50 protein-coding genes (1 of these 50 running past the window's edge) are annotated in these 57,671 nt (G+C 47.8%); 31 read left to right on the forward strand and 19 right to left on the reverse strand.

The annotated features are described in order from the left end of the window. From dnaA to DYH27_RS08145, 9 genes are all read left to right on the forward strand, one after another. Positions 1-1,407 (forward strand): chromosomal replication initiator protein DnaA, encoded by a 1,407-nt coding sequence (gene dnaA, locus DYH27_RS08105; protein WP_025067291.1) that lies wholly within the window; start codon positions 1-3, stop codon positions 1,405-1,407. Between the two features lie 591 nt (positions 1,408-1,998). Next, complete coding sequence (locus DYH27_RS08110) at positions 1,999-3,219, forward strand: HD domain-containing protein (RefSeq protein WP_025067292.1); 1,221 nt, start codon at positions 1,999-2,001, stop codon at positions 3,217-3,219. 50 nt (positions 3,220-3,269) lie between these two features. Continuing rightward, a complete protein-coding gene (lpxD, locus tag DYH27_RS08115; protein WP_029216377.1) occupies positions 3,270-4,310 on the forward strand; it encodes a UDP-3-O-(3-hydroxymyristoyl)glucosamine N-acyltransferase in 1,041 nt (346 codons plus the stop codon). 174 nt (positions 4,311-4,484) lie between these two features. After that, positions 4,485-5,873, forward strand: a complete 1,389-nt coding sequence (locus DYH27_RS08120) for a bifunctional UDP-3-O-[3-hydroxymyristoyl] N-acetylglucosamine deacetylase/3-hydroxyacyl-ACP dehydratase (protein WP_013670309.1) — start codon at positions 4,485-4,487, stop codon at positions 5,871-5,873. 16 nt (positions 5,874-5,889) lie between these two features. Next, entirely contained in the window at positions 5,890-6,660 is a 771-nt protein-coding gene (gene lpxA, locus DYH27_RS08125) for an acyl-ACP--UDP-N-acetylglucosamine O-acyltransferase (protein WP_004354356.1), read from the forward strand. A gap of 139 nt (positions 6,661-6,799) precedes the next feature. Continuing rightward, a complete protein-coding gene (gene miaA, locus DYH27_RS08130; RefSeq protein ID WP_025067293.1) occupies positions 6,800-7,711 on the forward strand; it encodes a tRNA (adenosine(37)-N6)-dimethylallyltransferase MiaA in 912 nt (303 codons plus the stop codon). A gap of 90 nt (positions 7,712-7,801) precedes the next feature. Then, positions 7,802-10,330 (forward strand): transglycosylase domain-containing protein, encoded by a 2,529-nt coding sequence (locus tag DYH27_RS08135; protein ID WP_025067294.1) that lies wholly within the window; start codon positions 7,802-7,804, stop codon positions 10,328-10,330. Positions 10,331-10,344: 14 nt separating this feature from the next. Then, the gene (locus tag DYH27_RS08140; RefSeq protein ID WP_025067295.1) at positions 10,345-12,117 is read left to right on the forward strand and encodes an ATP-dependent DNA helicase; all 1,773 of its coding nucleotides are present in this window, start codon (positions 10,345-10,347) and stop codon (positions 12,115-12,117) included. An 8-nt stretch (positions 12,118-12,125) separates the two neighbouring features. Then, positions 12,126-12,677 carry a hypothetical protein gene (locus DYH27_RS08145; RefSeq protein WP_025067296.1) on the forward strand — a complete coding sequence of 184 codons (552 nt, stop codon included), beginning with the start codon at positions 12,126-12,128 and terminating at the stop codon, positions 12,675-12,677. Between the two features lie 207 nt (positions 12,678-12,884). On the opposite strand, the gene DYH27_RS08150 is transcribed toward DYH27_RS08145, so the two are convergent. From DYH27_RS08150 to dinB, 7 genes are all read right to left on the reverse strand, one after another. Continuing rightward, positions 12,885-15,737, reverse strand: coding sequence for a M16 family metallopeptidase (locus DYH27_RS08150; RefSeq protein ID WP_036860263.1), 2,853 nt, complete (start codon positions 15,735-15,737; stop codon positions 12,885-12,887). Positions 15,738-15,743: 6 nt separating this feature from the next. Further along, positions 15,744-17,078, reverse strand: a complete 1,335-nt coding sequence (locus DYH27_RS08155) for a thioredoxin family protein (protein ID WP_013670316.1) — start codon at positions 17,076-17,078, stop codon at positions 15,744-15,746. A gap of 300 nt (positions 17,079-17,378) precedes the next feature. After that, the gene (locus DYH27_RS08160) at positions 17,379-17,852 is read right to left on the reverse strand and encodes a hypothetical protein (RefSeq protein WP_025067297.1); all 474 of its coding nucleotides are present in this window, start codon (positions 17,850-17,852) and stop codon (positions 17,379-17,381) included. A 3-nt stretch (positions 17,853-17,855) separates the two neighbouring features. Further along, complete coding sequence (locus DYH27_RS08165) at positions 17,856-18,488, reverse strand: hypothetical protein (protein ID WP_013670318.1); 633 nt, start codon at positions 18,486-18,488, stop codon at positions 17,856-17,858. Between the two features lie 40 nt (positions 18,489-18,528). Then, a complete protein-coding gene (locus DYH27_RS08170) occupies positions 18,529-20,076 on the reverse strand; it encodes a RagB/SusD family nutrient uptake outer membrane protein (RefSeq protein WP_013670319.1) in 1,548 nt (515 codons plus the stop codon). 6 nt (positions 20,077-20,082) lie between these two features. Continuing rightward, entirely contained in the window at positions 20,083-23,568 is a 3,486-nt protein-coding gene (locus tag DYH27_RS08175) for a SusC/RagA family TonB-linked outer membrane protein (RefSeq protein WP_029216375.1), read from the reverse strand. Positions 23,569-24,069: 501 nt separating this feature from the next. Continuing rightward, positions 24,070-25,149, reverse strand: a complete 1,080-nt coding sequence (gene dinB / locus DYH27_RS08185; RefSeq protein WP_004354324.1) for a DNA polymerase IV — start codon at positions 25,147-25,149, stop codon at positions 24,070-24,072. 149 nt (positions 25,150-25,298) lie between these two features. Here dinB and DYH27_RS08190 point away from each other — a divergent pair, with 149 nt between their 5' ends. The 14 genes from DYH27_RS08190 (at position 25,299) to DYH27_RS08255 (ending at position 40,443) form a co-directional block, all read left to right on the forward strand. Beyond that, positions 25,299-25,919: a sugar transferase gene (locus DYH27_RS08190; protein ID WP_025067299.1), complete on the forward strand. Its 621-nt coding sequence runs from the start codon at positions 25,299-25,301 to the stop codon at positions 25,917-25,919. A gap of 5 nt (positions 25,920-25,924) precedes the next feature. Next, a complete protein-coding gene (locus DYH27_RS08195) occupies positions 25,925-28,546 on the forward strand; it encodes an SLBB domain-containing protein (protein WP_029216373.1) in 2,622 nt (873 codons plus the stop codon). Positions 28,547-28,564: 18 nt separating this feature from the next. Then, positions 28,565-30,103 carry an ATP-binding protein gene (locus DYH27_RS08200; RefSeq protein WP_029216372.1) on the forward strand — a complete coding sequence of 513 codons (1,539 nt, stop codon included), beginning with the start codon at positions 28,565-28,567 and terminating at the stop codon, positions 30,101-30,103. A 98-nt stretch (positions 30,104-30,201) separates the two neighbouring features. Continuing rightward, on the forward strand, positions 30,202-30,414 hold the full coding sequence (locus DYH27_RS08205) for a DUF3791 domain-containing protein (protein ID WP_007366609.1): 213 nt from the start codon (positions 30,202-30,204) through the stop codon (positions 30,412-30,414). Continuing rightward, positions 30,411-30,884 carry a DUF3990 domain-containing protein gene (locus DYH27_RS08210; protein WP_025067300.1) on the forward strand — a complete coding sequence of 158 codons (474 nt, stop codon included), beginning with the start codon at positions 30,411-30,413 and terminating at the stop codon, positions 30,882-30,884. The genes DYH27_RS08205 and DYH27_RS08210 overlap by 4 nt, the downstream gene beginning before the upstream one ends. Continuing rightward, complete coding sequence (locus DYH27_RS08215; RefSeq protein ID WP_025067301.1) at positions 30,881-31,117, forward strand: hypothetical protein; 237 nt, start codon at positions 30,881-30,883, stop codon at positions 31,115-31,117. The genes DYH27_RS08210 and DYH27_RS08215 overlap by 4 nt, the downstream gene beginning before the upstream one ends. A gap of 95 nt (positions 31,118-31,212) precedes the next feature. Next, positions 31,213-32,280 (forward strand): Wzz/FepE/Etk N-terminal domain-containing protein, encoded by a 1,068-nt coding sequence (locus DYH27_RS08220; RefSeq protein WP_025067302.1) that lies wholly within the window; start codon positions 31,213-31,215, stop codon positions 32,278-32,280. Positions 32,281-32,294: 14 nt separating this feature from the next. Further along, a complete protein-coding gene (locus tag DYH27_RS08225) occupies positions 32,295-33,848 on the forward strand; it encodes an MATE family efflux transporter (RefSeq protein WP_029216371.1) in 1,554 nt (517 codons plus the stop codon). A 70-nt stretch (positions 33,849-33,918) separates the two neighbouring features. After that, positions 33,919-35,136 (forward strand): O-antigen polymerase, encoded by a 1,218-nt coding sequence (locus DYH27_RS08230; RefSeq protein WP_244595166.1) that lies wholly within the window; start codon positions 33,919-33,921, stop codon positions 35,134-35,136. 2 nt (positions 35,137-35,138) lie between these two features. Continuing rightward, entirely contained in the window at positions 35,139-35,756 is a 618-nt protein-coding gene (locus tag DYH27_RS08235; protein ID WP_004351815.1) for an acyltransferase, read from the forward strand. A gap of 46 nt (positions 35,757-35,802) precedes the next feature. Then, a complete protein-coding gene (locus DYH27_RS08240) occupies positions 35,803-36,948 on the forward strand; it encodes a glycosyltransferase WbsX family protein (RefSeq protein WP_025067303.1) in 1,146 nt (381 codons plus the stop codon). A gap of 19 nt (positions 36,949-36,967) precedes the next feature. Beyond that, positions 36,968-37,894: a hypothetical protein gene (locus DYH27_RS08245; RefSeq protein WP_025067304.1), complete on the forward strand. Its 927-nt coding sequence runs from the start codon at positions 36,968-36,970 to the stop codon at positions 37,892-37,894. Positions 37,895-37,917: 23 nt separating this feature from the next. Beyond that, positions 37,918-38,619: a LicD family protein gene (locus DYH27_RS08250; protein ID WP_025067305.1), complete on the forward strand. Its 702-nt coding sequence runs from the start codon at positions 37,918-37,920 to the stop codon at positions 38,617-38,619. Between the two features lie 12 nt (positions 38,620-38,631). Then, positions 38,632-40,443, forward strand: coding sequence for an aminotransferase class I/II-fold pyridoxal phosphate-dependent enzyme (locus DYH27_RS08255; protein WP_025067306.1), 1,812 nt, complete (start codon positions 38,632-38,634; stop codon positions 40,441-40,443). Positions 40,444-40,729: 286 nt separating this feature from the next. Here the strand turns inward: DYH27_RS08255 and DYH27_RS08260 are convergent, their stop codons facing one another. Both DYH27_RS08260 and DYH27_RS08265 read right to left on the reverse strand, forming a co-directional pair. Beyond that, entirely contained in the window at positions 40,730-41,488 is a 759-nt protein-coding gene (locus DYH27_RS08260) for a glycosyltransferase family 2 protein (RefSeq protein WP_025067307.1), read from the reverse strand. 37 nt (positions 41,489-41,525) lie between these two features. After that, complete coding sequence (locus tag DYH27_RS08265) at positions 41,526-41,729, reverse strand: hypothetical protein (RefSeq protein ID WP_025067308.1); 204 nt, start codon at positions 41,727-41,729, stop codon at positions 41,526-41,528. A gap of 176 nt (positions 41,730-41,905) precedes the next feature. Here DYH27_RS08265 and DYH27_RS08270 point away from each other — a divergent pair, with 176 nt between their 5' ends. After that, positions 41,906-43,039, forward strand: coding sequence for an MraY family glycosyltransferase (locus DYH27_RS08270; RefSeq protein WP_029754952.1), 1,134 nt, complete (start codon positions 41,906-41,908; stop codon positions 43,037-43,039). A 411-nt stretch (positions 43,040-43,450) separates the two neighbouring features. Here DYH27_RS08270 and DYH27_RS08275 read toward each other — a convergent pair whose 3' ends face one another. Further along, positions 43,451-43,900 (reverse strand): lipocalin-like domain-containing protein, encoded by a 450-nt coding sequence (locus DYH27_RS08275; RefSeq protein WP_025067309.1) that lies wholly within the window; start codon positions 43,898-43,900, stop codon positions 43,451-43,453. A 34-nt stretch (positions 43,901-43,934) separates the two neighbouring features. Beyond that, positions 43,935-45,530: a capsule assembly Wzi family protein gene (locus DYH27_RS08280; protein ID WP_025067310.1), complete on the reverse strand. Its 1,596-nt coding sequence runs from the start codon at positions 45,528-45,530 to the stop codon at positions 43,935-43,937. A gap of 205 nt (positions 45,531-45,735) precedes the next feature. Between DYH27_RS08280 and porT the strand changes: the two genes are divergently transcribed. Further along, complete coding sequence (gene porT / locus DYH27_RS08285; RefSeq protein WP_025067311.1) at positions 45,736-46,482, forward strand: type IX secretion/gliding motility protein PorT/SprT; 747 nt, start codon at positions 45,736-45,738, stop codon at positions 46,480-46,482. A 350-nt stretch (positions 46,483-46,832) separates the two neighbouring features. On the opposite strand, the gene DYH27_RS08290 is transcribed toward porT, so the two are convergent. Beyond that, a complete protein-coding gene (locus DYH27_RS08290) occupies positions 46,833-47,669 on the reverse strand; it encodes a bifunctional metallophosphatase/5'-nucleotidase (protein ID WP_025067312.1) in 837 nt (278 codons plus the stop codon). Positions 47,670-47,688: 19 nt separating this feature from the next. Then, positions 47,689-48,453, reverse strand: coding sequence for a 5'-nucleotidase C-terminal domain-containing protein (locus DYH27_RS08295; RefSeq protein WP_029216369.1), 765 nt, complete (start codon positions 48,451-48,453; stop codon positions 47,689-47,691). 408 nt (positions 48,454-48,861) lie between these two features. Here DYH27_RS08295 and DYH27_RS08305 point away from each other — a divergent pair, with 408 nt between their 5' ends. Both DYH27_RS08305 and rplS read left to right on the forward strand, forming a co-directional pair. Next, positions 48,862-49,590: an acid phosphatase gene (locus DYH27_RS08305; RefSeq protein WP_025067314.1), complete on the forward strand. Its 729-nt coding sequence runs from the start codon at positions 48,862-48,864 to the stop codon at positions 49,588-49,590. A gap of 191 nt (positions 49,591-49,781) precedes the next feature. Then, positions 49,782-50,147 carry a 50S ribosomal protein L19 gene (rplS, locus tag DYH27_RS08310; RefSeq protein WP_004351530.1) on the forward strand — a complete coding sequence of 122 codons (366 nt, stop codon included), beginning with the start codon at positions 49,782-49,784 and terminating at the stop codon, positions 50,145-50,147. Between the two features lie 124 nt (positions 50,148-50,271). Here rplS and DYH27_RS08315 read toward each other — a convergent pair whose 3' ends face one another. Next, positions 50,272-50,556, reverse strand: coding sequence for a hypothetical protein (locus tag DYH27_RS08315; RefSeq protein ID WP_004351538.1), 285 nt, complete (start codon positions 50,554-50,556; stop codon positions 50,272-50,274). A 443-nt stretch (positions 50,557-50,999) separates the two neighbouring features. Here DYH27_RS08315 and DYH27_RS08320 point away from each other — a divergent pair, with 443 nt between their 5' ends. Continuing rightward, positions 51,000-51,632, forward strand: coding sequence for a hypothetical protein (locus DYH27_RS08320; RefSeq protein ID WP_025067315.1), 633 nt, complete (start codon positions 51,000-51,002; stop codon positions 51,630-51,632). Positions 51,633-51,791: 159 nt separating this feature from the next. Here DYH27_RS08320 and DYH27_RS08325 read toward each other — a convergent pair whose 3' ends face one another. After that, entirely contained in the window at positions 51,792-52,166 is a 375-nt protein-coding gene (locus tag DYH27_RS08325; RefSeq protein WP_004351529.1) for a RidA family protein, read from the reverse strand. Positions 52,167-52,439: 273 nt separating this feature from the next. Between DYH27_RS08325 and DYH27_RS08330 the strand changes: the two genes are divergently transcribed. The 3 genes from DYH27_RS08330 (at position 52,440) to DYH27_RS08340 (ending at position 54,360) form a co-directional block, all read left to right on the forward strand. Beyond that, positions 52,440-53,630 carry a phosphoribosylaminoimidazolecarboxamide formyltransferase gene (locus DYH27_RS08330; RefSeq protein WP_262510594.1) on the forward strand — a complete coding sequence of 397 codons (1,191 nt, stop codon included), beginning with the start codon at positions 52,440-52,442 and terminating at the stop codon, positions 53,628-53,630. A gap of 151 nt (positions 53,631-53,781) precedes the next feature. After that, positions 53,782-54,141, forward strand: coding sequence for a four helix bundle protein (locus tag DYH27_RS08335; RefSeq protein WP_025067317.1), 360 nt, complete (start codon positions 53,782-53,784; stop codon positions 54,139-54,141). Positions 54,142-54,174: 33 nt separating this feature from the next. Further along, the gene (locus tag DYH27_RS08340; protein ID WP_007366640.1) at positions 54,175-54,360 is read left to right on the forward strand and encodes a hypothetical protein; all 186 of its coding nucleotides are present in this window, start codon (positions 54,175-54,177) and stop codon (positions 54,358-54,360) included. 380 nt (positions 54,361-54,740) lie between these two features. Here DYH27_RS08340 and pgeF read toward each other — a convergent pair whose 3' ends face one another. The 4 genes from pgeF to hpt form a co-directional block, all read right to left on the reverse strand. Continuing rightward, positions 54,741-55,520, reverse strand: a complete 780-nt coding sequence (gene pgeF / locus DYH27_RS08345) for a peptidoglycan editing factor PgeF (protein ID WP_025067318.1) — start codon at positions 55,518-55,520, stop codon at positions 54,741-54,743. Next, on the reverse strand, positions 55,513-56,685 hold the full coding sequence (obgE, locus tag DYH27_RS08350) for a GTPase ObgE (protein ID WP_025067319.1): 1,173 nt from the start codon (positions 56,683-56,685) through the stop codon (positions 55,513-55,515). The genes pgeF and obgE overlap by 8 nt, the downstream gene beginning before the upstream one ends. Positions 56,686-56,844: 159 nt before the next feature. Then, a complete protein-coding gene (locus DYH27_RS08355; protein WP_025067320.1) occupies positions 56,845-57,417 on the reverse strand; it encodes an adenylate kinase in 573 nt (190 codons plus the stop codon). Then, positions 57,417-57,671, reverse strand: the final stretch of a protein-coding gene (gene hpt, locus DYH27_RS08360) for a hypoxanthine phosphoribosyltransferase (protein WP_025067321.1). It continues 285 nt past the right edge of the window; 255 of the gene's 540 nt are visible here — the last part of the coding sequence; its start codon lies off the right edge, out of view; the stop codon is at positions 57,417-57,419. The genes DYH27_RS08355 and hpt overlap by 1 nt, the downstream gene beginning before the upstream one ends.

Here is a 57,671-nt window from a genome sequence, read left to right on the forward strand (position 1 = left end):
ATGAACGTCAGTCCTAAAAATCTTTGGGATAATTGTCTCCAGCTCATAAAGGAGAATGTGACCGAGCAGCAGTTCGACACATGGTTCCGTCCGATTGTACTTCAATCGTACAAGCCGGCCTCCAAGACGCTGCTGGTCCAGGTTCCGAGCCAGTTCGTATATGAGTATCTGGAGGAACATTACGTAGACCTGCTACGTAAGGTACTGACGCGTGTCTTCGGACAGGGCGTACAGCTGACGTATCGTGTCATGGTCGATCAGGAACACCACCTGTCGCAGGACCTGCAACAGGATGATGCCGAGGAAATTTCTTCACAGCGTCCCACAACCCGGGGAAATCAGAGCCCTACCGTACTGGACGCAGTACCGCAGGACATAGACTCACAGCTTGACCCGCACAAGTCGTTCAACAATTATGTGGAAGGCGACAGCAACAAGCTGCCCCGATCCATCGGGCTTTCCATAGCGAAACACCCTAATACGACACAGTTCAACCCCATGTTCATCTATGGTCCGTCGGGCTGCGGAAAGACACATCTCGTCAACGCCGTCGGCTTACGGGTCAAGCAGCTCTATCCTCAAAAACGCGTGCTGTATGTTTCCGCACGTCTGTTTCAGGTTCAGTACACTGACTCCGTTCGTCAGAACACAACCAATGATTTCATCAATTTTTATCAGACGATTGACGTCCTGATAGTCGATGATATTCAGGAATGGGCAACAGCGACAAAGACACAGGACACCTTCTTCCATATCTTCAACCACCTTTTCCGCAATGGGAAACGTATCATTCTGGCAAGCGACCGACCACCAGTCGACCTCAAGGGAATGAACGACCGCCTGCTGACACGCTTCTCCTGCGGTCTGATTGCCGAACTGGAGAAACCGAACGTCCAGCTATGTATAGACATCCTGCACAACAAAATCAAACGTGACGGACTATGCATACCAGAAGATGTCGTCCGTTTCATCTCAGAGACTGCCAATGGCAGTGTACGCGACCTGCAAGGAGTCATCAACTCCCTTCTGGCCTACAGTGTCGTCTATAACAGCAACATTGACATGAGACTGGCAGAACGTGTCATCAAAAGGGCGGTGAAAATAGATGACGAACCGCTTACCATTGATGATATTCTGGACAAGGTCTGCTCACACTACAATGTCACGACGACGGCTGTCAACTCCCGTTCACGCAAGAAAGACATTGTCATGGCACGTCAGGTGAGTATGTACATGGCACAGAAATACACAAAGATGCCTGCAAGCCGTATCGGAAAGCTCGTCGGAAACCGTGACCATAGTACAGTCATCCACAGCTGTTCCAAGATTGAGGACAGGCTGAAGATTGACAAAGGATTCTTTGCCGAGATGGCCAGTATAGAAAGCTCTTTCAAACTGAAAGCATAAGGAAAAGTCTGCCATAGCCTACTACGGCAGACTTTTTTCATACGGATTCCTTTCAGATACCGCCTTCTGAAAAGCAAAAGGGCGTTAGTCGGAACGCAAGTGACGGCCGGTTACGAAACAGGGGACTTTCACTGCTTCGTCGGCAGCCGTCATAACGGAAAAACAACAGGCTATCCTCCGCCCCGACTGTCAAATTATTTCCGAGCATATACAAAAACTTCAGGAATCACCCTCTACGAAGTCCGCTTTTCAGCAGAGAGACTTTCCTGCTTCTATAAAAGAGCTTCAAAGACTGTGACGACAGAAAGAGAAGTCAGAACACAAAGGCTGACAGTCACACCTGTAAAATGAGCGAAAAAATGTCCTTCCTATCCGAAACAACAACTTAATCTTGCCGGTTAAATTATTAAATGCTATCTTTGCAGCCGAACAAATAAATTACAGTCAGGTGTCCTGAAAATCACCTTTGCAGGCTTTCTGCCTTTCAGTCGGGAAGAACGTGCGCATAGAAGACACGACCATGTTTCTATAAACAAAAGTTCAACTATGGAATTTCCAGAACATAACTACAATAATGACTACTCTGGCAAGATGAAAGATTCGAAGATAATCAACGATCCGGTGTTCGGATTCATCAAGGTGCCGCGGGGACTGCTGCTCGATATTGTCCGCCACCCGTACCTTCAGCGGCTGGCACGCATCAAGCAGCTGGGACTCACACAGGAGGTCTATCCCGGAGCACAGCACACACGGTTCCAGCATTCGTTAGGAGCATTCCACCTCATGAGCGAGGCACTCATTTCCCTGCAGCAGAAAGGCGTATTTGTCTTCGACAGTGAGGCAGAAGCGGTACAGGCGGCTATCCTCATGCACGACATCGGACATGCCCCCTTCTCCCACGTACTGGAGAACACCCTCATCAGCGGCATCACCCACGAGGAAATCTCGCTGATGATGATGGACCGCATCAACCGTGAAATGCACGGTGCATTGAATCTTGCCATCAGCATCTTCAAGAACGAATACCCCAAATTGTTCCTTCACCAGCTGCTCTCCAGCCAGCTCGACATGGACCGGCTTGACTATCTGCGCCGTGACAGCTTCTTCACAGGAGTGACAGAGGGCAATATCGGTTCGGCACGCATCATCAAGATGCTCAACGTGGTGGATGATGCCCTGGTGGTGGAGTCGAACGGCATCTATTCCATCGAAAACTATCTTACCTCCCGCCGGCTGATGTACTGGCAGGTGTACCTGCACAAAACCACCGTGGGCTGTGAGAACATCCTCATCAATGCCCTGCGCCGTGCCAAACAGCTTGCAGGGGAGGGAGTGGAACTGTTCGCCTCGCCTGCCCTCCGGTATTTTCTGTACAATGACATCACGGCCCATTCGTTCCACACACAAGACGAGGCACTGGACAACTACATTGCCCTGGACGACAACGACATCTGGAGTGCGCTGAAGGTATGGCAGCAGCACGACGACAGCATTCTGGCACTCCTGTCATCAAACATCATCAACCGGAAGCTCTTCAAGGTGGAGGTGCGCGAAGAAGAACCGACGGCAGAAGAAACGGCACGGCTGAAAAAGCAGATAGCCGCCCGCTACAGGCTGGACACGACAGACTGCGACTATCTCATAGGGGTCAACCGTGTGCAGAAAGACATGTACAATCCTTTCGACGACCACATCAGCATTCTCTACAAAGACGGAACCTTAAGGGACATCACCGAGGCCTCGGAGATTCTCAACATCGAGCTGCTGTCTAAAAAAATATGTAAATATTACCTCTGTTATCAACGTTTCTGATAAAATTTCTCTATCTTTGCACAATTGAAAACCAATAAACGGTAATTTAAATGGAATTCTCTGCGAAACAAATCTCGCAATTCATACAAGGCCGTGTGGAAGGTGACGAGAATGTCACCATCAACACCTTCGCCAAGATTGAAGAAGGAAGGAAAGGGGCGATTTCCTTTCTTGCAAATCCCCAATACACACATTATTTATATGAGACGGAGTCGTCCATCGTGCTTGTTGACGAGGATATCCAGCTGGAAAAGGACGTGAAGCCCACGCTTATACGGGTGAAAAACGCACGCGACTGCGTGGCCAGACTACTGCAGCTCTACGAGAACATGAAACCGAAGAAACAGGGCATCGACCCTCTCGCCTTCATCTCACCCAAGGCCACCATCGGCAAGGAAGTCTATATCGGCGCATTCGCCTATATCGGCGACGGCGTGAAGCTGGGCGACGGTTGCCAGATTTATCCCCACGCAACCATCATGGACGGGGCACAGCTGGGCAGCAACTGCATCGTCTATCCCAACGCCAGCATCTATCACGGTTGCAAGATTGGCAACAACGTCATTCTCCATTCCGGTTCGGTAATCGGAGCCGACGGCTTCGGCTTTGCCCCCAATGCAGAAACCGACAGCTACGACAAGATTCCACAGATCGGCATCGTGACGATCGAGGACAATGTTGAAATCGGCGCCAATACCTGTATCGACCGTTCGACCATGGGCAGCACCTACGTGCGCAAAGGCGTTAAACTCGACAACCTCGTACAGATAGCACACAACAACGACATCGGCGAGAACACCGTCATGTCGGCCCAGGTGGGCATCGCCGGATCCACTAAGGTGGGAAAATGGTGTATGTTCGGCGGCCAGGTAGGCATTGCCGGGCACATCACCATCGGCGATAAAGTGTTCCTCGGTGCACAGTCGGGTGTTCCAGGTAGTCTGAAAAGCAACCAGCAGCTCATCGGTACACCGCCCATGGAACAACGCCCTTACTTCAAGTCGCAGGCCATCTTCCAGCGTCTGCCGGAAATGTACAGACAGCTGAATGCCCTGCAGAAAGAGATTGAAGAACTGAAAAAGAACAGATAACAGAACTTTCGCAAGCGAAAGAGGGAAGAGAAGTCTGAAAGGCCGTCGCCTCGCACGACTGCTGAGAGGAAGACAGCGGAGAGTGTTATCGTCCTTTGACTTCTCGGGAATTCCTCCAAGTACCATTCCGCCTCCAGACGAAACGGGCTACTGCGAAACATCATATAAACATACATGGACACTGTCAAGCAGAAAACACTGAAAGGGAGCTTCTCCCTCTTCGGAAAGGGACTCCACACAGGATTGAGCCTTACAGCAACTTTCAATCCTGCACCGGAAAACACCGGGTACAAGATTCAACGAATTGACCTCGAAGGCCAGCCCGTCATTGATGCCGTTGCCGAGAACGTGGTCGACACACAGCGCGGAACGGTCCTGGCAAAGGGAGATGTCCGTGTCAGTACCGTAGAACATGGAATGTCGGCCCTCTATGCAATGGGCATCGACAACTGTCTGATTCAGATCAACGGTCCGGAATTTCCGATCCTCGACGGTTCCGCAATGATGTATGTAGAGAAGATCAACGAAGTAGGTATCGTTGACCAGAATGCCCCGAAGGACTACTATATCATCCGCAAGAAGATTGAAATCAAGGACGACAACGGTTCTGTCATCACCATTCTTCCGGACGAGCAGTTCTCGATTACCGCCATGTGCAACTTCGACTCGAAGTTCATCAGCAGCCAGTTTGCCACATTGGACAACATCGAGAATTACGCCGCAGAGATTGCCCCGGCCCGCACATTCGTCTTCGTACGCGACATCATGCCGCTGTTACAGGCCAACCTCATCAAGGGCGGAGACCTGGACAATGCCATCGTCATCTACGAGCAGCAGGTTTCGCAGGAGAAGCTCGACCAGCTTGCCGACCTACTGAAAGTGCCCCACATGGATGCCAACAACATCGGCTACATACAGCACAAGCCGCTGATGTGGCACAACGAATGCACCCGGCACAAGCTGCTTGACATCATCGGCGACATGGCACTCATCGGCAAGCCTATCAAAGGACGTATCATTGCGACACGCCCCGGACACACAGTGAACAACAAGTTTGCCCGCCTGATGCGCAAGGAAATACGCAAGCATGAGGTACAGGCTCCCATCTACGACCCGAACGACGAACCGCTGATGGACAACATCCGTATCCGCGAACTGCTGCCTCACCGTTACCCGATGCAGCTGGTCGACAAGGTGATTGCCATGGGGTCGACAAGCATCATCGGCATCAAGAACGTAACCAGCAACGAACCGTTCTTCCAAGGACACTTCCCACAGGAACCGGTCATGCCGGGCGTACTGCAGGTAGAGGCCATGGCACAATGCGGCGGGCTTCTCGTCCTCTCACAGGTGGAAGAGCCGGAACGATGGTCAACCTACTTCCTGAAGATTGACGATGTGAAGTTCCGGCAGAAAGTCGTCCCGGGCGACACATTGCTGTTCCGCGTCGAGCTGCTCGGTCCCGTCCGTCATGGAATCAGTTCAATGAAAGGGTATATGTTCGTCGGCGACCATGTTGTCGCTGAGGCGACATTCACCGCACAGATAGTAAAGAACAAGTAAGGAATTAAAGGAAGCAATGAACCAGATAAGCCCATTGGCCTTTGTTCATCCAGAGGCAAAACTTGGTGACAACAATATCATTGGCCCGTTCTGCTATATTGACAGGAACACGATTATCGGTGATAACAATGTGTTCCAGAACAGCGTGACGATTAACTACGGTGCACGGCTGGGCAGCAACAATGAGATTTTCCCCGGAGCAAGCATATCGACGAAGCCGCAGGATTTGAAATTCCGTGGTGAAGATACGATCTGTGAGGTGGGAGACAGCAACTCCATCCGCGAGAATGTTACTATCTCACGTGGGACGGCCTCAAAGGGTACGACCAAGGTGGGCAGCAACAACCTGCTGATGGAGTGCGTCCATATTGCCCACGACTGCATCATCGGTTCAGGCGAGATCATCGGCAACTCCACGAAGTTCGCCGGTGAGGTCACTGTCGAAGACAATGCCATCATCTCCGCCAACATCCTCTGCCATCAGTTTTGCCGTATCGGCGGATATGTGATGATACAGGGAGGAAGCCGCTTCTCAATGGACATACCTCCGTATATTATCGTAGGAAAAGAGCCTGCACGATACATGGGCATCAACCTCATCGGATTACGCCGCAGGGGATTCTCCAATGAGCAGATCGAACTGATACACAACACCTACCGCATCCTCTACGGGACAGGTACACGTGCCGAGAACATAGCAAGAATCAAGAGCGAACTGCAGGTCACTCCAGAAGTACAGCACATCATCGACTTTGCGGAAACATCACAGCGAGGTATCATCAAGTAAAAACTCCCCCTCGGAAAGAGGGAATGCCTAACGGAAACCAGTTTGGCATAGCCCAATTCCGCTTATCACCGCCTGCCACCGCTTATCACCACCTCCCCCATCCTCCCCCTTGGAGGGGACCCGGAGAGGCATCAGCATCTTGAAAGAAAAGACTCTCATCGTCATTACAGGCCCTACAGGAGTAGGCAAGACCGAAGCGACACTGCACATCGCCGAATACTTCGACGTGCCAGTCATCAATGCGGATTCCCGTCAGATATTCTCTGAAATACCAATCGGTACGGCTGCTCCGACCGCTGACCAGCGACTGCGGGTACGACATTATTTCGTGGGAATCCATCATCTGGAAGATTACTACTCGGCAAGTTTGTACGAACAGGATGTACTGAAGCTTATTGACAGCCTGCCCTCTTCTATCGCACTGTTATCAGGCGGTTCGATGATGTATATTGACGCTGTCTGCAAAGGTATTGACGACATCCCTACCATCCTACCCCATATCCGGCAGGAAATGAAGCAGAGGCTGGAGACAGAAGGGCTTGCGAAGATGTGCAGATTGCTGAAAGAACTTGATCCGGAACATTGGGAGACCGTTGACCGAAACAATCCTCGCCGGGTCATCCATGCTCTGGAAGTCTGTATACAGACAGGGAAGACATATACATCCTTCCGTTCCAACAGTTTCAAGGAACGTCCATTCAATCTCATCAAGATAGGACTGAACCGTAACCGAGAGGAGCTGTACGAACGGATCAACCGGCGTGTCATTCAGATGGTCGGGCAGGGAATGATTGAAGAAGCATTACACGTCTACCCCCAGCGTACGCTCAATTCGCTCAACACCGTAGGCTATAAGGAATTATTCGAGTACCTCGACGGACTGACTACACTCGATGAAGCCATCTTCAAGATACAAAGCAATACACGCCGATATGCCCGCAAGCAGCTTACATGGTATAAAAAAGACAGGGATTTACGATGGTTTAATCCCGATAACGTTGAAGAAATCTTAAAATATATCCATACAGCGTTATCAGATACAAGTAAATAAGTACTTTTGTATAGCGTTAATATATCTTCCTGCGACATGAGCTTATTGTAGAAGCAGAAAGGAGATTATCAACACAAAGACTGTCAATCTATGGTAAAGAAATTCTTTAAGTTCATCAAGCGTATCATCCGTGGAGTCATCCACTTTTTCCCATGGTATGCCAGACTCTATAAAGGCCGTGCCTGGTACACGAAGACCGCAGTAGGCATCGTTTCGTTCTTTGTCGCCATCTTCCTTTACTTAGGCATGGTAGACATCAACTTCCTGTGGCTCTTCGGAAAGTCACCAGGTTTCGTGGAAATCAAGACTCCACCGACCTACGCAGCATCGGAAATCTACAGTGCCGACTCCGTTCTCATAGGCCGTTTCTACAAGGAGAACCGCACACCGGTGAAGTATGAAGAGGTTACTCCGGCCTTTTGGAAAGCACTCATCAGCACAGAAGACGAACGTTTCTACAGCCACCATGGCATCGACTTCATGGGTATCGGTGGGGCCATCAAAGACGCACTGACCAGGGGGGATGGACGTGGAGCGTCAACCATCACGCAGCAGCTGGCAAAAAATATGTTCCGTGTCCGTACGCAGTATTCTGCCGGATTGCTCGGCCATGTACCGGGACTCCGTATGCTCATCATGAAAAGCAAGGAGTGGATCATCGCCGTAAAGCTGGAGCTTATCTACTCAAAGAAAGAAATACTGACGATGTATGCCAATACCGTCGACTTCGGAAACAACTCTTATGGCGTGAAGACAGCAGCCAAGACCTATTTCAATACTACCCCGGCAAAAATGTCTGTTGACCAGGCCGCAACGCTCGTGGGTATGCTGAAGGCCACTACCTACTACAATCCGATTACCCATGCAAAGAACTCCATACGCCGTCGCAACACCGTATTATACAATATGGTAACCCACAACGTGCTGCCCCGCGACGAGTACGACGAGTATTCCCGGCAACCTCTGAAGCTGGATATACACGTCGAAGAAAATTATGACGGACAGGCACAATACTTCCGCGAGTATGTTGCCGACTATCTCAAGGACTGGATGAAGGACAATGGCTACGACCTCTACAGCAGTGGCCTGAGAATTTACACCACCATCGACACACGTATGCAGAAGTATGCCGAACAGGCTGTCTCAAAGCAGATGGAGAAGGTACAGCAGCAATTCGACAACCACTGGCGTGGCATGCATCCATGGCGTGATGCAAAGGGGGACGAGATTCCGGGGTTCATCGAGGGCATCGCCGAACGACAACCGTTCTATAAGAAGCTGGTGCAGAAATATCCCAACCAGCCTGACAGCGTACTGTATTACCTCAACAAACCACACAAGGTAAAGCTCTTCGACTATGCAAAAGGGCAGATTGAGAAAGAGATGTCATCCATGGATTCCATCCGATACATGGTGAAATTCATGCACTGTGCAATGGTAGCCATGGAACCACAGTCAGGTGCTGTACGGGCATGGGTAGGTGACATCGACTTCAAAACGTGGAAGTATGACAAGGTCGTGGCCGAACGCCAGCCGGGTTCAACTTTCAAACTGTTCGTCTATTCAGAAGCCTTCAACCAGGGGCTGACCCCATGTGACAAACGCCGTGACGAGTATATCAGCATGCAGGTGCTCGATAAGAAGACCGGGCAGATGAAAACCTGGACACCACACAATGCCAACGGACGCTTCTCCAACGACTCCCTCACACTGAAGAGTGCCTTCGGACGCAGCATCAACTCCGTGGCAGTCCGCCTCGGTCAGGAGATGGGCATCAAGAACATCATCCGCACCGCACAGGACATGGGCATCAAGAGTCCGCTGGACGATGAACCATCACTGGCTCTCGGCTCCAGCGACGTGAACCTGCTGGAAATGGTAGACGCCTACAGTACCGTAGCCAATGACGGAGAGCACCATGACCCGGTCGTCGTCACACGCATCCTTGACAAAGATGGCAACGAGGTCTATGTCGCACCGAAAGACCACAGCAAGGCACTGCCTTACAGGACGGCTTTCCTCATGCAGGAGATGCTGAAGGGCGGAGTGAACGAAGCCGGCGGCACAAGTCAGGCACTCCGCCATTACATCTTCAACGATACAGACTGGGGAGGCAAGACAGGTACTTCCAACAATCACTCCGATGCATGGTTCATGGCCGTAAGCCCCAACCTCGTAGTTGGTGCATGGGTAGGTGGCGAGTACCGTTCCATCCATTTCCGTACCGGTGCGCTTGGACAGGGATCGAAGACCGCACTGCCGGTCTGCGGAGAATTCATTTACAGTCTTATGCGCGACAAGGCTTTCCAGAAGTATCATGCCAAATGGCAGTTAGATTCAGATGAAGATATAGACCCGTCAATGTACAGCTGTCAGCCAGTGGCTGTCCGTCGACAGCTGCCCGACTCTCTGCGAGGATCATCGGCAGCTCGCCATAGCCATCAGGAACAAGGGGAAGAGACTCCCGAAGAGGAAGGGGAAGGAAACGAAGAGGGTGGTTTCGAACTGGAACCTGCCCCACAACCTGCACCCGAACGGCACAGCAGCAGCAACGGCAACGAAACACAACAAATCATCAAGAAAGCAAAGCGACCACATAGTGAGGATATGGAGATATAACACGTCAAAGTCCGATGTCTCAGAAAAAACAAGCCGTTGATGCAGACACAATAGACCTGGATAACCCGGAGCTGCAGAAGGCGCTCCAGATTATCCAGTTCACAAACAATTCCCTGTTTCTGACCGGCAAGGCGGGAACAGGGAAGTCAACTTTCCTGCGCTATATATCCGCAACTACAAAGAAAAAACACGTTATCCTTGCACCGACTGGGATTGCCGCCATCAATGCAGGCGGCAGTACACTGCACAGTTTCTTCAAGCTCCCTTTTTATCCGCTTGTCCCCACCGACAAACGGTACTCTACCCGCAACCTGCGCAGTACCATGAAATACAATGCCGACAAATGCAAGCTGCTCCGAGAGGTGGAGCTGATCATCATTGATGAAATCAGCATGGTCAGGGCGGACATCATCGACTTCATCGACAAAGTTCTCCGCATCTACAACCGGAATATGCGCGAACCTTTCGGAGGAAAACAGCTTCTGCTGGTAGGCGACATCTATCAGCTGGAGCCTGTTCTCAAGGAGGAAGACCGACAGTTGCTACAACCCTATTATGCCAGCAGCTACTTCTTCGATGCCAAAGTCTTCCAGGACTATCCACTGGTGAGCATAGAACTGAATAAAGTCTACCGTCAGAACGATCTCTCTTTCATTTCTATCCTCGACCACATACGTACCAATCAGGTCTCCGACAACGACCTCAGATATATCAATGCCCGTGTCGGTGCGCAAAGGGGAACGACAGAAATACCACAAGAAGACTTCACCATCACCCTGTCGACCAGACGGGATACCGTAGACTGGATCAACAACCAAGGGTTGGACAGTCTCAACGGAGCCCCCGTGATGTTTCTCGGCGAAATCAAAGGAGAATTCCCGGAGAGCAGCCTTCCCACGCCGATAGAACTGAACCTCAAGGTAGGAGCACACGTCATGTTCATTAAAAACGATACACAGAAACAGTGGGTAAACGGAACACTCGGACTCATCATCGGCATTGACGAAGAGGCTGGAATACTATACGTACACACAGAAGAGGGTGACGACCTGCAGGTACAGCGCGAGATGTGGGAGAACGTACGCTATCATTTCAACGAGACAGAACAGAAAATCGAGGAAGAACAGATTGGCACTTACGTACAATTTCCAGTCAAACTGGCATGGGCCATCACAGTACACAAGAGTCAGGGACTGACCTTCCGAAATGTCAATATCGACTTTACGGGTGGAGTCTTCGCCGGCGGGCAGGCTTATGTAGCCCTCTCACGATGCACGAGCCTGGAAGGCATCACACTCAAAGAACCACTCCACCGTAACGAGGTGTTCGTCAGGAGCGAGGTGGTACAGTTTGCCAGACATTACAATGACCACAACATCATATCGGCAGCTCTCAGGCAGAGCAAGGCCGACAAAGAATACTACGATGCGGCACGAGCTTTCGACAAAGGCGACTTCGACACTTTCCTGCACAGTTTCTTCCTCGCCATTCACAGCCGGTACGACATAGAGCATCCTGCGGCGAGACGGCTCATACGAAGGAAGCTGAACATCATCAACCGTCTGCGCAGCGGAAACCGGCAGCTACAAGAGCAGCTGGCAGAACAGAAAGCATATCTTAAGAAACTGTCCGTGGAATATGTCTTGATGGGCAAGGAATGCGAGCACGAAAGAATGACTGACGCCGCCATAGCCAACTATAGGAAGGCTGTTGCACTCTATCCCGACAACCCAACAGCACAGAAACGCCTGAAGAAGCTGACCTCTTCAACCGAAAAGAAAAAATAGAAACAATTATGGAGAAGAAAAAAAATCTTTCAAGAATCATAACGACCATCATCCTCTGCATCCTCCTCACAGCAGCAACGATAGCCTCCTGCCATCACAGCAGAACCATCGAAGGAACTGACAACGGAGACACTGTGGCGGCCTCCGAGTTCGAACCACAGACAGAGAACGAAAAACTCACCGTCAATCTACAGCATATCACCGCCGTCCGATTCCCAAAATACAAGATGGAGAAAGCTACCCCTTACATCCCCGATTCAGTAAGCCTGGCGGCCGATGAAGAGACTGTTGCAAGCGGAAACTACACCGCCACTCTCCTGCTTGACACGATTCCCGACAAGGATTTCTACGAGGCTATCGGACTTGCTGCACAGCACGACACGTGCTGGAATATCAACAAGTCTTCATACACCTACGAACGCAAGGATAAGACCGGTGGGATATACAAAGTTACTTTCAGCAAAGATTCACGGCAGATCATCGTCACCCATCTGAACCGAGAACTGGTCAAGCCTGAACCTCGTCAAAAACCTAAAGCGGATTCTAAGAAACACCTATAATTCTAAAGAAGACTCCAAAAGAAACAGAGAGCATCAGCAGACTCACAGGACGTAAGCCTGACAACGTACCCTTTGGGGGACAATCCATAAGACTTTCCGCTTCTGCATCGATCAGAAAAGATTTTCCGAAGCATACCCTCAAGCATCTCATACATACGAATAGACAAAGAGGCCGTCTCAAGTTCGAGACGGCCTCTTTGCGTATGATTACCTGAAAGTCCGTTTGCCATCCTGCATGACAGGTCTTACGACAATCTCCCGTTGCTTGGCATCAGTCGTTGTCTTCACGGCAACGGCTGCCACTTCCTGCGGCGTGATGGTCTTGAACACTGGGCCTGACACATTATCATCATCAGGAGAAAGCTCCTCGCCGGTTTCCGCATAGATATTGAGCAGTCCCATCCACCTGGCCGCTTCGTTCACATGATGGGGAGACTCCGGCTCTTCTTCCTGAATGGCCAGAGGCACCATGGCAGCCTTGAAGTCGTCAGCAGAGAAACGCTGTTCCTTGATGTCGTCAAGTAGCTGATAGATCAGCGTGAGTGCCCTGCTTACATTTTCCTTTGCTGTCGAGAGGTGAATGCTGAGATGTTCGTTCGCTTCGGGACGAGAAGTGTAATCGGACCGGACACCTACGGTATATGTAAGGTGCTCCTTCTCACGCAGCACATCAAAACAGCGACGTTCCAGCAGTGCCCTCATCACTTCCAATGCAGCCTGCTCACGATCAGACAGTCTCTGCTTATTGGCAAATGAGATTTCGATTTCAGCCATGTCTCCTTCCGTCTCTGCCTCGAAAGTGTGCCTGATGACAGGTGCAGAAGAAGAGAAGTCCATAGGCTGTGCCTCCGTTTTCACAGGCTTTCCGTCTCCTTTGAGCGAACCGATATAACGCAGTACCAAGTCCTTCGCCTTTGCTTCCGGCAGGTCGCCGATTAAGCAGTAAGTGAAGCGCGACGCATTGCCCAGATGTTCCTGGAACTGACTCTGCAGACCGTCATACCTGGCAGACTTGAAGAAAGCCACATCCTGACGCGGATTCAAAGCACTGACCGGATAAAGCAGCTGCCGAATAGAATCCTGGACAGCCTCCATCCCGCTCTTCGCACGGTTCTCATAGATATAAAGGCTACGCTGGACATACTTGTCAAAGGCCGGCTTGGAGAAGTTCTGATGCGACAAGACCAGATACAGATAACCGAAGAAGTCATCAGCCTTGTCAACAGGGACATTGCCCCCTACTCCGTCGCTGTAGTCCTCCAATGAGAGCGAGAGCTCGATATTCTTTCCTTGCAGCCACTGTGCCAGCTGGTTGCGGTCGTATTTGTAAACTCCCGACTGCATCAGCAGCGAACGCATGGCTGTGTAATCGGCAAGTTCCTTTGCCGGCACGACCGATCTTCCGCCTTCCGCAGAACCGGCGAAGAGGAACTTTCCCTGCAGCTCTGGTACGTACTTGTACAGCACCTTTGCCCCGTTAGAGAGCGTCCACTCCTTCGCCTGCAGGCGCTTCAGCTGTTTCTCAGCAACGATCCTGCCCGGTGTCAGACGGAAGTCGATAAGCTGTGTAACAGGTTTCACACTGTCGATACGAATCCTGTCGTCGAACGAACTCTTCGCCTTTAAAGCCGCCATAAAATCACCCTCCGTGATATTCATCTCCCCCGGTGTCTTGGAATAGGTGACGAAAGCGAGGTTGTCGTCATTAAGCAGGGATTTCAGCCATGCGTTCATGTCTTCAACCTCCAGTTCAACCAGCGTCTCAATATTTCGGTTGATCTGTGTACGGAAGTCTGTTACAGGAATGCCATAGAGGAAGTTCTGACGGAAGAGCATCAAGGCATTGTCGGGTGTGCCCAGCCCCTTTGCCTCCAGCACGCCCTTCATCCCGTTATACATGTTCTCTTTTTCAGCATTGAACTCAGCAGCGAAAAATCCCTTTTCACGAAGATTCTCACGCACAGCCAGCAGCTGTTGCAATGCTTCCTGTCCATCGTCCTCATACGGAACCATATCCCATGCCATCTGATAATAGTCTCTTACCAAAGACGAAAGACTCACTTCTGCTGCAATATAACGTTCCTTTCCGGCATTCTTCAATATGGCAAAACGTTTGGGAGCCAGAGTGTTGAAAATCTGCGTATAGAGAAACTGGCGGACACGCTCCTCCTCCGGAGCATTGCCTTTCACACTGTAACGCTGGTAAAGTCCGAAGGAGGCACTCTTGTTCTCCGGATCGATGAAGCGCATATACAACGGTGCGGCATTGTCAGGAATCAGCCTGACCTGCGGACCCACGGCAGGAGCCGGTCTGGCCGGCAAGGTTTTGAAAACCGTCTGGATGTTCTGTTCTATTCTGTCAGGATCTACATCACCAATGACAGCAATAAACTGCCTTTCAGGACGGTACCACTTGTCATAGAACTGTCTTACCTGCTTCTGCTGGAACGACTCCAACAGTTTCTGCGTACCGATGACGTTATGTGTCGCATACCCTGAATGATTATAGACGACAGGGGCGATGGCATCCGTCAGACGGCGGTCTACACCGGCCCGGTGCCTCCATTCTTCAAGGATGATGCCCCGCTCCTTCTCGATGTCCTTCGGCAGCATCCTGATGCCATGACACCAGTCGCGGAGCACCCATAGCACATCTTCGTTGAGCTTCGCATCCTTCACAGGAACATTGTGTACGGCATACCGGGTATCGTCGACACCTGTAAAAGCCTCGAAGTCGTTGAGGTTGTGGCGGCGGAGGAAGTTCATCACACCATCAGGGAAGTGATCGGTGGTGTTGAATGCCAGATGTTCCAGCACGTGCGCCAACCCCAGCTCCTCGTCCGTCTCCAGGATGGCACCCACATTCTGGTAGAGATAATACTGTGCTTCACCCGTAGCCGAACCATCATTATAGATATAATAGGTAAGGCCGTTCGGCAGCTTTCCCGTCCGCAGACCTTTCATCTGCGCATGGGCAGCTACAGAGGATAACAGCAGAAAGCCCACGAGCAATGCCGCCGGCACGCTCGTGAGGCGTTGAATGATATTTCTAAACATCATCGTCATTTACTTTTCAAGGAGTTCGAGTGTGGAGAGCTTCTGCTTGATAGCTCCCTGCAGCATCGCCTGCGGCATCTCCATATTCTCCAGCCGGAGTGTCTCGGCAAATGCCTGGTTGTAGAACTCACGTGCCTTGGCGTAGTTCTTCAGTTCACGGTAAGAGTCGCCGATCATCACCATGTAGTTCACACGGTCCATGACAGCATCTTCCTGTGACAATGCTTTCTCAGCCCACTGGATGGCAACTTCGTGGTCCTTCCTCTTCAGGCTCTTGCCGGCAGCCATGTAAAGGTTCTGCGCCGCCTTTCCATAGTCAGCCGGACGGAGATTGTTCTCCATCTTACTGAAATAGGTCTGCATCGCCTTCACATAACCGTCTACATCCTTGTTCCGGTACAGATTGTAAAGCGCATCAAAGTAAAGTTTCGCCTTCTCATAAGGGGTGATGCCCTTCAGGCCGACGACCTCGTATGCCTTGGCATACTGGTCCTTCACTTTCTCTACATAATCCTTATACTTCGCATTTCCGTCCTTTGCCAGTTCTTCGGCGAAGAGGTCGTTTGCCTCGACGACATAGTAAGCCGGAGCCTTGCCGACCGTCTTCGTCCAGTCGTCGAGATGGTCGTTGATGAGGTCAACGACATACTGTTTGTGTTCCTTGTCCTCATCGCCCTCAAGCGTCAGGATGATTTTGTAGTCGTTCTCATTAATGAGCTTTACCGGTGCCTTGGCTGCAATGTAGTTCTTATAGAGCTTCTGCAGACGGGTCACCCACTTGTCGGCTTCCATCCCCTCCTGTGCCTGCAGGAATGACGGTGCCTTCAGGAGAAGCTGCTGCTGTATGTCAAGGTCGTTTCCGTTTGCCTTGTATTTATTGTACAGTTCTTCAAAGCTGACACGCTCTCCAGCAACTATCTTGGCCGCCTCCATAAGCTCGTCCTTGTCCATGGCACCCGTGTTCACCGAAAGTGCCTTGCCATCCGGTGCGATGAAAGCAACAGTAGGATAGGCTGCCACCTTGTAGTTTTTGGCAATCTCTACATTCTCACCTTTCTCTGCATCCAACTGCAGGCTGATGAAATGTTCATTAAAATACTTTCCCACTTCTTCCTGCGTAAAGACGTTCTTTGCCATCTTCTTGCAAGGGACACACCACACGGCATAGAAGTCTACGAAGAGCGGCTTGTTCTCCTGTCTGGCCTTGGCAAGTGCCTCGCCGAATGTTCCCTTGAAGAAAGTGATTCCACTTGCCGTAACGGAAGCCGCACCCTGCTGTGCGCGGACCTGTACTGCCAGCAGCAAAAGGGCTGCAAGCAGTAAGACATATCTTCTTCTTTTCATAATCGATCTGATTTAAATGGTTTATATTCTTTTTGTTTCTGATTGGGGCGGATCATGTCGAACATACGTCAAGCCGGACTTCCGGCCGAGTGTCTACATTCCCAACCGTCTGGGAACATCATTCCCAGGCATCGGGAACATCATTCCCAAACGGTTGGGAACAGTATTACCAGCCGCTGGGAACAATCCGGCACTGTCGTTTAATGTTGTCGGTTGACTGCTTTCAGTTTTACTTTTAAACTTGGCTGGCGGAGCAAGACCACTCGATCTGGTCTGGACTCCGGTACCCAGACCTCAACTTCAGTCTACAGGCAGCTCATCGTCTGTCACGACAACCTTGAAAACATTCTCCAGAACTGCTTCATGATCCTCATTATACACTCTGAGGGACAGCCGGTATCTGCCATTCGGCAGCTGTTTCACCGCTTTCAACGAGACAACGACCAGACCACCCGCCACCGAGATTTCGCCCTCCCGGCAGAGCTTCAGGAAGAGCTGCTCCTGCTCCGGGCTGCCGGCCTTGACACCGGCAAGCTCGAAATTGACGGGGTTGGTGCCTGCCACGCCCTGGATGCGTGTGGAAACAAAGGGCAGGTTGTTTACGGCACGGTCGCTCGTCGGGTCGATGTTGTGGAAAGCATTGATAGAATCGGGTGTAAACGATGCTCCCGCCGTCCTCAGATAGCCTACATCCATCTTGCTGCATGATGCTGTAAAACCTATTGTAAGCACCATAAGGCACAGTAGGACTATTCCTTTCTTCGTCTGTTTCATGTTCTAAAAGTCCGTTAAGTTGAAGTTATAATCAAGTGAGTGGACAATCCCCGTGAGTGTCTCGATATTGCAAGAGGCAACATCAGTAGTCTGCGTCGTTGCGGGAGAAACCAGATGGATCCGCAAAGGACCTGCTCCCGGCACATTGTTGTAAGACTCATGGAAGGTATAAATCCACAGCTGCTTGCCGGAAGCCATCTGCACCATCTCGCCTCCCTTGCCGACGGGTGTCGAGGGGTCTGACGACTTGACACCCTCCTTGAAGTCGTCAAGCATCACACGCCTGCCGGGGAGGACACAGTTCAGGATAAACGTCCGGCAGTCGTTCACAGGAATGTCAGAAACTTTCTCCATGCCGTTGGCATACAGGTAACGGCGGATGCTGTGGCTGGTAGGGCCGAAGAACGTGAAGTTCTTTCCATACTGGCTTGTCCCCTGGAAGAGCGGAATCAGGTCGGCACGCTCCGCCATTTCGCACAGGAGTTCCCAGTTGTACTTGTCGCCTTTGAAGTAATCCCACATGGTGGTCTCGTGCTTACCGTTGGCAAATCCGGTATCGTCGAAATTGTATTGGGTGCAGCTGGCGAAGAGTCCTACCGTCAGACACGCCATCGCAATATAGAAAATCTTTTTCATTTGTCTAAAAATTAATTTGTTGTGCAGATTGAGAGCTGCATCAGTTGTAAGCCTGCCAGTAAGGTTTCTGCCGCAGCCTGTTGTTGATAATGTGTCCGTCCTTATCCTGCCAGGCATCCTTGGGCAGCGGCAGGAAGAGCGCACCGCCCTGAATGTCCTGATTAGTCAGCAGCTTGAACTTTCCCTGCAGTTCTTCCTTCACGTAGCCATTCCGGATGACATCGGCATAACGTGCATCGTTCTCACCGATGAACTCCTTCTCTCTCTCAAGGAAGATGGCTTTCTTCAGCCCTTCCGTGTCATAGACGGAGGGATAAGCGAGTGCGCCGGCCCGCGAACGGATTACATTCAAGTCGGCTATGGCATGGGCCTCGTCGCCCAGTTTCTGATAGCATTCCGCCCGCAGAAGATAAATATCGGCCAGTCTCCAGTACACATAGTCTGCATCTACCGTACGATAACTCTTCCCACTCGGCGAATACTGGTCAGGATCCATGATGGCTTTCCGGAACTTGTACATGATGGCATAATCCTGTCCGCCAGCCTCATGCGCCGTACCCCACTCATAGAAGAAGGCCTTGAGACGCTGGTCCGTGGCATCCGGGAAGAGCTGCTCGACAGTCGACTTATAAAGCTGGTAGGTGGTGTTAGAGGGCAGATCAGCCAGTGTATGGTCCTCCCGTACAGGCCAGCTCACGAAGTTCTGCGCCACCTCGTTGGGCGATACGACGTACTCCGAACGTGTCTTGTCGAACAGCAGACTGAAAATCGCCTCGGGATTGGGACTCTTCTCGTTGGACAGATACTTGCACAGCTCCTCCGGGGAAGCGCACAGCTGGTAACTGCCAGCCTTTCCATCAATCAGTTCTGTGGCGTATTTAACTGCATTCTGATAGTCTTCCTGTGCATTGCCCTGCAACCTGTAAAGTTCTGTCACACTGCCTTTCCATGCGTAGATCTGTGCCAGGAGGGCTGCGGCAGTCCCTTTCGAAGCGGTCTGCCGATCGGTTATGGCCGCACCGTTCAGGTCCGTCAGCTTGTCCCATGTTGGAAGAAGGGCAAATGCCTTCCTGGCATGGTCGATTGCCGCATTGAGCACTTCAGACTTGGAAGACAAGGCATAAGGTTTGATTTCGGAAGAGTTCTCCGTGATGATCGCTTCGCCATAACGCTGTGCCAGCAGGAAATAAGACAGTCCGAGAGCGAACTCCGCCTGTCCCATATGGAAGTTCCGGCGGTCAGGAGTCAGGTCCTTCGGTCTGTCGATGTTGTCAAGCAGGAGATTGCCTTCAAAGATGATGTTGTAAAGGTTCTTCCATGAGTATTCGCTCGAGATGACTGTCCGCGGATTCCATTCACGCAGCTGCCTGGCGTTCAGTACCTCATCAGCCTTCATGCCGGCTGTCGCAAGAACATAGTTGTCGCCGATGACTGTATTGATGAAGTATTGGATGGACGTGGTCGTCGCATTCAGTTCCTTTTCATTATTGAACGAATTGCTGTAAGTAAGCCCGTTCTCCGGCTGCAGGTCGAGACTGCAGGAAGACAACAGACAGCCGCATATCGAGAGTAAGATGATTTTCTTCATTTGCTGTTAGAATTTTAAGTTGAGTCCCAAGGTGACTTTCCGGTTCAAGGGGTACTGGGTACCGTCATCCTTACCGGTATAAGGATTGATGACCTCCGGGTCTACACCAGAATAGTTTGTAATCAGGAACAGGTTCTCACCACTGAGGTAGATATTGGCATCCTTGATGAAAGACCCCTTCAGCCAGTTCTTCGGAAGCTGGTAGCCGATGACCAGCTGCTTCAGACGCAGGAAGCTGATGTTCTCGATGTTGGAGTCGACGTTGCCGTCGAACTGCCCCACATAATCCTTGTCGGCGAACTCAAGTGACGGATACTTCGCATCCCTGTTCTCTGGTGTCCAGAAGTCGCTGGCATGGAAGTAGTTCATGATGACACCGAAGTCCTTTGTAAAGGTAAAGGCACTGTTCTTGTACATATTCATCACCTTGCGTCCGATTGTATAGCTGAAGAGCACGTCGAGACTCAGCCCTTTCCATTCCAGATGGCTGTTCAGTCCGCCGTAGACAGCAGGAAGCGTACTGCCGGCATAATAAAGGTCTTTGTCGTCGATTACGCCGTCATAGTTCTGGTCCTTGATCTTCCGGCCACCGACACGCAGCGGATTGTTGATGGACTGGAAATAGAGCGGCATCAGCTTGCCTGACGCATTACGATACATCGGGATATCCTCCTCCTTCTGCACGATTCCTTCATCCTTGAAGGTATAGATGCCATAGACCGGACGGCCGAGCACCTTGTCGTTGAGGTCTTCGCCGTTATAGGTCTTGCGCAGCATGTTCTTGTTGTGCGAAAGGTTCAGGCCGACACTCCAGTTCCAGTTCTTCTTACGGATGATGTCATACTGTGCCTCAAACTCTATACCCTCGTTGGATATGGCAGAGGCGTTGTCCCACATATTGTTTGCAAGGAACACGTTGCCTGGGAGATAGGACTGCATCAGCAACTTGCTGGAATACTTATAGTAATAATCCAGCTTGAATTTCAGACGATAATCCAGCAACTGCAGGTCAAGACCGAGGTCGTACTGGTCGCTCTCCTCCCACGTCAGCTTCTTGTTCGCCATGGACTGTGGTATCAGGCCTAACGAGCCGTTATAGACGTTGCTTTCCTCCATCACACCCAAAGCGAGATAAGGTTCCTGGAATTTCTGCCCCGACTTGCCCCATGAGGCACGCAACTTGCCGAAGCTCAACCACCACAGACGCTTCATAAAAGGCTCTTCACTGAATGCCCAGCCAAGCCCCACCGACGGGAATGTACCCCAGCGGACATCCTTTCCGAATACACTCGAACCGTCCGAACGGATGGAAAGCTCGGCCATGTAACGCTTCTTATAGCTGTAAGCCGCACGGCCTAAGAAACTGACCAGCGCCTGTTCCTGCTGGTCGGTGCGGAAACTCTGTGCAGCTCTTGTCGTACCTCCGTCGTTGAGAAGTGAGGGCCATCCCTCACCAGCATACTTGATGGAATTGGTAGGACCGCCCTTCGCCGTACCGTTCAGGTTCTGCAGCAGGTCATAGTTATAGGTCATACCTGCCATCAGCTCGAGCTTGTGCTCATGCGGAAGTGCAAGGTTATAAGTGAGAATATTCTCCGTCTGGATGTTCGTCATGGCAATGTTGGAAGCCTGGACCTCCGACTTCAAATCGTATTTCAGATAATCAGGCGTGAACGTATAGACACGTGTGAAATAATGGTCGAGCGAATAAGTAGACGAGAATTTCAGCCCTTTCAGGATATTATAGTTCAGTCCGACACTCAGCCGTACGTTATAATTGGAGTTGGTCTTGTCAATATCCCGCAGCTGCCGCAAGGCTATCTGCTCTGCCGTACTGCCCTTGCCAGGCAGCAGTGTGGACGTGCGCTTGGGGTCGAAGGTCAGTCCCTGCACGCGTCCTCCGTCCGAGCCGGCTTTCTGCGTGGCATAGGTGAGGTTGATGCGTGTAAAGGCACTCAGCTTCGTCGACAGATTGAAGTCAAGATTGCTCAACAGACTGTAACGGCGGAAATTGGAACTGATCATGATGCCCGTCTCGTCATAGATACCGGCATTGACCATGTATCGGATATTGTCCGTACCGCCTGCCAGCTGCATATCGGCCTTCGTCAGCTTCCCGACACGGAAGGCGTACTTCCACCAGTTCGTACGGTTGTTGTAGAAAGTGTTGAGCGAGTCCTGCGCAATACCCGGCAGACGACGGTCTGGATCGAGCACCTTTCCGTTGCGCCACAGATAGTCGTAGGCACCGTCGTTGTCGGCATCCCAGCCATAAGAGTCCTTATAGGAATGAGGATAGACAAGTTTGTCGGTAAGATAGTCATAGTGGGCTCCCCGCTGGCTCTTTGCCAGGAGCAGGGCGATGTCACGTTCTCCCTTTCCCATTGTCTGCATCGGCGTACTCGGCAGCCAGGAGAGCGACTGTGACACATTGAAGCTGACCTCCGTACGACCGGACTTGCCCTTCTTCGTGGTAATGAGGATGACACCGTTGCCGGCCCTCGATCCGTAGAGAGAGGCCGAGGCGGCATCCTTGAGCACCTGGACCGACTCGATGCTCGAAGGGTCCAGTCCTGCCAAGGGGTTGATACCTCCGGTCGCTTCCGTGGCACTGCCCGACACAGGAATACCGTCAATGACATAAAGGGGCGTTCCGTCGTTGACACCCTGCTGGTTCAGCGAGCTGAAGCCGCGGATGGTAATACGCGATCCGCCACCGCCGGGCGAACCCGAGAGGTTAGTCACGTCTACACCTGCCATACGTCCCTGCAGCAGGTTCTCGATGCTTGCCGTCGGAGCTTTCTGCAGATCTTCTACCTTCACGGAAGCGACAGCTCCCACCTGCTCACGTGTATTGCGCTTGCCGTATGCCACTACCGTCACCTCGCCCATTGCATAGGCCGACGAAGGCAGGGTGACATTCAGGGGTTTACCGGCATGATACTTCAGCGTCTTTGCCTCGTAACCCACGCTGGAGATGCTGATCGTCCCTTCTTCCTGGTCGACAGGCATGGAAAAGTTTCCGTCTACATCGGCCGTGACGCCCTTCGATGTTCCTTTTATCTGTACAATGGCAAAGGGGACACCCAGTCCGTCCTTGTCTTTCACCGTTCCATGAACCGTGTATTTCCCCTGTGTTGCGTTCTTCATCTTGAACACATCAATCACCTTTCCATCCACATTATATGTAAAGGATGTATGCGACAGCAGGCTTTCCACGGCTCCCAGCTCGTCCACATCCTCGAAAGAGATGGTCAGGAGCAGCGAGTCGTTCTTCACATCATCGGAATAACGGATCTGGTAATCTCCCTTTGTTGAAATGAAATCTAAAATCTGGGCAACGCCCTTATCCTTGAACGAAATCGAGAATTTCTTCCCTGCAACCTGGGCGGAAGCAGGAGAAGCCCACGACACCAGCAGGATAAAAACCGCCAGAAACACGAAAGAAGGTAACCTCCTTGCAGTGCTAAACACTTGTTGGTGATGCCTCATTGGTCTGTTTGTATAATTATTGTTTATATTCATTTTGATAAAAGCGAATGACTAAAAGTCACCATTCTCAATTCTTTCCTCTTTAAGGCATGCCCAGCCCTGACAGAATGAATGCAGGTTCCCATGTCTCGATCTGCAGCATTTTTTACATAAAAAAGGTATTAATATCGAACGAGGTGCAAATGTACGTAATTTTTTTTAATCTCATGGCAATTAGCAAAAAAAATGAATCGCCGCTGTTCCAGACCTGCCGGAAACCTATTGAAAAGATGGTACAGACCATCGAAGCAAAACGGCTCACAGACAGACACATAGCAAGCGTGCAAGAAAAGGTGCTTAGTTGCGGTGCAAGTAGGCGTTACTTGCACGTCAAACAGGCGTTAGTCGGCATGCAGGTAAGCACCATTTGGAAAGGCATCGGCCGATAGACTGGAGAGGAGGCCGTACTCCCCTGTTCACGAGGCAGCAGACAGCCAGATTCCGGCCTGATAATCACGAATGCTAATCCGCAAAAGGAAGCAGACCTTCGACGGGTACATGGGAAGACTCCTCCTTCTCAGGAAGCGGCGACGACACTGAGAGCCCCATCAGCCGGACTGGGCGGTCGTGACAGGACGTTTCCTTCAGCAACTGCTTGGCAAGCGGCAGGATGTCGTCCTTCGTACGGAGTACACGCTGCTGTGTCAGACTGCGCGTTATCTGTGTCGTGGCATCCCACTTCAGCTTCAGCGTAAGCGTGCGCCCCTCAAAACCACTTCGTGCCAGCCGTTCGACAAGTTCCAGAACGATATGGTACAGTTCGATGATAATCTTCGAACCGACATGAAGATCCTCCAGGAAAGTGCGCTCACAACCCACCGATTTCCGTTCATGGACTGCGACGACAGGCCTGTTGTCAATACCGCGTGAAAAGTCATAGTAAATGTTTCCCATCTTACCGAACACCTGTACGAGGTGCCGGCGTGAGACCTGCCGGAGCTGCTCGCCGGTGAACACCCCCATGTCGTGCATACGTTTCGCCGTCTTCGGGCCGACTCCCCACAGCTTCTCCACAGGAAGGCTGCCGACGAAACCGAGCGCACGGTCGGGATGCACCGTAAACAGGCCGTCGGGTTTGCGCATATCAGAGGAAATCTTCGCCAGCAGCTTGTTATAACTGATGCCAGCCGAAGCGGTCAGCGAGGTGCGGTCAAGAATCTTCTGCTTGATTTCCCGAGCAATGTCCACCGCCAGGTCCATTCCTTTCTTGTTTTCCGTCACATCGAGGAAAGCCTCATCCAGCGAGATGGGCTCGACAAGGTCGGTATATTCGTGGAAAACAGCATGAATCTGCCGGGAGACGGCCTTATACCTGTCGAAATGACAGGGGACGACGACCAGATGGGGGCAACGCCGCCTGGCCTGCGCCATCGGCATTGCCGAATGGACACCGAAAGGACGTGCTTCATAGCTGGCAGTAGAGACCACACCGCGCGGTCCGTCGAAGCCCACGGCGATGGGCTTCCCACGCAGTCCGGGATTGTCTCTCTGCTCCACCGAAGCAAAGAAAGCATCCATGTCAATATGAATTATCTTGCGCATTATGTTACAGTCCTTCCCCTGCAAAGATACAGAGAACAGAGGAAAGATAGGTATTTCTGACTGATAAATAAATAAAAAACCGTATCTTTGCAACAAAATAACGGAAATGGAGTTATTATAACAAAATGACTAAAGGAGACAAACTGGAAATGATAGAAGACAACGGACACGATGCCATGGGAAAGGTGCAACGCTGCATCAAACGAGGCTTCGACCTTGTGGCAGCCTTCACAGGTATTGTCGTCTGCTCGCCGGTCTTCCTCATCATCAGTCTCCTCATTACGTACCAGGGCAACGGCCCGGTGTTCTTCCGGCAGATACGCATCGGCTACAAAGGCCGCCCTTTCGCCATCTTCAAGTTCCGCACGATGAGCAGTGTCGTCGAGGAAGAGGGACCGCAGCTCGTTGCCGGATGCGATGAGACGAACTCTACACGCTTGGAACAGTTCCTGCGCGGTCATCATCTGGACGAGCTTCCGCAGCTATGGAATGTGCTGCGCGGTGATATGTCGTTCGTCGGACCGCGCCCAGAGCGCAAGTTCTTCATCGACAAAATCATGGAACAGACCGACCGCTACCGTCTCATCTACCTGATGCGGCCCGGCCTGACATCGGAAGCCACACTTTACAACGGCTATACCGATACAATGGAGAAAATGCTCCGTCGCATGGAGATGGACATCCACTATCTGAAGCACCGCACACTGCGACTCGACCTGAATATTATCCTCAAGACGATTCTGAACATCGCTACTGGAAAGAAATTCTAAACAAAATGAAAAGATATATACTGTCTGTATTGCTCACACTATGCACGTTGGGCGGCTTTGCACAGTCGTCCATGACGGACACGCAGGTCATGGAGTTTGTGCAGAAAGAGCACAAACGAGGGACATCCCAGGCACAGATTGTCACGAAACTCATGCAGAGCGGCGTGGACATATCGCAGATACGCCGTGTGAGGGAAGCCTACGAAAAGATGCAGAAAGGCAATGCCGCCTTCGGCGCGACAACCGAAAAGACAGCGGCCGACCGGAGCCGTACAAACAACGGACAGCTGCACCCGGGCAAGAGCAGACGGCAGATTGCCGATGCCACGCTCGACAGCTACAACACAGAAGAGCAGGAAGTAAACCGATACAGCGACGGGCGTGTGTCGGCGAACCGGTCATGGACTAACACCTACGACGAGAACGACGGCGAATACCTGAAGATGCAGGAGGAGATGAACGCCTGGATGCCGCAGGACACGGCCACAATGTACAACAACCTCCTGAAACAGCTGAGCCGCAACCGGAAGAAAGTGTGGGGACGTGACATCTTCAACAACAAGAGTCTTTCGTTCGAACCGAACATGAACATGGCACTGCCCCGCAATTACCGCATAGGGCCGGGAGATGCCGTATTCATCGACGTGTATGGTGCATCACAGAAATCTTACCAGACGACTGTCGCGCCAGACGGTATCATCACACTGGACGGCTTCGGCCCTATTCAGGTGAGCGGACTGACCGTTGCACAGGCGAACAGCCGCATCCGGGAGAAACTGGGCCGGCGGTACAGCAGTTCGAGCATACGCCTCTCCGTAGGCCAGACACACACCATCATGGTAAACGTCGTCGGCGAGGTGAAGACACCGGGTACTTACACGCTGTCGGCCTTTGCCACCGTCTTCAATGCACTCTACATGGCGGGCGGTATCGGCGAACTGGGGACATTGCGTAACATCAAGGTATACAGAGGGGGATCGCTCATCAGTACGGTTGATGTCTACGACTTCCTGCGCCGCGGCCATCTGACCGGGAATGTACGGCTGGCAGACAATGATGTGATTGTCGTCGGTCCGTATGAGATGCTGGCACAGGTAAGCGGCAAGGTGAAACGTCCGATGTTCTACGAGATGAAACGTGGCGAAAGCCTCGGCACGCTGATCAGTTATGCCGGCGGCTTTGCCGGCGATGCCTATACCCGGTCGGTGCGTGTACGCAGAAAGACCGGCCGCCAGTACTCCATCTTCAACGTCAATGAGTTCGATATGCGTAGCTTCCGTGTGTCCGATGAGGACTCGGTCAGCGTCGACTCCGTCATTCCACGGTATGAGAACATGGTCGAAGTGAAAGGAGCCGTGTTCCGTCCGGGGATGTATGAGGTGGGCGGACGCATCAACAGCGTACGGGGACTGATTGAGGCGGCAGACGGACTGGCGGAGGCTGCCTTTTCCCCTCATGCCGTTCTGCACCGCAAAAAAGCCGACCGGACATTGGAAGTGATTTCCGTTGACGTAGACGGTATTCTCACCGGACGTGTGGCGGACATCCCACTCCAGAACGAGGATGTGCTCTTCATTCCCACCAAGACAGAGGTGCAGGAGCAGCAGACCATCACCATCCACGGCGAGGTGCTCTATCCCGGTGTATACAAATATGCTGACAACGAATCGTTGGAAGACTTCATCCTGCAGGCCGGCGGACTGAAGCAGACGGCCTCGACGGTCCGTGTAGATGTGTCGCGACGAATCAGCAACCCACAGGCTCTTGCCCCCGACTCTGTCATCGCACGTACCTACTCTTTCTCCCTGCGCGACGGCTTCGTCATTGACGGTGCGCCGGGCTTTGTCCTCGAACCGTTCGATGAGGTATATGTCCGCAAAAGTCCGGGCACGACTGTCCAGCAGAACGTAAGCATCGAAGGGGAAGTGGTGTTTGCAGGCAACTATACGCTGACCTCCCGCAGGATGCGTCTGAGCGACATCTTCAAGGCTGCCGGCGGCGGGACAGAACTGGCATATATAAAAGGTGCGCGGCTGGAACGCCGCCCGACACCGAGTGAACGCCTGCGCATGGAAGCTGCCTATAAGATGCAGCAGGAACAGCAGCGCAAGAACATGATCGACCTTGCTGTGAAGACGAAGAACGCCACCATTGTACAGGCGGTACAGGAAAACGACAAGAAGACGCAGGAGAAGTTCCAGGTACCTGACAGCTATCCCGTAGGTATCGAGCTTGACAAAGCCATCGCCAACCCAGGGGGCGATGAAGATGTCCTCCTTCGGGAAGGCGACCGTATCATCGTCCCGCAATACAACGGAACTGTCAAAATCAACGGTGCCGTCATGTATCCGAACACTGTCGGCTACGTTGAAGGGAAGAGTGTCGCATACTATATCGACCAGGCCGGCGGCTTTGCCAGTGATGCAAAGAAAAGCAACACTTACATCCTCTACATGAACGGGATGCTTGCCAAGGTCGGACACAACGCCAAGGTACGTCCCGGCTGCGAAATCATCGTTCCTACGAAGATACAGAGCAGGATGAGCCTTGCCGAGACGCTCAGTGTCGGATCCAGTGCGGCCAGCATTGCAGCCGTCATCGCCACGATTGCCAACCTCTTGAAATAGTAAAGAAAGAAGCAGGAAATGAAATACCCGATAGGAATACAGTCGTTTGAAAGAATACGACAGGATGGATATGCCTATGTTGACAAGACACGGGAGATATACCAGCTGACAAGCAAAGGGAAGTATTATTTTCTCGGCCGTCCTCGCCGGTTCGGCAAGAGCCTGCTCCTCTCTACCCTCGAAGCCTACTACTCGGGGCGCAGGGATCTGTTCAGAGGACTGTATATAGACACAGTGGAGAAGGAATGGGAGGTGCATCCCATCCTCCACCTTGACCTGAACACCGCCAACTACAAAGAACCGGACAGCCTTGATGCCGTATTGAACAATTCGCTTACAGAATGGGAGAAACTTTACGGGGCTGAACCTTCCGAGACAACAGCTCCTCTCCGCTTCAAAGGTATAGTAGAGAGAGCTGCAAAACTGACAGGGCAGAAAACGGTCATCCTCATTGATGAATACGACAAACCCTTGCTGCAGAACATGACGAATGCCGTGCAGCAGGAGCATTTCCACAACAGTCTGAAGGCTTTTTACTCCGTTCTGAAAACACAGGACAGATACATTGAGTTTGCCCTGCTGACAGGGGTGACGAAATTCAGCAAAGTGAGTGTATTCAGCGACCAGAATAACCTCAACGACATCTCGATGGACCGTGCCTATGCCACGATCTGCGGTATCACGGAGGAAGAGATAGACACCTGCTTCAAGGATTCCGTGGAAGAACTTGCCAGGGCAAACGGCCTTACCATTGAGGAGACGCGAGCCAGACTGAAAGAGCTATACGACGGCTATCACTTCACGCCCACCTCGGCTGGCATCTACAATCCGTTCAGTGTGCTTTGCACGTTCAGCAAACAGGAATTCAACAACTACTGGTTTGAGATGAGCACACCGACTTTCCTCGCAGAGATGCTGAAGAACTTCAAATACCGGCTGCCCGACCTCACGAAGGAACAGGTCGCGGCAGACGTACTGAACAGCATCGATTCCACTTCGCTGAATCCTGTCCCCATCATCTATCAAAGCGGCTATCTGACCATCACCGGCTACAATGAACGGTTCAAACGCTACCGGCTGGGATTTCCCAACAAAGAGGTTGAGGAGGGATTCCTCAACTTCCTGTTACCGAGCTATGCACCTGTCGAAGCCAAGAGCGAATTCGACATCATCGAGTTCGTCAACGATGTCGAGACAGGCAACCCGCAGCAGTTCATGGAACGGCTACGTACACTCTTTGCCGATACCGACTACAAAATTGTCGGCAACGCAGAGCTGTATTTCCAGAACGTCCTCTATCTCATCTTCAAGATCATGGGTTTCTACATCCAGGTGGAACGCCCGACTGCCAACGGGCGTATGGATGCCATTATCCAGACCGCCGACTATGTCTACGTCATCGAATGCAAACTGGACAAGACTGCTGACGAAGCCCTCCGGCAGATAGAGGACAATGCTTATGCCCGGCCTTTCGCCATGGACAGGAGGAAGCTCTTCAAGATAGGTGTCAACTTCTCCACGAAGACAAGAGGAATTGAAAGCTACAAGATTCAGTAGACGCATGAAAGTATCTCCGGCGCACTTGGAAGACAGGCATCCCCCATCAGGAGGATCATTGACAATTCTTACGCCACAATACAATAGAGGAGGAAAAAATGATGAATAAAATAAGATATATCAATATGTGCATTACCGAATTTGGGAAGAAGTTCGGTATGGAACCGCACATTGCATTCAATTATCTAAAAGAATACAAAGGAATTGATTTCCTGAACAGATACTATGAGGCCGAACATCAACTTTCCCTGAACGATGCCATCAATGACCTCATAAGTATCTGCAAAAGAAACGGAGGTACTGTCGAATGAAACTCTATCATGGGACAAATATTGACTTTACAGATATTAATCTATCTGTTTGCAGGCCCAACAAGGACTTTGGGCAAGGATTCTATTTGACAGAGATAAAACGACAAGCACTGTTGATGGCAATCCGCAGATGTGCCTTCACCCAAAAAGGGACACCGATTGTCCAAACGTATGATTTCAATGAAACATTTTTGTCTTCCCAGTCATTAAACGTGAAGATCTTTGATGGCGTAAGTAAAGAATGGGCACAGTTTATATATGACAACAGGCTGGGTAAAAAAAGAGAAGAAAAGGAATATGACATCGTTGTCGGACCTGTCGCTGACGACGGCGTTGTGTATCAGCTCAACTTATTCCGCCAACAGCTAATCACGATAGAGCAATTGGTACGGGAACTGACTTATAAGAAATTAAACAATCAATACTGTTTCTTGACAGGAGAAGCAATAGCTACACTTCAAAGAGTATGAAGATAACCAAAAGACAACTTGATTTCATTATCAATAGCGATGTGGAAGAACTCGTCTCCATGCTACAGAAGAAATGTCAGATGCCTTTGACAGCAGCATTCGACCATGTCTATAATTCAAAAACTTACCAGAGTCTCCTAAATGTAAGAACAGGATTATTCCTTCAAAGTCCTGAATATATTTATCCCTATTTGAAAGAAGAGTTAAAAGAGTTAGATGCTATCAGACTATAAAATAAAAAGTGAATAATTTGCTACAGAATGAAAAGAATTAAATAAAAAATCTCAAGCTAATAAATAGAAAGATATTTTTTAAATAGAAACATTCTATGGACAATCAAGATGAATATAAAGGTATAGACTACACCGCTGTCTTCCATGCAATATGGAAGAAGAAAATGGTGTATCTCACCGTTTTATCCTTTACTATTTTATTTGCCAGCCTATATATTTTTAGCTTACCAAGGACATATTCCTCAAGCACGGAAATTGCCCCTGAGGTGGACAGCAAGACTCCTGGTGGAGGGACATTAGGATCGCTTGCCTCTACATTCGGCATAGATATGTCCACGCTGGAATCTTCAGATGCTATCACCCCAATGCTTTATCCAGATCTTATAGATGACAATGGATTTATATCCATGCTGCTTCCCATACACGTGCAGACCGGTGACAGTACTTTTAAGGGAACTTATTATGACTATAAACGCACGGCAACAAAGGTGCCATGGTGGAACAAACTGGCAAATGGCCTGCTTACGAAAATATCAAGTAAAAAACCTGAAGAGGGGAAATATGAAGTGGGAACTCCTTTCAATGCCTACCATTTGACGAAACTAGACAATAGCATCATCGAAAGTATAAGGAAACAGATCGCCATCAAGGTTGACAAGAAGACTGGTGCCATAACTATCAATACGGAAGATCAGGATCCTCTTATTGCAAAGACAATTGCTGATTCAACGAGAGAACTGTTGAAAGATTTTATTACCAAATACCGTACTGATAAGGCACGACGCGACGTTGAGTATTACAAAAAGTTGACGGATGAGGCTAAGTCGTCCTATGAGCATCAAAGACTGAAATACGGCGAGTTCTCCGACTCTAATACAGATGTTTCTTTACCTAGTGTCCAGTCGAAAGGTGAAGACATGGAAAATGAAATGCAGCTGAGGTATAACAATTACAGTCAGCTGAAAGGTCAATTACAACTATCCCTTGCCAAACTACGTGAACGTACACCCGTATTTACTCAGATTAAAGGGGCGGCCGTCCCTATAAAGCCAACAGGTCCTAAAAGAATGTTATTCTTACTGGGTACAGTCTTGTTCTCCTTCATTTTGACAACAATTTATGTGCTCCGTTCCATTACACATACACAGAACAGGAAACAATAAACCTCTGACAATCTATGGCCATTATTGATAGGAAAAGTAACAATGAAAAAAGAAATAAAAGGATAGCCAAAAATACTACCCTTATGTTTCTACGTATGCTGTTACTTACCATCATAAATCTGTATACCGTTAGATTTGTTCTAAAAGGGTTAGGAGTCATCGACTATGGAATATTCAACGCTGTTGCAGGCGTTGTTACTTCCGCCAGCTTCATCAGTGCCGTCCTTGCTTTATCCATTCAGCGTTTCTTTTCTATTGCATTAGGACAAGAAGACGAAGAACGATTAAAGACTATTTTCTCTGCCAGTTTGAATATAATAATTATCCTAAGCATAACAATAATCATTCTGTTTGAAACCGTTGGACTTTGGTTTGTCAGCACACAGATGACCATACCTGCAGAGAGGATGACTACCGTCATCAGCTTATATCAATGTTCCATCTTCGTTTTTTTCTTTTCTTTATTACAGATACCTTTCACAGCCATTATCTTTTCTCATGAGGATATGGGGGTGTACGCTATCATATCGACGGTTGACAGCTTATTGCGTTTAGCACTGGCTGTTATTATAACAAAAATATCTATTGACCATCTTGTATTTTACAGTATTGGCCTACTTGTAGAATCAGGTGTTGTTTCACTTCTCTATATATGGAAAGGAGGAAAATATGAAGAGTGTCATTATACGAAGACAAAAGATAAAATTCTTTACCAGCATCTCCTTCAGTTTTCAGGATGGACAATGTTTGGCTCATTAGCCAATATGGGAATGAACCAAGGAAACACAATTCTTATAAACCTCTTCTTTGGTCCTATCTCTAACATGGCATTTGCAATTGCGATGCAAATAAGCAATGCCTTTAATGCCCTAAGCAACAGCATGGTTCTATCTTTCCGCCCGGCTATGATACGTTCTTATGCAGAAAGCAATCATTATTATGTTAATGAACTATTTTATATAAGCAATAAGTTCATATTTTACTTGCTTATCTGCATTGCAATACCCATCATTGCCGAAATAGATTGCATTCTGAAAATATGGTTGGGCACAGCTAATGAGGAGACCATTTTGTTTTCCAGGTTGATTATTATATATATTGTAATTTCTGCCATTAGTAACCCTATAACCATAATAATGCAGGCTTCAGGACATGTCAAGGAATATCATTTTCCCGTAGAAAGCATTACATTATGTACTCTACCACTCACTTGGATTCTATTTAAACTCCATTTCCCAAGTTATACTGTATTCATCGCCATGATATCAACTTGCGTTATCGCCCACATTGTTCGGCTCATTTGTTTGAGACATTACTATCAGCCTTTCGATTATATTTACTATGTCAGAGACTTTCTCTTACCAGCAATAGGAATCACAACCCTTGCAATAGGATGCACATTCTTTTTTAAAAAGAATATCATAAATTTGAGCATATGCTTTATACTCATTTTCTTAATTACACCATCCCTCGTTCTTCTGACAGCATACAACATTGGGATAAGCAAAAATGAAAAGGTTTTATTAAAAAGATTTATAACTTCGTTCCTCTCTAAAAAACATGTCTGAAATTGTTCTGAATAATATTCTCTCATTGGGGTTCCTGTTTTTGTGGATCATAACACTTATCGGATACCAAATGATTAAAAACCGATGGGATGGAGGAAGTCTTGTCATTGTATTATACATCATTTATGCCGTTTTTGCAATAATGACGCTCAATGATCCGCTCTTCTCTATTGCTTTCAATCAATTAAAGCTGTTTCCATACATTTATCTTTATTCTATGATGATAATTGCATTATCACCCATCATAATACATCATTGCTCTGATACTTCAGAAATAGAAAATCCCCATACAAAAATTCTATACATTCTGACTTTCATCATCATTATCAGCTCTATTATGCTCATTCCTAGCCTAATCTCAGGTACAGGTAGCGGTTTAATCAGTATTTTTACAGACTCATCCGCAGGAAAAGAGGCCTACTTAGAACAGGTAGAGGGAGTAGAAGATTCTGGAAGTACCATCAGGAACCTACCAGCAATTATCTTTAATTCACTCACAGACATCACCGTGTTTTTATTCTTTTACTTTCTTACTTTAGAGAAAAAAAACATATGGATTTTATCAGGACTGATCTTCTCTTTCATCATAAACTTCCTTATATGTATTTCACAGGGGCAGAGAGGAGGGTTAGTGACAAGTTTGCTTACACTTGCTGGAGGATATTTGCTTTTCAAACAATACATGTCAAAAAAAGTCAAGAAAATATCAAGACATATTGGATTGTTCTTATCTTTATTAATTTCCTTTCCTATAATTGTCATTACAGTCAGTAGATTTGATGGTGAAACTGGTGGCATAGGCGGATTTGTCAACTGGTATATTGGCCAAGGAAGTCTCTATTTTAACAATTATGGGCTTACCCCAGGTGGCTGTAGGAATGGTGACAGGACAATAAACCTCTTTAAACGATTTATAGATTCAAGCACTTCCCAAAACTTCGTGGAGCGAAGAGACAAATATCACAACATGGAAATAAATGATAATTTATTTTCCACCTTTGTAGGTGACTTTACTTTAGACTTCGGACCAGCTGGCGCATTCTTCATCTTTGTTATATTCTATTCATCTCTCATAAGACTGACAAGAGAAAGAAAACAGCAGATAAAACTTTATAAGTTATTACTGCTTTACTTTGCGTTATGCATAAGCTTGCAAGGGGGAATGACCTTGTTCTCTTACTCAGATGTCAGTGGCAATCTTCGTATGCTCAACTGCCTGCTATTATATGCTTACCTTAGGTATCACGAGCAATTTTCACGTGCTTTTCCATTACAGAAAAACAACTAAAGATGAAAATAGAACTTACTTACATTCTCCATTGTTTAGGAAATTTTCTTAGCCTAATAAGAGCCGAACAACTTGCACGTATATGTTCTTTTTTTAGAAATCATATCTATACAGGGCTGCTGCATGGAAAGTTCAGAGAAATAGGTCCTAACAGCATTTTCCTTTGGAGAGCTTACCACCTGCATGGACTAGAAAATATTTCTATTGGGGAAAATTGTACATTTGAAACAGGGCTACAACTAACAACATGGACAGATGTTTCAGACAATCCTATTATCACAATTGGGAACAACTGTCTTTTCCGTAGGGATGCACACATCACGGCCGTTCATAAAATTACTATTGGAAACAATCTCCTCACAGGAACAAATGTTTTTATCACAGATAACTCACATGGCTTCACTGATAAGAGCTCATTAGAAGAAGCACCATTAAAACGTCCAATTATCTCAAAAGGAGATGTAAAGATTGGTGATAATGTATGGATTGGCAACAATGTATGCATCCTTCCGGGAATAACTATCGGAAACGGTTGTGTCATTGGTGCCAATAGTGTTGTTACACACAGTCTTCCACCATATTCTGTGGCGGGAGGTGCTCCTGCGGAAATTATCAAATAAAACAATATAATATTATAATACCTATACGTTACGGTAAATAGAAAAAATGAAAGCAAGAGTTATAGCATATTATTTACCACAATTCCATCCTATTCCTGAGAATGATGAGGCATGGGGGAAAGGTTTTACTGAATGGACGAATGTCGCAAGTGCTAAACCTCAGTTCAAGGGTCATTACCAACCAAGAATACCTGCTGATTTGGGATTTTACGATTTGCGCCTCTCTGAAGTAAGAGAACAGCAAGCACGAATGGCGAAAGAAGCTGGGATAGAGGGATTTTGCTATTGGCATTACTGGTTGGGAAATAATAAGAGACTATTGGAGCGACCTTTCCAGGAAGTTTTAAACTCTGGCAAACCAGACTTTCCTTTCTGCTTATCATGGGCAAACCATGACTGGACGACAAAGACATGGAAAAATAAGGGTAAACCTGCAATGATAGCCAAACAACTATATCCAGGTGAAGAAGATTATAGACAACACTTCTACACTGTATTGCCTGCTTTTAAAGACCATCGATACATCACAGTTGATGGAAAACCTTTATTCGCAATATTCGACCCTTATTCATTTAAAGATATAAGAAACTTTATTGAAGTGTGGAGAGACTTAGCAAAAGAAAATGGGTTAAAAGGAATTCATTTTATAGCTATATGCAACAACACCTCAACAATGAAAAGGCTTGCAGATGGAAGTATAAAAAGAGTTCTGCCAAATACTAAAAGCAGTGCCGAAGTGTATAAAGAAATGCTTTCATTAGGTTTTGATGGATTAAATTCTTTTGGGAAATCACGAGGTGAGATGCTTGCCTTAGGTAGAATTAGACGAACAGTACGATTCCTTTTACAAAAAAATATATCTTGGTTTCCCTCACTTAAGTATGATTATGCAAAAGTAACAAAACATTTCTTCTCTCCCGAAGACAGATGGGATAACGTATACCCCACTATTATGCCACAATGGGACAGAACTCCGAGAGCAGGAAAGCATGAAGGAATCTACATCAATTCAACCCCTGAAAACTTTAAGAAGCATATAGAAGAGGCATTAGAAGTAATAAAAGAAAAACCAAAAGAACATAAGATACTATTTCTCCGTTCATGGAACGAATGGGGAGAAGGCAATTATGTGGAGCCTGATCTAAAATATGGTCACAAGTTCCTCGAAACAATCAAGGCATCTGTATTTTAATAAATAATCGAAACAACACATGTATAATATTCCTATTTTATTCATAATATTTCGACGCAAAGACATTGCGCTAAAAAGTTTTGAGCGAATAAAACAAGTAAAGCCAGCAAAACTATACATTGCTTGCGATGGTGCGCGTGAAAATATAAAAGGCGAAGCTGAATTGGTAAAAGAAACTCAAGAATCTATTCTTCAACAAATAGATTGGGAATGCGAAGTAAAAACACTATTTAGAACAAAGAATCTAGGTTGCTGCATGGGTGTATATACAGCTATCAATTGGTTATTTGAAAACGAAGAGAAAGGGATTATAATAGAAGATGACTGTGTCCTCCAACAATCTTTTTTCCCTTTTGCAGCAGAACTATTAGATAGATATGAAAAAGATGAACGTGTTGCGATGATTGATGCTGCAAATTATATTAAAAATGTTATTATCCCTGACTCATATGGCTTTAGCAGATTCAAATCAACGAATGGCTGGGCAACCTGGAAACGTGCATGGAAAAATATGGATTTAAACATGAATTGGAAAAATACTCTTTATTTTAAATCCATCATTAAAAATAACGGATATGATGGGAAAGATATACACTACTGGAAATATCGTATAAAGGCTATTGAACATAACTATGTAAGCGCATGGGATTGGCAGTGGTATTTTACGATGGCAGCCCATAATCAATTAGGAATATATCCAAAAACAAGTCTTATTAGTAATATTGGATTTGGAGAAGATGCCACCCACACTACAGGATCTACAATTCCAAGCCGATACAAAGCAAATGAAGAAATAGTATTTCCCCTACAACACCCTAAATATGTTGTACCTTACGAAGACTTTGAACAAGGCTTTTACAAGAGCAACAATACGTTTAGAAACACTATACTACAACTCATTCCATTCAGTCTAAAAACAATACTAAAGAAATGGATCAGAGGATAAAATACTAATAACAGAAATTAAATATGAAATTAAATATTCCTACATCAAAAGGTAATTATTCTTATCGCTTTGTGCCCATCTATCCAGGCATAAAGCCTATTAACAAAGAAAGGGCGAAAGAAAATCTTTCTTTGTTAAAACACATATGCAATACGCACAACTTAGAATTTATTCTTTTCTTTGGTACACTCTTAGGAGCAGTGAGAGAACATGATTTTATTTCTCATGATGAAGATATTGATATCGTACTTCCAATTACAGACTTAGAACGTTTTAAAGACATACTTTTCATATTGAGAGAAAATGGTTTTGAAGTCGTGCGTTTTGAGAGGAGAGGATTTATGTCAATAATGCGTAAAGGAGAATATATTGATATCTATTTTTTTACGCCCTATGCAAAAGACAGAAGATTAGCTACTTGTATATGTGAACTTTGCGAAGTAAAATATATAAACAATACGACTCAAATAGAATTCCAAGGAGAATATTATACTGTACCGAAAGAAAGTGAGGCTTTATTAAACTTCCTTTATGGAAAGGATTGGCGCACCCCTATCCCCATGTTTAATTTTAAAATGAGCAAGACAGACAGAACAAAAGCCTTTCTTATACAATATATCAAGGCATTACTGCCACATACGATGACAGAATTCATTCAAGACATTAAAAGTAGAAAAAGAATAAATTTCTTTAAACAAAAAGCATACACTATACTAAACAAATAATCATATTGAAATATGCAAGCAATCATATTAGCTGCTGGAATGGGTAGGCGACTTGGAGAATACACAAAGGACAATACGAAATGTATGCTGTCCGTAAATGGTATCAAACTGATTGACAGAACTTTAACAATGCTCTCCCATCTGGAGATTAAACGTGTTATCATTGTAGTCGGCTACCAAGGGCAGAATCTTATTGCCCACATAGGACAGCGCTATAATGACAAATTAAAAATAGAATTCATCGACAATCCAGTCTACGAAAAGACGAACAATATTTATTCTCTTGCACTTACTCAAGACAGAATATCTGAAGATGATACGATTCTATTGGAATCAGACCTCATCTACGAGGAAAGTTTATTGCAAATGATCATAGATAATCCTTTCCCTAATCTTGCCCTTGTCGCAAAATGGGAATCTTGGATGGATGGAACTGTCGTCCGCATAGATGACGAAAACAATATTATAAACTTTATTCCGAAAAAAGCCTTCAACTACAAGGAGTCAGACCAGTATTACAAAACTGTAAACATTTATAAGTTCAGCAAAGATTTTTCCACACATAGGTTTCTTCCTTTCCTCAAAGCCTACTGCGAAGCTATAGGAAACAATGAATACTATGAACAAGTACTACGTATCATCACTTTCCTTGACAGTTCAGACTTCAAGGCATTACCAATCGGAGACAGAAAGTGGTATGAAATTGATGACATACAGGATCTTGATATTGCAGAAACAATCTTTGCCCCAAAAGAAAAAAGCCTATCCCGATATGAGATGCGTTACGGAGGTTATTGGAGATTCCCTAAATTATTAGATTTCTGCTATTTAGTTAACCCTTTCTTCCCTCCACAACGAATGAAGGACGAGTTACGTGCCAATTTTGACACTCTACTGACAGAGTATCCATCGGGAATGTATGTTAACTCTCTGTTAGCAGGTAAATATTTGGGAATTCGTCAGAATTATATAGTTGTAGGAAATGGTGCAGCAGAATTAATCAAAAGTTTGATGGGGATGATAAATGAGAAAATTGGAGTTGTCTACCCGACTTTCATGGAATACCCTAATAGAAAGAATAAAGATGATATAATTGCATATCTTCCTCAGAACATGGACATGTCATACAATATAAATGACTTGATGGCTTTCTTTGCACATAAGGAAATAAGCACTCTGCTTATAATCAACCCAGATAATCCTTCTGGTAACTTTATACCGGCCAGCGATATAGTCAATCTTATCCAATGGGGAAAAGAAAAAGGCATACGGATTATAATAGATGAATCTTTCGTAGATTTTACTGATGATTATTCTCATAACAGCCTTTGCCATGATGAAATATTAAAATCTAACCCTAACCTTATAGTCATAAAGAGCATTTCAAAGAGTTATGGCGTACCTGGACTACGTCTTGGAATCATGGCCTCTTCAGATTCCGACCTAATAGATGCTGTCAAAAAAGATGTAGCAATATGGAATATTAATTCTTTTGCAGAATTTTACATGCAAATCTTTGGTAAATATACCAAAGATTACCAACATGCTTGTGAGAAGTTCATCATAGAGCGTCGACGTTTTAAAAGATTATTGGATCAGATACCTTTCATATATGTTATCCCATCACAGGCCAATTATTTCTTAACTGAAATTACAAGTCGGTTCACATCAAAGCAGCTAACTCAGAAACTACTTAATGAATATAATATTCTCATTAAAGACTGTGACAACAAAGATGGATTAAAAGGGAAAAACTATATACGCATTGCCATCCGAACTAAAGAGGATAATGACAGGTTAGTTACCGCACTCAAAAGTATTTAGGCATTCTGTTATAAATTCGACCAACAAAATACAATAACATACTAAGGTTTCCTCATAAAAAACCTTTACCAGAGAGCATTCAAGTTGCTGTCACTTTTAACATTTTACATAATATCCTTATTATAAGAAGTTTACAAAGTATATTTATGTGACAGGAGTGACAGCAACTTTGAAAACAGATAATATCTTTTCAATAAACAGACATACATGGAGTCGAACAGCCAATTACCAAAAATCTGTCTATATCAAAAGGTATAATTTGTTCAAAGTAGCAAGCAACGACTTCTTAGAATCTGAACTCAAAGATCTTATAAAAGTACTTGAGAGAGATTAGGAACTGATTGCTGTAGATGCCATTCTCCCGGCACGCCCGGGTGTCTTCCTGCAAGAGGAGGCGGTGGCTACGGACACCGTTCGTACTTGCTCCGCCGTTGCGCATGGTGACAAAGTCCATCTTGAGATACTGTGCCTTTATCTTATGCACACAGAACATCCGGACGATCATCTCGAAGTCGGCACCGATCTTGTAATCAAGTTTATAGGGGCCTACCCTATCATAGACTTCCCGGCGTACATACAGAGACGGATGGGCCGGCATAAAGCCGAAACGGACCCAGAAAGGAGAAAAAATCCTGGAAGAGTAATAGCGAGTAATCTTATCGGGTTCGCCGTCATGAATGAAATGAATATCGCCATACACCGCATCAAGATCTGTGTCGGAAAAAGGTTCTGCCAGCTTCGACACGACATCACCGGCGGTGAAATAGTCATCGGAATTGAGGATGCCGACAACATCGCCTGTCGCCATCGCAATGCCTTTGTTCATGGCATCATAGATGCCACGGTCTTTCTCCGTGACCCATCTCACGGTATGTCGGGTTGTTGCAGCGGCATATTCACGGATCATCCCGACCGTCGAATCCGTCGACCCGCCATCGACTATAATATGCTCTATATCGCAATAATCCTGCTGCAAGACGGAATTCAAAGTGTCCTGCAGTGTTTTCGCACTGTTATAAGTCGCCGTTATAATTGATATCTTCATTGAAAATGTATCAGACTTCTGCACCGTTGAATTGATCCTAATTGAAACTCCCGGCATAATAGCTGCGGGCAATGAAAGGGGACGGCTCGTAATAAGCACTGCAATTGTAATCATCGATGATTTCGCAGATGGGATTGTTGTATACACGGAGGATTGCATGGGCATAATCTTCCCCGCTTCCTGTAATCTGTATCTTCGGCCGTTCCACCTTCACATTGCAGCCATGATAAATCTCTGCCATATCCATGTTCTTTAGCCACAAATTTACAAAAAGAAAACGAGATTCTAACCATGATAGGTAAGAAGATTTCACAAAGCAGGTGCTTCAGAAAGTACAGCCGCACTTTTCCGACATCCAAATACAATATTATTACAAAAATTGAGTTTTGTTAAAGAAAAAGAATAGATTACCAATATATGTTGACATACATTCTGATCAGCCTGTTCGCCTTCTTGATGAGTGCAGCCTGCGGATTCATCATGATTCCACAGATACTTTCGTTCTGCAGGAAGCGGGAACTTTATGATACACCAAGTGCCCGAAAAGTACACAAGGATGCCGTACCCCGGCTGGGAGGCGTATCGTTCCTGCCCAGTATGCTTATAGCCACCATCGTGGCATTGCTGGTCTGGTCGTACACCAGCAAGGGCAATAAGATCGCAGTCAGCCCCTGGAGCATCTTCTTCGGCGTGGGCATCACGGTCATCTACGTGACGGGACTTGTCGACGATGTCTTCGGCCTGCGGCCGAGGGTGAAGCTCATCATGCAGGTGGTCGTAGCCAGCCTCCTGCCCCTGTCCTATCTCTATGTCAACAACCTCTATGGCTTCCTGGGCATCCATGAGATTCCAATGTCTGTGGGGATGGTGCTGACGGTCGGCATCCTGGTCTTCACGATGAATGCCATCAATCTGATTGACGGTATCGACGGCCTGTCCACCAGTCTGGTGCTCATCGCCTTGTCCGGTCTTTACTATATCTTCCTCCGTGAGCAGATAGGGGTCTACAGCATTCTCATCGCCGGACTGATGGGGGTGCTTGTCCCATTTATCTATCATAACATCTGGGGCAATGCGGAGAAGAACCAGAAAATTTTCATGGGCGACTCAGGCAGTCTGACCCTCGGGTATATACTCGGTGTCCTGCTTGTCAAATTCTGTATGTACAATCCGCACGTAATGGTCGGTCAAAAAGATTCCATCCTGCTCTCCGTGACCCTGCTCATCGTCCCCACCTTCGATGTCTTCAGGGTCATCATCGTCCGGCTGCTGCACCACCGTCCGGTCTTTGGTGCAGACAAGAACCATATTCACCATAAGCTGATGCGGGCAGGACTGACACAGCATCAGGCACTGCTCTGCATCATCCTGCTGTCGTTCTTCTTCATCCTCATCAATGTCTCGCTGTTCAACCATCTGTCTGTCACATGGATCATTGCGACAGACATCCTCTTCTATGCCATTTTCCATTATGCACTCGATTTCCATATCAGAAAAAACGGCTTGCCTCCCTTTGCAGAGCAATATAAAGGTAAAAAAGTAAAAGGGTAAAAGTAAGGGTAAATAATAAAAAGGTAAACATCATTCTGTCATTCAGCCTTCCCATGCTCCAGCCACTCCTGTCACCCTGTTTTTATCAGACTACCTTTTCCACTTGTCTAACTCTCTGGCTCACCTTTCTCCTGACCTTCAGGTCTCTCTGTGTACTTTGATTCCCATTAAAGGCTCCGTGAGCTCCGTGACTCCGTGAGAGAATACCTCTCTAAGATGGCATTTCCGTAAGGATTTATTCTCACACAGAGAGCACAGAGAACACAGAGTTTGTTGGAAAAGTAAAAAAGTAAAAAGGTAAAACGTTATTCTATCTGCCAGCCCAAAAGACAAAAAGAAGACATCAAAGAGAATCTTCAGAACCTGTCCGTAATCAACTTACATGAGGAGATACTGCCAGTCAGCATCAGCTTAGAACTTGTCAAAACAGAGTCTTGCACTCCCGTCATTCAGTATCATTCTCCCTTTCCTGACCTGCTCTATCCTGAACGCAGGGACAAGTGTCCTGATGCCAAAGAATGCCAATGCAGGTTCATAGGCCGAAAGCGGACGGTCGCCGTTCTCACGGTCGTACAGATAAGGGGAAGACAGGGTAAGACGGTCGCCGTCAATACTGAAGCGATAAAGATAACTGCTGTGTGTACCTTTTTTTTCCTCCAGTTCCAGGAGTCTTGCCTGGAAAGACCAGAAGACCGTCTTACTGTTCAGGTCTTCTGTCGTTCCGGCTGTCAGATTGTCAATACGCACAAGATGCCACATTCCCTCCAGTCTGCCGGCATCGTTATCCGTCTCCAACGAACATGAGGAGAAGAGAAGTGCCAGCAGCGGAAAGACGAAAGACAACACCTTTGTTCTGTTCATTTTCTGATTCATATCCTATAATAATTATAGTAGGCTAAAGCTTTTCCAGCAAGCCCCGTTTACAGACAGTCAGCTGCATGCCATAATTGTTTCCGCAGAGGATGGCACCGAAATCGGCACCGACTCCCATCCGGACATCAACACCTTTCAACCACTCCGGCAACCTCCCCCCATGCAACGTATAAGTGGCTTCGCCCATCAGACTGACGTTATGATGCTTCTTCGTGTAAGGTTTTTCGTATGTCCCCAGTCCTTCCTGCCACGTACCGAGGAAACGCCATTTCACATAGTCGGAGGGATGGCCGCCCAGTCCTAAATGAAAAGCAACGAAACGGTTGTTCTGGAATTCAACCGTGCCGTCTTCATTGTACAGCGGCGACCGGTAGAGCGGATTGCCCATCGCCTGTCCCCAGTGCTGGTAGCCGGGAAAGATGTAATGGTTGTAAAAGTCGTCCCTTCCGCCGATATGGTCAGGAACGGTAAGGGTATGGTCGTGGTAGATCGGACCGCTCTGGTATTTCGTGTAAAGATATTCAAAGACAATACTGTTCAGCCAGTTATCGGGCTTGAAACGATACTCGAAACCCAGCATCCAGTCCTTGAAGTCATAGAGCAGATAGCGGTGCCGCTTCTTCACCTGCCACTCGTCGCCCTCCCCGTAACCGTCATAATCAAGCTGGAACATTGAAGAATGGTCCTCGAAGAACTTGTCGGCATAGAGAGAAAAGCCATGCCAGTCGCCGTCGTAGTTCAGCCGCATCAACCAGCTGCCCAGCTGGTCGCCCTCTACATTCTGATAAGTCGTCTCACCGTTATCAGCACCGCCGGGAAGAAATGCATTCCAGAAATCACGGACACCTTTTCCACTCTTCAACTGTTCCATACCTCCGGCACCGGCCGGACGATAGGCCGTACCGCCGAAGAGAGAGACCATCTCCAGTCCCATCTCCAAAGACCAAGGGCAGAATACCTCGTCATTTCCGATTTTCAGATAACCGGCCTTGGAATGATAGAGCACCCGGTCGGCATACTTTGACTGACACCGGGTGAAGCCGTGCTGCCAGTTCTGGTCGGTCATCATGCCGTACGCAATGTGCCCCTTCAGATGCAGCCATCCGTTGGCAAAGGGCAAGGTCCAGTAATCGGGCAATGCCAGGCGCACCTGGGGAACCGGCCGTGCGTTGATGCCGAGTGTCTGCGCACCGGAGCTCAGACGGTTGTCTTTCAGTTCCATCGGCTCTTCCTTGGCACCGACGGTCAGCGTTCCATGCCACCACCGTCCTTCGACATACGCCTGCTGGACAACCGCCTTGCTGGTATAATGGACCGGCAGGACGACATCCAGTCCGTAGCCCAATCCGAACTTGCGTCCGTCGTCGGTGCTCAACGGGCGCACCACTCCGCCTCGCACATAGCCGTTCGCCGTTTCCAACGAGCTTAGTCCGTACCTGTTGGCATTCAGCCAAAGGGGCGTCCGCCCCTTCGAGAGACTGCCCTGCATCTCCACCCTGTACTCCAGACCTTTCATCGGCTGCAATCCCGACGTGTCTCGCCGCAAAGGTTCCTGATACTGGGCATGTACTGCCGCAGCCATGCACCAGACAGCCAGAACTGAAACAAACTTTCTCATATCATCACGTAAATATCAGGCGCAAAGTTAGTAAAAAAAGTGCTTCTATGCAAACGAACAGCCTGTCAACGGTCCGCCCGGACCGTCTTCCGCTTCCGGACAGAGAGAAAGAAGAAGGTACAGAGGCGTTTGATTTCGGACTCGCGCCGGTAAAAGGAAAAACCGGCAGACAATAAAACAGGACAGAATGCGTTTGAAAGATGTTATGAACAGAATATTCGTCACCTTAACCCTGCTGGCAGCCACACTCGTATGCCCGGCACAGGAGCGAAGAGTGCAGAACCGTCCCTACACGGATCTGCGTGAGTTCCATTTCGGAGTACTCGTCGGGACACATCTGCAGGACCTTGAACTCAACAACGTAGGACCACAGATGATTGACCTTGACGACGGCAACGGACCTGTCGAGAAGACCGTCTCAGCCGATCAGGACCGGTGGGATGCCGGCTTCACGGTGGGTGTCCTGGGCGAGCTGCGCCTCAACTCCACACTCCAGCTGCGTATGGCGCCGGCCATGTATTTCGGCACACGCCACATTACTTTCCGCAATCTCACAGACCGCACAATACAGGGGGAGCCTACCGAGCAGGTGCAGGAACTGAAGACCGCCTACGTCTCCTGTGCCTTCGACCTCATCGCCGCTGCTCCCCGCTTCAACAACCACCGCCCATACGTGATGCTGGGCATCAATCCGATGCTGAATCTTTCGGGCAAGGACAATGATTACATCAAGCTGAAGCGGAGTGATGTATTCTTAGAGGTGGGGCTCGGATGCGACTTCTATCTCCCTTATTTCAAGCTGCGTCCGGAACTGAAGTTCATGTACAGCCTTACGAACAGCCTCGATAAGAGCCACGCCAAGAACCTGCGCGACAAGCACATGCTTATGTACACCAATTCGGTCGATGAAACACGGGCAAAGATGATTGCACTGACCTTCTACTTTGAATAAACCTCCCTAACAATAACTACCGTCTAAAGACAGACAGAGGAAGGTATTTACAGAGACAAAGTGAAATCCATGTGAATCTGGAGTTGGACTCCAGATTCACATGGATTTTTTATTTAAAGACCTTGTTTTACACCTTGCCTGCAGATTCACTGTTCATCATTGCATGGGCTTTTTCGCATTCATGTAAAGTAAAAGATACATTAATGACACATTAGACTGCATTCACCAAATCGAGCTGGACATAAAGAAACACACTTCCCTGCCACTCGGGAACACAGTTCCCAAGCACTGGGAACAGGATTCCCAAACGGTCGGGAACACGGTTCCCAAGTGTTGGGAACAAGTTTGGTTTACTTTTTCTTCATATCAAGCACCAACTTACCTACATAAATAGCATGCTTGCCGTTCTGGTCATCACCGACCATCTTGCCGTCAAGATCCTTTACATACTCAAGTTTTGTAAGATAGGTATGGGAGTGCCCGCCAAGGACGAGGTCCAGGCCGTGCGTGCCGGCGATAACCTCCTCGTCGCTGACACCTTCGATATTCCACCCGAGATGAGAAAGACAGATGATGAGGTCGCATTTCTTCGCCTTCAGCTCGTCGATAACCTTCTGCGCACATTTCACAGGGTCGTTATAGACAATAGGACCGTAGTTCTTCTTCACGACCAGACCATCCAGCTTAGGACCGAGTCCGAAGACACCTATCTTCAGTCCATTACGTTTCAAAATGACATAAGGTTTAACCAGTTTCTCCAATTCTGTACCCTTGAAATCGTAATTGGCACAGACAATCGGGAAGTTAGCCATCCGGAAGAGACGTGCCATGTTGTCCAGTCCGAAGTCGAACTCATGGTTGCCGATTGTTGCCGCATCATAGTGCATCCGGTTCATCAGCCCCACTTCGACATCCCCTTTGAACATTGTATAATAAGGTGAGCCTTGCGAGAAGTCGCCACTGTCGAAGAGCAGCAGGTCAGGTTGTTTCCGGCGTTCCTCCTTCAGCATCGCAATACGGCGGAGGAAGCCGGCACGGCCCGCCTTCATCGTGTCGGCGAGGTTCACGCTGAGCGGATAAATCTGACTGTGTGTGTCGTTTGTATGCAGAATCGTAAGCCGCTTGTCCTGTCCGAAAGCCACAACAGTGAGGAGACAGAACGCAATCAATAATATATTCCTTTTCATTTTCCTATTCGTTAAATGGTTACTCCACACGGATGCGTCCCTCGGTACGTGCATTGACTATCCTGCCCTGTGCCGTCTGCTCCTTGAAGTAGTTCATGATGATGAAACGTGTGTTGTTGCTGGTCGCTTGTGGCGAAACGACATCCGTCGCCGACTTGAAAGCCTCCATCTTGTCGTTGCCCTGTGCCAGATAGTCGAGCGTGGAGATGCGGTAAGAGGCTTTAGGATCTATCTCCTTTCCGTTCAGGCGGGCCGACTTCAGTTTGTGGTCATGCGTGAAGACGAGTTCAACACCATGGCTGACCGCCTCGCCACCGGTATGCGCCATCTGTGAGAAAAGTTCCAGCACCTTTTCTCCAGTAAGTGTCACGAAACAGATCTTGTTTTCAAAAGGCGCAATGTCGAGCACATCCCCATAAGTGATTTTCCCCTTCGAGAGCGCTGCACGGATGCCACCCATATTGTAAACACCGAAGTCTACCTTCTCATTATAGTCCCGGGCAGCCCACACCATGATGTCTGCCAACAGGTTGGAGAGATCGCTCTCAGGACGGTGGGCCACCATGTCGTGGTCGACTTCGCCCACGACAGGTCCCATCACCGAGTCGACCTTGTGCTTGAACGGTTCCATGAACTTTGCCGCCCCGGCATCAGGAGCAGCGTCATAGCGGTTGTCTACCAGCACACGCGTACGCTGTATGCCCGCCAGCTCGTAATGGGAAGCGCATCCGGCCGCCGTGAGCAGTACCGACAAACCTGCCAGATAAAATTTTTTTCTATACATATTCTATATTATGACTTTTGATTGTTGCAAAAGTAAGAAAAAAAATTGATTAGTCATCTGTCAACCGCATGAATTTATCCGCCAAGAGTGCCTCACCGCATTATGACGAATGTTCCACCATGCGGGAGAACATCGCACCCTACAGGAAACACCGCCACGACACCTATACCGACAAAGTTGCAACGGCGGCAAAAAAGACAGACGGGAGAATGCAACTATTAAAAAAAGACAGAATCTTTGAAAAACGTACGGAAATGGTTACTTTTGCACAACAGGTTCAAAGCCGGTCCTGAAAAAGTCCGAAACGGAATCATCGGATGTCCCTTTGACGAAGCCCTCCTGTGTCGGAAGACAAGACAGGATATATTTTAAACAAATAACAAAACAAAAATCAAACCATTTATCATGATGAAAAAAAACCTATTTGTAAGTATCGTCATGCTGCTCATCGGCATGACGGTAAATGCTCAGGATTACAAGAAGCAGTCATTCATTCCAGAATCAGAGATGCCAGATGCTGGTATTTATCTCCCTGCACCACCCGATACAGCATCTTTCCATTTCGATTATGATTTCCGTCAGTACTGGTGGGGACGCAAAATGAGAGAGAACAAGGAACGTGCTGATCAGGCTAAGTTCGACGCATACTTTGATGTTGACTCAGTACTCGTTGGCTTCGCCCCGGCTTTCGGTATGCTGATTACCCCGGAGAAGACACCTGAAACCTACAAGCTCATCTGCATGGTCGGCATTGACGGCAATCACGCCGTTGACCGTGCCAAGGCGAAATATATGCGCAAGCGTCCTTTCGCACAGTTCCACGAGCATACATTGCAGCCGCAGTTCGAGGCAGAGCTGATCAACAACGGTTCTTATCCGTCAGGGCATACCTGCCGAGGATGGATCTTCGGCCTGACCCTTACCGAACTGAATCCTTCACGTGGCAATGAAATCATGACCCGTGCGTATGAGTACGGACAGAGCCGTGTCATCTGCGGTTATCACTACCAGAGTGACGTTGATGCAGGCCGTCTCTGTGCGAGCGTAGGCTATGCAGCCATTCATTCTTCCGAGGCCTTCCAGAAGCAGATGGCAAAGGCGAAGAAGGAGATTGCAAAACTGCTGGCCAAGAAGTAGACATTCCTGTTCTGTCCGCTCTCACAAGGAGAGAGTGGACAGGAGAGCGGTAAAGATAATCTGTGGAATGCTTTGCCGGTTCGGAAAAAATCCGTAACTTTGCACCGCTTTTCGGCGTAACCGCTGATCGTGGAAGAGTCATGGATTACGTTGCGTTGGAACAACAAACAATTTTTAATTAACAAAAGAAAATGGATTTAATTAAAGTTGCTGAGGAAGCATTTGCAACCGGCAATCAGTTTCCAGAGTTCAAAGCTGGTGACACTGTCACTGTCGCTTACAAAATCATCGAGGGTAACAAGCAGCGTATTCAGCTCTACCGTGGTGTAGTCATCAAGATTTCGGGCCATGGCGAGAAGAAACGTTTCACGGTCCGTAAGATGTCTGGTACCATCGGTGTCGAGCGTATCTTCCCATTGGAGTCACCGAACATCGATTCTATCGAGGTGAACAAGCATGGTAAAGTTCGTCGTGCGAAACTCTACTACCTGCGCAAGCTCACAGGTAAGGCCGCACGCATCAAGGAGAAAAGAACCGTTGCTGCTGCTGAGAAGTAAGCTCTTGGAAATCCAGGAAAATAAAAGTCCGAGGCCTTTTGAGGTCCCGGACTTTTTCTTTTCCATGTGTGCTCCTTTTCCTTTCCATGCGTGCTGGGAACTTTTCCGAAGAGAAGCAAGAGGCTTAATCCTCATAATTCAGCCTGGCGTCACTGTTTCCGTGCAAGGCTGCACTCAGGTCTTTCCAGTTCTGAAAGCCGGCAAAGAGTGCCAGCCGGTCCAGCGTCTTCTTAGACGGTTTCTCTTTCCCCCTGAAATAACCTATCAGTTTCTTCAGTGATGAAGTTTCCAGATGAATCTGGTGGACAGCCAACCTGTCTGACAATCTCTCCAGGTCAGAAGCCAGCTCTTTCCGCACCTGCGTTTTACGACCCAACTCCTCAATAATGCTTTTAAAGCTCTTTTTCATCTCTCATTTAACAACATATAATAACGTATGATAATATGATGCAAAAGTAACAAAAGATTGGATAACCACATAAAGTTCAACTGGTTTTCTTCGTAAAGATTATAGAAAACTTTGCCTTCATCTAAATGATGAAAAGCACACACACACGTTCAGCGCACAAGAAACGTCATTCACAGAACGGCTTGTGAAAAACGCAAATAAGGCAAAAGTACACGAAAAAAGGTTCTATACGCAGAAAATATAACAAAAAAGTCTTACCTTTGTAGCCCAAAAGATGTTTTCAGTCCCATTTCGTAAAAGACATCCGTCTATTTACGGACAGTAAAACAAACCTGATAACGGTCATCATTATTAAGAGAGGAATTATCTGAGTTGCTGATTTTAATATTCAATCAGGAAAAGAGAAATATCTGAGTTATTAATTTTAATATCAAACAAGAAGTATGAAGAAAGTAAACATCAAGTCCATTCTGCTGTTATCCATGTTGTTTCTGCAGGCCGTCACGCTAAAGGCACAAAACGATCTTACCAGGATTTACGGAGTATATGCCGGCACAGCCAAGACAGAAATCGAAACAGCAGGTGGAAGCATGAAACAACCTGGTGAAAGGAAATTCCAAGTAGAGATTGTGAAAAGAGCTAATGACACGAAGCTGATATTAAAGGATTACAAATTAGGCAACTACGAATTTGAAGAGGTTGTGTTCGACAATTTCGATCAGTATTACCAACCGGAAAAGAAAGGCTGGAACTTCTTCACCGATCCCCTTTCAGGTAAATATTTCAAGACAAAAGACAACATTTACACCATACAGCTATGGGGGAATCCCATTGATGACTACTGCTTTGTCTACGAAAACGGGACCATGGATTTCACTTTTGAAATCTACACAAACCCTGAAAGGAAAGTAAAGCATGTTTTCAAAGGGAAAAAGTTAGACACGAACGGTATCAATTCCTTATCAGCCAGGCACGACAAGGATGTAATATACAATCTGCATGGGCACCGGACACAAAGGGCGCAGAAAGGATTGTACATTGTCAATGGCAAGAAAGTACTGCTGAATAACAAATAACAGAGCGGAAAAGGCAGCACGGTCTGTAGCAGACACATTGTAATCCTCCGGAATCTTTCTCCGATACTGAATATTACAAGAAAAAATCCCTTTATAATGGAGTTCCACTTATGTACCTCCATTATAAAGGGATTCTTTGTCCCGGTAGAAGCCAGCAGTCTATTTCACCGCAATACACTCCACTTCTACCAATGCGCCCTTGGGCAGATCCTTAACGGCAAAGGCCGAGCGGGCGGGATAAGGCTGCTGGAAAAACTCGGCATAGACTTCGTTCATTGCAGCAAAGTTGTTCATGTCGGAGAGAAAGACAGTTGTCTTTACGACGTGGGAAAGGTCCACACCCGCTGATGCCAGTACATTGCGTGCATTGGTGAGCGACTGGCGGGTCTGTTCCTTCACACCGCCTTCAGCAAAGGCATTGGTAGCCGGATCGATGGGAAGCTGACCTGATGCGAAGATGAAACCGTTGGCTTCGACAGCCTGACTGTAAGGACCTACTGCCGCAGGAGCCTTGTCTGTGTGTAATGCGTGCATATCTTTAAGAATTTAAAGGAGTTAAAGGAGTTACAGGGAGCCGGGCCGACGGCGAGACACCCCCTATACGCTCCAATGTTCATTTCTATTCGAGTGTAAAAGTACTGCTTTTCTTCAAAAGAAACAAACCTATACGGCTAATTTACTTAAAAACGACGAACGTGCCGGCATATTCCATTATTTTTCCTCTGAAGAAAAAACACTTTCTTTATCCAACTGGCTTATAAATCACAGTTTTTATGTAAATTTGCACTACTCAATTACATATACCACATAAGTTATATGAAAGAATTAGCTCTCAAGTACGGATGCAATCCGAACCAGAAGCCTTCACGCATCTACATGGAAGAAGGCGAACTTCCCCTCACAGTGCTCAGTGGCCGTCCGGGCTACATCAACTTCCTCGACGCACTCAACAGCTGGCAGCTTGTAAAGGAGCTGAAGGCTGCAACCGGTCTGCCTGCCGCAGCCTCGTTCAAGCACGTCAGCCCGGCCGGTGCTGCTGTCGGTCTGCCGCTCAGCGACACGCTGAAGAAGATTTATTTCGTCGATGATGTCGACTTTGAGCTTACGCCACTTGCCAGTGCATACGCCCGTGCCCGCGGTGCCGACCGTATGTGCTCCTACGGAGACTTCTGTGCCCTCAGCGACACCTGCGACAAGGAGACGGCACTGCTCATCAAGCGTGAAGTCAGCGACGGTGTGATTGCACCTGACTATACACCTGAAGCCTTGGAAATTCTGAAGGCCAAGCGCAAGGGCAACTACAACGTGATAAAGATTGACCCGGCTTATGTCCCGGCACCTGTTGAACATAAGCAGGTGTTCGGCATCACTTTCGAACAGGGGCGCAATGAGGTGAAGCTCGACGACCCTGCACTCTTCGGAAACGTCCCGACAAAGAACAAGATCTTTACCGAGGCGGCTAAGCGTGACCTTATCATATCGCTCATTACACTGAAGTACACACAGAGCAACTCCGTCTGCTACGTGAAAGACGGACAGGCCATCGGCATCGGCGCCGGACAACAGAGCCGCATCCACTGTACACGCCTGGCAGGCAGCAAGGCTGACGAATGGTGGTTGCGCCAGTGCCCGAAGGTGATGAACCTACCGTTCAAGAAAGGCATCCGCCGTGCCGACCGTGACAACACCATCAACGTTTATATTTCTGACGAGTATGAAGATGTGCTGCAAGATGGCATATGGCAACAGTTCTTCACGGAATGTCCAGAGCCTCTGACACGTGAGGAACGCAAGGAGTGGATTGCCAAGAATACGGGTGTCGCACTCGGTTCTGACGCTTTCTTCCCATTCGGCGACAACATTGAGCGTGCGCACAAGAGCGGCGTAGAATATATTGCACAGGCAGGCGGCAGCATACGTGACGACCATGTCATTGATACCTGCGACAAATACAACATCGCAATGGCATTTACAGACATCCGCTTATTCCACCACTGATAGGTTTGAGGTTTGAGATTTGAGGTTTGAGGTTTATGCCTACGGGATAATACAAGCTCAATTTTCAGACCTCAAATCTCAAACCTCAATCCTCAAACCTCAAACCTCAAATCTCAAACCTCAAATCTCAAACCTCAAATCTCAAATCAATATGGAAATAGAAAATGACATATACGTTTTATCCAAGGCTTTTGCTTTAAGGATAATCCATCTATATAGATATTTAACCAATGAGAAAAGAGAAAATGTAATATCAAAACAATTACTTCGTTCGGGAACAAGTATCGGGGCAAACGTACATGAAGCGAAGAATGCACAAAGCAGGGCTGATTTCTCCTCTAAAATGAACATAGCTTTGAAAGAAGCTACAGAATCTGAATATTGGATTGACTTACTGAAAGAAGCAACATTCATTTCTAAAGAGGCATACGAATCACTATATGCGGACTGCAGCCGAGTTAAGGCAGTACTCGTTAAAATTATCAAAGCAACGAAAAATCCAAAAGAATAAACCTCAATTCTCAAACCTCAAACCTCAAACCTCATGGATGATTTTCAAAGTATATTAGAGAATGGCATCAGCTTCAAGGGGTCATCAGGACCGAAAAAAGAAGATGACAAAGTGAAGACCAAAGCCAAGAAGAAGAAGTATGTTACCGGGGCACACGGTTCCGGCAGTGCAAAACAGAAGGCTAAATACCGCCAGCAACGTGCCAACCGACACAAGTAAACAAAAACAACGAACGCCCTCGTTTGTCCGTCCCTATCAAAGGGATTTGAAGAAACGAGGGCGTTTGTTGTTTATTTCATATATTCTCTAAAGTTGAGAAAGGGTCCACCTTTTTGAGCGAAAAGGTGGACCGTTTTGAAGAAAAGGGTCAACCGTTTCAAGGAAAAAGGTCAACCGTTTTGAGGAAAAGTGTGAACAGCAGAGAGAAAGCAATCCTGTCTGATGAATCTGTTAATTCAAACACTGCTGACTCCACAGTCTTTTTCAAATTCTTTTCATGAAAAAAAATATTTTTCTTCATGAGAAGAAATATTTATTTTCACGACAAGAAATATTTATTTACGTGAAAATAATTCCGAAATGACCATTAAGACAAGTATTTATTTCAGGGCAATACCTGTATAGATGGTGCCGAATCCTTCTTTAAGAATACGTGCTGAGAAAAAGTCGGAAGCGTTATCGTAGGTGCAGATAGCGGACTGAAGGATATTGGCAGCTGGCACACCGAGTTCTTCTAATTGAAGTTGATTACAGAGCGGAAGGTCAATATGCCACTTTTCATACATACATGCAATACGCTCCATTGCGAAACCAGCAGACGCAAAGGCAGCATAGACTTCCTGCCCTACCTCAAAGTTTTTCTGAGAGATACAAGGTCCTATAACCGCCTTGAGCTCCTTCGGGTCGGTACCATACAGCTCTGTCATCCTGCGAAGCGTGTGCTGAACGATACGTTTCACCGTACCCCGCCAGCCTGCATGGGCTGCACCGACGGCATGATGAACCGGATCGTAAAAGAGGACAGGGACACAGTCGGCCGTATGAACACCGATGCAGACGTTACGACAATCGGTGACGACAGCGTCTTTGCCTTCTTCCTGATCGGCCTGTTCCGCAGCAGAAAGCCGGAGAAAACCATCGGTCACGGTCAGGCAATGCGTTTCGTGTATCTGATGAAGACGGATTATCTTACCAGCCTCAACACCTATCTCCGCCGCAACAGCCTGCAGGTTGTCAGCCACAGCAGCGGGATCATCACCGCGATAAGGATTGATGTTCAGTGTTGCAAGCCGCCCTTTACTGACACCCCCATGGCGCGTCGTACTGAATGCCACAGCGTCATCGGCAATCGTATAATAATGCAGTACGGGCTTAGCCATCCGTATATTCAAAGTCATCAAGGTCTTCCACCTCGTCCAGTTCGTCAATCCCAACTTCCTCAACATCGTCGGCATCAGCATCTTCAGCTTCCAGCTCGGCGGCGAAACGCTTCATATCCTTATCCCGATGCACAAGTGTGTCTTCTGCGGTAATTTCCTGTAACTTGTTGCTCTCAGCGTTGAGTTCCTTCCAGAGCACATCCTTCAGATCATCAAGTCCTTGTCCGGTAACGGCTGAAATGAAGACGACAGGAAGGTCGGTCGGCAACGTTTCACGCAGCATTTCAATGAGTTCCTCATCCAGCAGGTCGCACTTCGTGACGGCCAGTACCCGGTGCTTGTCGAGCATCTCGGGATTAAAATGCTGCAACTCATTCAACAGTATTTCATACTCACGCTTAATGTCGTCAGTATCGCCCGGCACCATGAAGAGCAGAAGGGAGTTGCGCTCGATATGACGGAGGAATCGCAAGCCGAGTCCCTTCCCCTCACTGGCACCTTCGATGATACCCGGTATATCGGCCATCACGAAACTCTGGCTGTCACGATAGCTGACGATGCCCAGCGATGGTTCCATCGTCGTAAAAGGATAGTTGGCAATCTTCGGCTTCGCACTTGAGAGAGAAGACAGCAGCGTAGACTTTCCCGCATTCGGGAAACCTACCAGACCGACATCGGCCAGCAGCTTCAACTCAAGGATGACTGTCATCTCCTGCATCGGCTCACCCGGCTGTGCATAACGCGGAGCCTGATTGGTCGCCGTACGGAACTGGAAGTTGCCCAGTCCGCCACGTCCGCCTTTCAACAGCAGCACCGTCTGTCCGTCGTACATGACATCGCAGACATACTTGCCCGTCTCGGCATCGTAGACCACTGTTCCGCAGGGAACATCGATATAGACATCCTTGCCGTCCGTGCCGTGACACTTGTCACGGCCGCCGTTGCCGCCATGCTCTGCATAGACATGACGCTGATACTTCAGGTGAAGCAGTGTCCAGTAATTGTGGTTGCCACGCAGGTAAACGCTTCCGCCCTTGCCGCCGTCGCCGCCGTCAGGTCCGCCGTTGGGGTTATACTTCACATGACGAAGATGCATCGATCCTCGTCCGCCCTTGCCGGAACGGCAGTAAATCTTCACATAGTCTACAAAATTAGAATCAGCCATAGCAAGTGATGGGTATTTAGGAAATGGAATAAATAACCGTTTATATCAATATGGAAGACTTTTGTCTATTGGGGCTTATATTAAAAAGCTGATAGATATTAGGAGGAAGACAATACCGTTAAGTATTCGTCTATTCCCAACATCTATCAGCTGAATCTATTACAGTGAGTCAATAACAGACTCTATTCTGCTAAAGATCTCATCAATCGTACCTAAGCCCTCTACATGATGATGAACACCCTCACTTTTATACCAATCTATCAATGGAGAAGTTTGTGTGTGGTAAACATTGAGCCGCTTCTTGATTGTCTCTTCGTTATCATCAGAACGGCCGCTCTGCTGTCCACGGAGAATCAGACGGTTCATCAGCTCGTCCTCGGGAACGAAGAGTTCAATCATGGCAGCCACGTTATGACCGCGATCAGCCAGCATCTTCTTCAGTGCTTCAGCCTGCGGGATAGTACGTGGGAAACCGTCGAAGATAACCCCCTTATGCTCCTTGCCGAAGCTGTCGTAAACGCTGGCAAGAATATCAACCATCAACTCATCCGGAATGAGCTGACCATCATCTATGTATCTCTTGGCTGTTTTACCCAGTTCCGTACCGTTCTTGATTTCGTTACGGAGGACATCCCCCGTAGAGATGTGACCGAAACCATACTTCCCGATCATCTTGTCGCTCTGGGTACCTTTGCCGGCACCCGGCGCACCGAAAATTACAATATTCTTCATTATTCTTTCACTAAAGTGTAAATATCTCTCAGATTGCGACCCTGCTGGTCATAGTCGAGTCCGTAACCGACGATGAAATCATTAGGTATTTCAAACGCAGCATACTCAATATCCAGAGGCACCCTCAGCTTGCCCGGTTTCAACAGCAATGTGCAGATATGCAGGCCTGCCGGCTCACGTGTCCCCAATGTCTCGAGCATACGTTTCATGGTTGCACCGGTATCGACAATATCCTCAACAATGACGACTTCCCG

This window comes from Prevotella denticola, assembly GCF_900454835.1.
In the GTDB taxonomy this organism is placed as follows: domain Bacteria; phylum Bacteroidota; class Bacteroidia; order Bacteroidales; family Bacteroidaceae; genus Prevotella; species Prevotella denticola.

Coding starts and splice junctions, on each gene's coding strand:
- DYH27_RS08245 (WP_025067304.1), top strand. CDS start 36,968: ATGTATAATATTCCTATTTTATTCATAATATTTCGACGCAAAGACATT.
- DYH27_RS08220 (WP_025067302.1), top strand. CDS start 31,213: ATGGACAATCAAGATGAATATAAAGGTATAGACTACACCGCTGTCTTC.
- DYH27_RS08340 (WP_007366640.1), top strand. CDS start 54,175: ATGGATGATTTTCAAAGTATATTAGAGAATGGCATCAGCTTCAAGGGG.
- DYH27_RS08195 (WP_029216373.1), top strand. CDS start 25,925: ATGAAAAGATATATACTGTCTGTATTGCTCACACTATGCACGTTGGGC.
- DYH27_RS08320 (WP_025067315.1), top strand. CDS start 51,000: ATGAAGAAAGTAAACATCAAGTCCATTCTGCTGTTATCCATGTTGTTT.
- lpxD (WP_029216377.1), top strand. CDS start 3,270: ATGGAATTCTCTGCGAAACAAATCTCGCAATTCATACAAGGCCGTGTG.
- porT (WP_025067311.1), top strand. CDS start 45,736: ATGAACAGAATATTCGTCACCTTAACCCTGCTGGCAGCCACACTCGTA.
- DYH27_RS08275 (WP_025067309.1), bottom strand. CDS start 43,900: ATGAACAGAACAAAGGTGTTGTCTTTCGTCTTTCCGCTGCTGGCACTT.
- DYH27_RS08280 (WP_025067310.1), bottom strand. CDS start 45,530: ATGAGAAAGTTTGTTTCAGTTCTGGCTGTCTGGTGCATGGCTGCGGCA.
- pgeF (WP_025067318.1), bottom strand. CDS start 55,520: ATGGCTAAGCCCGTACTGCATTATTATACGATTGCCGATGACGCTGTG.
- DYH27_RS08355 (WP_025067320.1), bottom strand. CDS start 57,417: ATGAAGAATATTGTAATTTTCGGTGCGCCGGGTGCCGGCAAAGGTACC.
- DYH27_RS08305 (WP_025067314.1), top strand. CDS start 48,862: ATGAAAAAAAACCTATTTGTAAGTATCGTCATGCTGCTCATCGGCATG.
- DYH27_RS08215 (WP_025067301.1), top strand. CDS start 30,881: ATGAAGATAACCAAAAGACAACTTGATTTCATTATCAATAGCGATGTG.
- DYH27_RS08295 (WP_029216369.1), bottom strand. CDS start 48,453: ATGTATAGAAAAAAATTTTATCTGGCAGGTTTGTCGGTACTGCTCACG.
- DYH27_RS08155 (WP_013670316.1), bottom strand. CDS start 17,078: ATGAAAAGAAGAAGATATGTCTTACTGCTTGCAGCCCTTTTGCTGCTG.
- DYH27_RS08145 (WP_025067296.1), top strand. CDS start 12,126: ATGGAGAAGAAAAAAAATCTTTCAAGAATCATAACGACCATCATCCTC.
- DYH27_RS08120 (WP_013670309.1), top strand. CDS start 4,485: ATGGACACTGTCAAGCAGAAAACACTGAAAGGGAGCTTCTCCCTCTTC.
- DYH27_RS08150 (WP_036860263.1), bottom strand. CDS start 15,737: ATGATGTTTAGAAATATCATTCAACGCCTCACGAGCGTGCCGGCGGCA.
- DYH27_RS08255 (WP_025067306.1), top strand. CDS start 38,632: ATGCAAGCAATCATATTAGCTGCTGGAATGGGTAGGCGACTTGGAGAA.
- obgE (WP_025067319.1), bottom strand. CDS start 56,685: ATGGCTGATTCTAATTTTGTAGACTATGTGAAGATTTACTGCCGTTCC.
- DYH27_RS08265 (WP_025067308.1), bottom strand. CDS start 41,729: ATGGCAGAGATTTATCATGGCTGCAATGTGAAGGTGGAACGGCCGAAG.
- DYH27_RS08325 (WP_004351529.1), bottom strand. CDS start 52,166: ATGCACGCATTACACACAGACAAGGCTCCTGCGGCAGTAGGTCCTTAC.
- lpxA (WP_004354356.1), top strand. CDS start 5,890: ATGAACCAGATAAGCCCATTGGCCTTTGTTCATCCAGAGGCAAAACTT.
- dnaA (WP_025067291.1), top strand. CDS start 1: ATGAACGTCAGTCCTAAAAATCTTTGGGATAATTGTCTCCAGCTCATA.
- DYH27_RS08165 (WP_013670318.1), bottom strand. CDS start 18,488: ATGAAAAAGATTTTCTATATTGCGATGGCGTGTCTGACGGTAGGACTC.
- DYH27_RS08250 (WP_025067305.1), top strand. CDS start 37,918: ATGAAATTAAATATTCCTACATCAAAAGGTAATTATTCTTATCGCTTT.
- DYH27_RS08160 (WP_025067297.1), bottom strand. CDS start 17,852: ATGAAACAGACGAAGAAAGGAATAGTCCTACTGTGCCTTATGGTGCTT.
- DYH27_RS08230 (WP_244595166.1), top strand. CDS start 33,919: ATGATTAAAAACCGATGGGATGGAGGAAGTCTTGTCATTGTATTATAC.
- DYH27_RS08135 (WP_025067294.1), top strand. CDS start 7,802: ATGGTAAAGAAATTCTTTAAGTTCATCAAGCGTATCATCCGTGGAGTC.
- DYH27_RS08140 (WP_025067295.1), top strand. CDS start 10,345: ATGTCTCAGAAAAAACAAGCCGTTGATGCAGACACAATAGACCTGGAT.
- rplS (WP_004351530.1), top strand. CDS start 49,782: ATGGATTTAATTAAAGTTGCTGAGGAAGCATTTGCAACCGGCAATCAG.
- DYH27_RS08205 (WP_007366609.1), top strand. CDS start 30,202: ATGATGAATAAAATAAGATATATCAATATGTGCATTACCGAATTTGGG.
- DYH27_RS08290 (WP_025067312.1), bottom strand. CDS start 47,669: ATGAAAAGGAATATATTATTGATTGCGTTCTGTCTCCTCACTGTTGTG.
- DYH27_RS08175 (WP_029216375.1), bottom strand. CDS start 23,568: ATGAGGCATCACCAACAAGTGTTTAGCACTGCAAGGAGGTTACCTTCT.
- DYH27_RS08110 (WP_025067292.1), top strand. CDS start 1,999: ATGAAAGATTCGAAGATAATCAACGATCCGGTGTTCGGATTCATCAAG.
- DYH27_RS08235 (WP_004351815.1), top strand. CDS start 35,139: ATGAAAATAGAACTTACTTACATTCTCCATTGTTTAGGAAATTTTCTT.
- DYH27_RS08315 (WP_004351538.1), bottom strand. CDS start 50,556: ATGAAAAAGAGCTTTAAAAGCATTATTGAGGAGTTGGGTCGTAAAACG.
- DYH27_RS08225 (WP_029216371.1), top strand. CDS start 32,295: ATGGCCATTATTGATAGGAAAAGTAACAATGAAAAAAGAAATAAAAGG.
- DYH27_RS08210 (WP_025067300.1), top strand. CDS start 30,411: ATGAAACTCTATCATGGGACAAATATTGACTTTACAGATATTAATCTA.
- dinB (WP_004354324.1), bottom strand. CDS start 25,149: ATGCGCAAGATAATTCATATTGACATGGATGCTTTCTTTGCTTCGGTG.
- DYH27_RS08260 (WP_025067307.1), bottom strand. CDS start 41,488: ATGAAGATATCAATTATAACGGCGACTTATAACAGTGCGAAAACACTG.
- DYH27_RS08200 (WP_029216372.1), top strand. CDS start 28,565: ATGAAATACCCGATAGGAATACAGTCGTTTGAAAGAATACGACAGGAT.
- DYH27_RS08170 (WP_013670319.1), bottom strand. CDS start 20,076: ATGAAGAAAATCATCTTACTCTCGATATGCGGCTGTCTGTTGTCTTCC.
- DYH27_RS08240 (WP_025067303.1), top strand. CDS start 35,803: ATGAAAGCAAGAGTTATAGCATATTATTTACCACAATTCCATCCTATT.
- DYH27_RS08335 (WP_025067317.1), top strand. CDS start 53,782: ATGGAAATAGAAAATGACATATACGTTTTATCCAAGGCTTTTGCTTTA.
- DYH27_RS08190 (WP_025067299.1), top strand. CDS start 25,299: ATGATAGAAGACAACGGACACGATGCCATGGGAAAGGTGCAACGCTGC.
- DYH27_RS08270 (WP_029754952.1), top strand. CDS start 41,906: ATGTTGACATACATTCTGATCAGCCTGTTCGCCTTCTTGATGAGTGCA.